This is a genomic window from Candidatus Megaera polyxenophila (assembly GCF_029982035.1).
GTDB lineage: Bacteria > Pseudomonadota > Alphaproteobacteria > Rickettsiales > Rickettsiaceae > Megaera > Megaera polyxenophila.
Genome location: NZ_CP104166.1, coordinates 1298327 through 1355997 on the forward strand (window position 1 = coordinate 1298327; position 57671 = coordinate 1355997).

Here is a 57671-nt window from a genome sequence, read left to right on the forward strand (position 1 = left end):
TTTTAAAGCATGAGCTAGAGGCTGGGCATTATTTAATTCCGCATAAGGAATTATTCCAGTAGCTAGCCCCCCTACAATCATATAAACAACAGTAGCCAAAACTAGTGAACCAATAATACCGATCATAAGATCACGTTTTGGGTTTTTACATTCTTCCGCTGCGCTCGCAAGTACCCCAAATCCGGTAAAAGCAAAAAACAAAATTGACGAACCGATTAATACATCATCAAAACCATTGGGCATAAAATTTTCCCAGTTTGTTGCATCAAAATGAGGAGCGGCAAAAAGCATGAAAGCAAATATTGCTATCATTTTTATAAATACCAAAATGTTATTTAACCTCTTGCTATCTTTAGTACCAAAATATAACATAAATCCAGCAAAAATTATTATAGTAAAGGCCGGAATATTAAATACCCCTCCTTCAAAAGGAGATTTTCCCAGCTGTTCAGGAAGATGATAGCCAGCAGAATCTAGAATTCCCTGTACATAAGCTGACCAGCTACCGGCTACTGCAGAAGAGGCAAAACCAAGTTCTATAATTATTAAACTACCAATTAACCAGGCAAATACTTCCCCAAATGCTACGTAAGAATAAGTATAAATACTACCAGAAGTCGGAAGCATTGTAGCAAGTTCAGTATAAGCTAGGGCTACAAAAATACATGTACATCCGGCAATTAAATAAGAAAGAGTTACAGCGGGGCCGGAGTACTGCGCAGCAACTAACCCTGTGAAAGTAAATACGCCAGTACCTACTATAGCTCCAAGACCTAGGAGCACTAAATCAAAAGCTGATAATGTTTTATCTAGCCCACTTGAACTTCCTGCTTCTCTTACCGATTCAAAGCTTTTTTTCTTCAAAAAATTCATTTTTCCCCGTTTTTAGTTTTTTATAATTATTGAATATCCCTAGTAATCCATCCACCACCCAAAACCCTCGTATTATCATATAATACACATGCCTGCCCTGGGGTAATTGCTCTTTCAGTTCCAAGAATATTAACTTCAATTTTATCATTAGTAATAAAATTGATTTTAGCCTGGATTCCAGGAGTAGTAGACCTAACCTTAGCGACAATATCAATTCCTTCAGTATTTACATCACCAGCAAGCCAATTTACTTCTTTTATAATGAATTTAGTTTTAAATAACGCCGATTCTGGGCCAATATATACTGTATTTGTTTCAGGGTCAATTTTTATAACATAAATCGGTTCTCCGTATGAAATACCAAGCCCTCGTCTTTGACCTACTGTATAATTTATAATTCCTTTATGCTCCCCAAGTTCAAAACCGCCAATATGAACGAACTTACCTGGCTTCTGCGTTGACGGACGCATTCTAGTTACGATCTCACGATAGTCCCCGCCCGGCACAAAACAAATATCCTGACTATCTGGTTTATCTGCTACTTCAAGACCATATTTTAATGCTAATTTTCTTGTTTCTTCTTTACTATATTTACCGAGTGGAAATTCAAGAAAATTCAGCTGCTCATTAGTTGTAGAAAATAAAAAGTAACTCTGATCTTTATAGGGATCTAAACCTCTATGAAGCTCCGAAATATTATGGTTAATAATTTTTTGCACATAGTGGCCAGTAGCAAGTGCATCTCCGCCAAGTTCTTTTGCAAATTTTAATAAATCTTTAAATTTGACAGACTGATTACAGCGTACGCAAGGTAAAGGGGTTTCACCTCTGGCATAACTATCAACAAAATCATCAATAACTTTTTGGCGGAATAGGTTTTCATAGTTTAGAACATAATGAGGGATACCAATCCTATCTGCAACCATTTTGGCATCATAAATATCTTGTCCGGCGCAACATGCACCTTTTTTTTGTAGAACAGCCCCATGGTCATATAATTGCAAAGTAATACCTATAACTCTATGGCCCTGCTCGTGCATCATTGCTGCTACTACCGAGCTATCTACTCCTCCAGACATTGCTACCACAATAGTTTTAGACATAATAAACCGTTTTTCCTCAAGGGACGAATTATATTAAATTTAAGTAAGAATTGCAAGGATCAAACTTAATCTACTATACCACACAATAGGATTGTATGGTCCTAATCTCGCCCTTATCTCCATTTGCACGCTGGATAAAATTACCGCAAGCCGTACTCGATCTGCAAATAGCGATGCAGGTTACTTCCATTTTCTTTTAACCACAATTTAGCAGTTTTATATTCAGGGCAGAGTTTTGCCACCAAATCCCAAAAAGGCTTACTATGGTTCATCTCTACCAGATGGCACATTTCATGTATTATTACATAATTTAGTACTTCCTGCGGCGCAAAAACAAGACGCCAATTAAAGCGCAGGATTAAGTTACTCGAACAACTTCCCCATCTGGTTTTGGCATTTGTAATCTTAATTCTAGAAAACTTTAACTGATACTGCTTACTTAAGCGATTAACAATATCTGTTATTTCTACAAGTAACTTATTCTGTAAAAATTTAACCAAGGTTTTGTTGTGATAAGTCGGTAATGAATCTACATAAATTACATTTTCCTTAATTTGCACCTTGTTGCGAATAGAATCAACATTTAATAGTAAATACTCTTTTCCAAATAAAGGAATATTTTTAGTATTCACATAATCTTCTTTTTCTGAAACTTGTAGTTTTCTTCTAATCCAATACTCTTTCTCTAGCAGAAATTTATAGCCGGCGCTAATATTCTTATTAGGTAAAACTAATTCAACATTTTGGTGCTGTATTTTAATAATAATACGTTTAGCTTTGGAGCTCTGCCTTACTTGAACATCAATAGGATCACCTAGCCTATCTAAGCTAACCAAAATTGGTTCTAGTTTCTTTTTAAATTTCATTTTTAAAGTAAAATTGTTTTTTAAGCTGAATCTTAAACACTTTACGATTCTGCAATAAAATAGCATTATAGTTAAAAATTTTCTATTGAGAACTATAAGTATATTCTGAAGTATGGAAGAACTAAATTCTCTGTTTACTTATCTTAAGTAGATTGGAATTTGACAATTATTTATAGAACCAGTAAGATAGATAGATTTTTACTAGCCACAGTAAATAAACATTTAATTTACTAACACAAGATAGTCAGTTTATGAAGCTTTTATCCAAAGAGCAGGTAGGATCGTTATATGCTATTAGCTCTGGTTTATGTTATGGATTTTTAGGGTATTTCGGTGTTCAACTTTTGAAGTCTAATTTATCTATTGCAAACATGCTATTTTGGAGATTTTTAGTAGCGGCTTTTTTCACATTTATTATATTAATGTTTAAAGGGAAAAATATTTTTCAGCCGTTAACAGAAAACCTTAAAATAATATTTTATGGTATAGCCTTTTATGGCACCTCTTCAATAACATATTTTATCGGTAGTAATTATATCGGCACTGGTCTTACCATGGTTGTATTCTTTATTTATCCAGCAATTGTCATGTTATTTAACTGGATATTATATAATGAAGGCATAAGTAAAACATACTATTTAGCTTTTTCTATGAACTCATTGCTGGTTTCATAGTTTAAAAACGGGTGGGTTTTTATTCTCGTCGATAAGATTTTGGAACTGCAGCTTTTGTATTGGAATTTTTGATGATTTTATAATCAAATTGCTTAATTTTTGGCAATTTGGGCAGTATTCTCCCTTTAGCTTCATCCGCACCTTGTTTAATCCATGCTTAGCCGTTATCCACAAAAATGCCGCAGGTTAACCATGCTGTAGGCTATAGTTTTCAGAGCATAATGGTTTATGCTGTGGAATTCAAATCTCAGTAACAACCGTTTGAATTTATCTTCCCAGGCAAATATTCTCTCTATCGTTCTAAACCTTTCTTTAAAGATTTTCCGGCAAAAAGTTTGCTTTCTTCCTCGCTTAGATTTCTTGCGACTCCTTTTATTCTCTGGCATATTAGGAGTCATGCCAAGATTAAAAATTGCTTTACGATTTTTACGTGAATTATATACACCATCTAAGCTCATGGTACTTTCCTTGAGATCTATACCTATTAGTTTTACAATCTTTTTTAAGTTTGATATTGCAGGAGTAAGCAGGATTCCTTCATTCCTATTACCCGGAGCAGTAACAAAAGGCGCAATAACATTGCAGTTTCTATCACAAAACGGTACAACCTTGTCTCCTTTAGTGTGTTTATGACCATTATACCCTAAGTTGTCACCCCTTTTTTAGCAGAAGTACAAGTACCATCACCATGTAATATATCAGTATCAAGCATTCCAGCTTTAAATAACCTTGCCACCGAAGCTTCGAAAATCTTATCAAAGCATCCGTGCTTAACCCAGAACTTAAAAGCATTATAGATATTAGTATAGTGAATTTCTGGCATGCCGTCTTTATTTTTGTCTATTGGTATCTGTTCCCATTGGCAACCAGTATGCATGAGTTTAAGAATGTAATTAAATAATTTGAAAAATGATATCTTTTTACTTGGACCACGTGTGCCTTTTTTAAGATGCGGTAAGACAAATTCGTTAAATTCATCTTCTCTCAAAACAGTAGGAAGCTTGTTGTATCGTCTAATTCTGCTCATTCTATTTGGTTACTTAAATAAAATTAATGAATACTCAATATATCTACAAACCTTTTAAATACAAGGCTATAATGGTTTTATTTCGTAAAAATTCAAACCCGCAATGAGTTCTAATACTCATAAGGTTGGATCTATAATAGATGGTAGGGAACTTATAACATCTAAAAATTTAAACGAATGTTTCTGCCCTGCCAAAATAGCGGAAAAATTTTCAGATGTTTCTCTAGCGATACCTGAAGAAATTAAATATGCCGTAGACTCTGCGTATAAAGAATTTAACAACTGGAGCAAAATAGCTGTAGAGAGCCGTGCTGCTATTTTAGAAAAGGCCTCTTATGAACTTGAAAATAACAAATTTGAGCTATATGCCCTGCTTATCAAAGAAGGAGGAAAATCTATTCATGATGCAATAAATGAGGTTATTGAGGCAATTGATTTTTGTAGATATTACGCCAATCAAGCAAAAATAATTATGCAAGATAAAGTTCTTCCTGGGCCTACTGGCGAAAGAAATATCCTTTCAATGCATCCGAGAGGAATTTTTGTCTGTATAAGTCCCTGGAATTTCCCGCTTGCGATATTTATAGGTCAAATAGTTGCGGCATTAGTAACTGGTAATACAGTAATAGCCAAACCTGCGGGACAAACTTGTGTTATAGCTAATTTTGCCGTTAAGTTGTTATACAAAGTGGGAATACCTAAATCGGCATTACAATTAATAATTACCTCTCCTAGTAATATCAGTAATTATGTATTAAGAGATGAGAGAATTGCCGGTGTAGCATTTACCGGTTCCTGCGAAACAGCTAAGAACATCAACTTAACACTTGCAGAACGGAACTCCGGTATTGTTCCGTTAATTGCTGAAACAGGCGGTCAGAATGCAATGATTGTTGATAGTTCTGCATTACTTGAACAGGTAACAGATGATGTACTTGTTTCATTAGGTAGACGCCGTGATAATTTCTCTTCCTCTAATTTCCTCTTAATTTGTTAATTAAACGATCATTACCACGACATCCCCCGCAGAACCGTGCTTGCAGTTTTCCCGCACACGGCTCTTCAATGGAACATTTGCTATAAAAGCTAGAATTAATACATTGGATAGCATATCCTCGGTGTCGGTAATGGATTCCATTGTAGATATTTTAGATATTGGTCTAAATTCATACTTTTCTTCTGACTTCTACGATTTATCCATTTAAATACAATCAAAAAGATCTTATTATAAAACTGCTGAAGACAGCGATAATTACCGCTAATTCCAAAGTAATTATAATGTCCCGTTAATTTAGATTTGAGTACTGGCCACCATTCTTTAAGACGCAATTTATTTCGTATTTGCTTTAACCACTCCTTAGTTTCTTTAAGTTTCCGACAGAGATTTTCTTTACTGGTCTTATGACCCATAATGAAATATCCTTGCCTACTCTTACCGCAATAATGCGTAAAACCAAGAAAGTTAAAAGTTTCTACTTTTTCTTTGCCTCTTCGAGCTTGTTTCCATACTTGTCGTCCAAATTTAAGCACTTTTGTCTTTTCTTCTGATACCTCTAGACCAAACTTTTCTAACCTTACGTGAAGTAATTTCAGAAAATTCTTTGCATCTTTTTCACTTTCACAACATACTACAAAGTCATCACAGTAGCGTATTAGCTCCATGTGTCCTTTTGCTTGTGATTTAATTTCTTTCTTAAACCATAAGTCTAGTACATAATGAAGATAGATATTTGCAAGCAATGGACTAATTACTCCTCCTTGAGGAGTTCCTACCTCAGTTGCTAACTGCTTTCCATCCTCAACTACTCCAGCTTTTAAGAATCTCCTTACTAACCATAATAAATTACGATCAATTATTTTCTCCTCTAAACATCGTTGTAGCCAATAATGATTAACATTATCAAAGAACCCTTTGATATCTACTTCTACAATATAGTTAATTGGTTTAGTCATAACCGCTTTGTCTAATGCTTTTACCGCATCATGACAGCTTAATTTATGTCTGAATCCATAAGATACATCCAAAAACTCTGCTTCATAAATCTGTTCTAAGATCTTCTTTAGCATAATTTGAACTAACTTATCTTCAACTGATGGTATACCAAGTCCACGCTTCTCATTCTTACCAGCTTTTGGGATATAAACCCTCTTCACTGGTTTAGGACAATACTGCTTTGACTTCATGGATGCCACTAATTGACCAAGCCTTTCTCTTAAATTCTTGCCATAAGCTTCCACTGTCTCACCATCAATTCCACAAGCTTTATTAGCCTTTAGTTCTTGATAGCATTCTGCAAGATTAGCCTCATTTACATGATGTATTAACGATGTAAATTTTAGTTGTTTATCTTGCCTCGCTCTCCTAGCTATCTGATTAAGTTTAACCTGCATCATTTATTATAACCTCAGTGTATTATTATGACTGGTACTTAACCAGGCTTCCCATTGCTGACCGCTTCCCCATGTACATAGCTTTCCTATGCTCCAAGTACTATCAGTCAGTCTGACTTCTTCTGTATCATTTGCCAGTTCTCGCCTGTTTTGACTTGTCCCGACATACTCTTCCGAGAACACAGAAGATCTCCCAAGTTTACGTAAACTCCATCTCATACCATGCCACGGACTTTGACCCCGATAGAGTGAATGATAACTTACCTTAACGCCACCATTCATACTGCCTTCCGCATAATGCAAAAACGTCGGCCTCTATGATCTTGAATATTTCGGAGCTCAATACCTTCACTTTCGTTGCGGCCTGATATGTCCTTACCATTGGCTTCATTGTGTTTGTCACCTCCCACAATGCAATGGTTAGTTCTATGCTGGTGGTTAGCCTTTGCATAGGTCGGATTCTCACCAACTGATTCTTACGCACTTCCCTTGGCGCACTACATAATTTTCTTCTTACTGTCAAGGTTTTAAAGTTTTTTATCTTACCTGATTTAGAAACAACACTACCTGAATTTTTGTCTAAATTTTTTGTCCGGTATATCTCACAAATCATTATTGAAATTGTAACCAATCTTTTAGCCTGGAATATCTATTAGAGCTTTTTCCATCTTTTACCGCCATGGCAAAAGCTTTTTTCTCTCCGATAATAACTACAAGTTTCTTACCACGTGTAATTGCCGTATAAACAAGATTACGCCTAAGCATCATGTAACTTTGCATGGTAATAGGAATAATAACTGCCGGATACTCTGATCCTTGTGATTTATGTATGGTGGTTGCATAGGCCAGGGTGATTTGATCCAAATCATCATAGTCATATACTACCTTATTGCCGTAAAAATCAATAGTTACCTCTTGTTCTTCCTGATTGATAGCACTAATTACACCGATATCTCCGTTATAAGTATCCTTGTCGTAGTTATTTTCCGTTTGCATTACTTTATCACCGACTGCAAAAATCTGTCCAAATTTTGTAATCCCTTTTTCATAATTTGGGTTTAATACTTTCTGTAATTCAGTATTAAGTGATCTTGCTCCAATGCCACCTCTTTGCATGGGGCATAATAATTGAATATCATTTATGGGATTCAGATTAAATTTCCTAGGTATTCTATCGCATGTGATAGTAATTATCTTATTGATAATATCGTCTCCCGGCTCTGCTTTGATAAAGTAAAAGTCACTATTACCTTTATGGAAGTTTAAATCAGGTAATATACCTTTATTAACCTTATGGGCATTAGTGATTATCGCACTGCTTTCCGATTGGCGAAAAATCTGATTTAATCTCACGGTTGTAATGATACTGGAATTAATAACGTCTTTTAGCACCTGTCCTGCACCAACAGAAGGTAATTGATCCACATCACCGACTAATAAAAGACCAATATGATCGGGTAGAGCTTTTATCAAAGCATAAAATAAAGTGACATCAATCATTGAGCTTTCATCAACTATTAAATAATCACATATAAGTCTATTGTCCTCATTATACTTAAAACCTCCTCCTGAAGAGTTAATTTCTAATAATCTATGTATAGTGGTTGCATCCAGGCCGGTTGTTTCACTTAGACGTTTAGCGGCTCTACCGGTTGGAGCACAAAGTTTGACATTAAGCTTTTTAAGTTCTAATAGTTTAAGCAGAGCTTTTACTAAAGTTGTTTTGCCGGTACCGGGACCGCCGGTAATAACCATAAGTCTTTTTGATAGAGCTTTGATAATAGCTTCTTTCTGGTTATCTGCTAACCGGATACTCAGCTTTTGTTCTATTTCGGGAATTAACTCTTGTGAGTTATTATTCCCCCATGGTACATCTTCTTTATCAATAGATAAGAGCATCTTTGCTATCTGTTTTTCATAGAAGTGATAACTATTAACCCACCAATTAAATACCCGACTTAGGCGGCATATTTTACTTCTTTCGCCTGAAATAATCTTTTGATATGTTCTGGGTTATTTTGCAGAGTCCTTAGGTAAGATTTTAAATTCCCTTGGAGTTCAGATTTTGTAAGAGGTATATGTTTCCTATTTACATTTCTTTTTAAATCGTTGTTTAAATATTCATCCGGATTATGTTGCGGAGTATACGGAGGCAGAAAAAATAAAGAAATTTTCTTTTTATGTTTCCGAGTCCATATTTGTACTTTTTTGCTATGATGAACCTTGAGATTATCTAGGATTAAGAAGATTTTTTTCTTGGAGTATTTTACCAACCTCCGTAAAAATTCTATAAATACATTTGTTTTTAGTGTCTCTTCGTACAGCATAAACCTTAGCTTACCGTTATTTGTAACAGTGGATATCATGTTTATACTAAATCTCTTCGATTTATGAATCACAACAGGGGTTTTTCCTTTTAAAGAATAGCTTTGTAATACCTGACACTCTTGTTTTATCCCTACTTCGTCGCACCAATGTATTTCTGCCTTTTCATATTCTGCTTGCTTGGCTATTGACGGATATTCTTCATCTAACCAAAATTGAACCCTTTTGGGTTGCTGCTCATATGCTAACTTCTTTGGCTTTTGTGCAGTATACCCCCATCTTCTTAAATATTCGCCTATTGTACTTAGGGGAAGAAAAAATCCACAATGTTTTTTGATGAGTGCATTAACTGATTTTCTTGACCATAATGCTGATTTGATATTGTGATCTTCTGGTCTAGAGATATTTACGTACCCTTGTATTATTTTACTTTGATCTTCGGTTATAAGCCTTTTCTCTCCTATCTTTCTACCTCTTAACTTCCCACTAATTGCGTACTTGTCGCCTCTCTTTTCCCTCCTTACCCATTCATTTACTGTCTGGCGACTCACTCCTATTAATTCACCTACCGACGATTGACTCTCTCCTCTTTTTACTAGTTTTAGAGCAATCTTTCTCATCGACGCTTGTGCGCTTATTGATAATTTCCTAAAATCTTCACTTTTTGACATTATTGCATTATACAAATTCCTTCCTTCTTGGCAATAGTTATGTCGGGTATTTAATTGGTGGGTTAATAGCTAGGAATATGCATGGCTTATCTTCTATAAGATCACAAATAATGGTTTTTGATTCAATTTCTTTTTCAATAGCTAGCTTTACTAAACTGGAATCTATACCGAGTAATTTCTGAGTGTTTTCTATTAAGGTCTCTAAGGGTAGGGCGCAATGTCCATTTGAGGTTGCTTCCAATAATGCGTAAGATAAACCGGCTCTAGCACGTATAAGAGAATCTTTTGCAATACCTAAGTTAGAGGCAATCGTATCTGCCGAAACGAATCCAATACCCCTTATGTCTTTAGCTAATTGATATGGATCCTTGGATACTATGGCAATTGCCTCTTCCCCATAGGTTTTAAATATTCTGGTTGCTCTTGTTGTACCGACCCCATGAGATTGAAGAAAGATCATGATTTCCCGTACAATTTTCTGATCCTTCCAGTTATTGCAAATACTATTTGCTCTAATTTTACCTATTCCGTCTAAAGTAGATAATAATTCCGGTTTGTGTTCAATTACATCAAAAACTTGATCACCAAATGCAGTAACCAACTTTTTAGCAAAATGAGCTCCTATTCCTTTGATAAGACCGGAGCCTAAATATTTTTCAATTCCTTCTAAAGTATCCGGTGGAAGAGCTTTCAGAAAATCAGCTTTAAATTGCTTGCCATGATTGCGATCATTGTACCAAATGCCGCTACATTTAATATATTCCCCGGCAGATACGGAAGGGACGCTGCCTGTAACGGTGACTAGATCCTTGTGGTTTTTAACCTTAACCCTTAAAACGCAAAACCCGTTTTCAGGATTATGATAAGTAATGCGCTCGATGTTACCCGATAGATATTCTTTAACATTTTGATTATGTATGCTCATGTGTATCTTTTTAAGAGGTACACAGTTTTTGAAACCATTCCAGCTTATCTCGGTATTTTACATGATTATTGGATTTATTGTTTGTACTTGAGAATCTACTATAAGCATCAAATATTTCTACAGGTATATTAATCGAAGATGTATTGTAGATGTTAGAGCGTAGGTAATTTATTTCCTCGGCTACCTTATCTTCGTTCAGTTCAATAGACCAGGCCCTATATTTATCGTTCTGACTCATGCTCCATCTATAACCTCGTGCTTTTAACAGTTCTTTACTATCATATGGAGAGTTAACTGCATATAGCTTGAACCTGATAGCCTTAGATTGAGTAAGTAACTCTTTTAATACCGGTACCTGTGATTTTGGTAACTGCTGCGCTAAAAGGTGAACACCTGCGAGACAATCATTTATTGCTCTGTGTCCTTCATGGAAAAACCCGAATTTATAAGCAATGTATTCGAGTTTACGACTTGAGATCCCTTCTTTATCCCAGTCAACGTCATACATTAGACAACCCCAAGCTTTTGGTGGAAGCGAAGGGAAGGTGGTTTCAAGGAATGTACGATCAAACTGAGCGTTGTGAGCGATAATCAGGTCAACATCCTGCAAGTAATTAGCAACTGCATTTTCTTGTATTTTCTGGCCTTTTACCATATCATCGTTAATTCCCGTAAGTTCTGTAATATACTCAGTTATCGGGATGCCCGGATCTTGATAGCCGCTAAAATCACCCAGCAAGCGAAAGATGGAGCCGTGCCTGTTATATTCAAACTTGACCATTCCAAGTTCTATCAATTTATCCTGTGTATAGGATAAACCTGTTGTTTCAATATCCAGAAAAACAGCGATCATTTTATTAACCCACCAATTAAATACCCGACTTAGGCGGCATATTTTACTTCTTTCGCCTGAAATAATCTTTTGATATGTTCTGGGTTATTTTGCAGAGTCCTTAGGTAAGATTTTAAATTCCCTTGGAGTTCAGATTTTGTAAGAGGTATATGTTTCCTATTTACATTTCTTTTTAAATCGTTGTTTAAATATTCATCCGGATTATGTTGCGGAGTATACGGAGGCAGAAAAAATAAAGAAATTTTCTTTTTATGTTTCCGAGTCCATATTTGTACTTTTTTGCTATGATGAACCTTGAGATTATCTAGGATTAAGAAGATTTTTTTCTTGGAGTATTTTACCAACCTCCGTAAAAATTCTATAAATACATTTGTTTTTAGTGTCTCTTCGTACAGCATAAACCTTAGCTTACCGTTATTTGTAACAGTGGATATCATGTTTATACTAAATCTCTTCGATTTATGAATCACAACAGGGGTTTTTCCTTTTAAAGAATAGCTTTGTAATACCTGACACTCTTGTTTTATCCCTACTTCGTCGCACCAATGTATTTCTGCCTTTTCATATTCTGCTTGCTTGGCTATTGACGGATATTCTTCATCTAACCAAAATTGAACCCTTTTGGGTTGCTGCTCATATGCTAACTTCTTTGGCTTTTGTGCAGTATACCCCCATCTTCTTAAATATTCGCCTATTGTACTTAGGGGAAGAAAAAATCCACAATGTTTTTTGATGAGTGCATTAACTGATTTTCTTGACCATAATGCTGATTTGATATTGTGATCTTCTGGTCTAGAGATATTTACGTACCCTTGTATTATTTTACTTTGATCTTCGGTTATAAGCCTTTTCTCTCCTATCTTTCTACCTCTTAACTTCCCACTAATTGCGTACTTGTCGCCTCTCTTTTCCCTCCTTACCCATTCATTTACTGTCTGGCGACTCACTCCTATTAATTCACCTACCGACGATTGACTCTCTCCTCTTTTTACTAGTTTTAGAGCAATCTTTCTCATCGACGCTTGTGCGCTTATTGATAATTTCCTAAAATCTTCACTTTTTGACATTATTGCATTATACAAATTCCTTCCTTCTTGGCAATAGTTATGTCGGGTATTTAATTGGTGGGTTAATATCATCTTCATCGCCGGTATTATAATATTCCGGCCTCTGATATTTTTTAGTGACTCTGTAATGGCCTGAATTATTTAAAATAGTAGCTAGATTTTCTATATCCTCGTGTTGCATCTTCTGAAAATAGTTCAATATATTTTATACGTACCGCTTATATGTACAGCAGTACCTAATGAATCCAAACAGGTTATTATAAGTTTTATACTCTTACAACTAAAATTAAATTAGGTATTGCGGATAAGCAATTATACCAGATATCTCGTAGCTCTGCTGCGAGGAGTATCATTTTAGTTAAGTATAATACTGGCATATTACCCATATGTTATTGAACAAGGCTCTTTATTGTGATATCATAAACGTCGCTAGTGATGACTTGAACACATCATTAACAAAACCAACCTTTTGAAACCTGCTGCTTTAGGCCAGGGGTCTGCTGTTATAAGTGTCTCTGGCATGGAACCAGCAGGTAGTTGTTTTGATAATGACTTGTTCAAGCCCCTGGCACCAGTTAAACAGGTTAAAGAGGTTGATATGATAAGTGATAATTACAATTTTGGAGCAATTAATAAACTCCATCCAAGCTATTTACTTCATACTTTAAAGTTATCTTCTATTTCAAAAACGTTTGATGAAATTCGAGCTTCTCTCCTGAAAATTATATTCCTATCTGAATTTAGCAGAGATTCTTTAAAATTTTAAGAGTTTAACAGAAACAAAGCTTTTTACTTTTTGAATCAAGCCGTTTTACAAAAAAAATGTAAATATCTGAGCTTATTGATTTTAAGCATAAAGTAAAAGATTTAGCTAAATGTTCCGGTTTGCCAGGAACTAGTTAGCTCAAATTAATTGTAAATAATCACATAGCTATGACATTATGAGAAGTAAAGATGAAGAAATCAAAAGGTTATTAGGTCATATTTTTAACGAGCTGCAAAAACTGGAGAATAAAATAGAAAAACAGGAAGAGGATATAAGAAGCTTCCTTACCACTAGGGATTCAAATTATGAACCAAGTCACTTGTTAATTGCGCAGCAGAAGGCAACCAGGACTTCATTAGAGTTACTTAGGGAGGAGATAGAGGAGATACATCAGGTTATCAAGATTATATTATCTAATTAATAGAGAGCAAGTTATGATTATTGTGATATTAATTTGTTTGTGCAGTAAATGCGTTGTAATCAGTAAATGTTAGTAGTTTGATTTATCTTCATGCAAGTTAAAAGGATTATGAATTTTACCTAGAATTTTTTATTTACCGTTTTAAAATTCCTTAAATAAAAATTAATTTATTCTCGAATTACCTAGTGAACCTAAAAAAGGTTATTAAAGTTCCATACTCTTACAACTGAAAATTAAATTAGCTATGGAATCAGGAAATCTGATCATGTATAAATAAAATTAACATTAATTTTATTTCAAAGGCAAAAATACGCTAAAGTGACGTTATTACTAAAACCGGTTTACTTTTATAATTTGGGTTATCTAATAACTTATCTGATTATTAGATGTAGAGTTTATCTCGGTGAATATCAGAGAAAAATCAAGGAAGAGTTTAGCATAACTGATATAAAAGGTGATCATTACGTTCTTGTGCAGGGAAAACAGATAATCGGTATAGTTAGAATAATGTATGAAAACGGTATAGCAGATTTAGCCAGAGTAACTGTTATTAAGGAATACAGGAATCAGGGGTACGGAAGGGAACTTATGAAACGGGTTATTAATGAAGTAAGAAATAGCCGAAAGGCAGAAATAATAAGGCTTTCTATAAGTGATAAAGCGATGCTGGATTTTTATCAACAGTTTGGTTTCAAGGAAAACGGAGAAGTCTATTTCCATAATATCCCATCAATCAGTATGATAAAAATTCTTTAACGGATAAGTAGGGGAAAAGGTATGAACTTTAACATCGATTCTGCAATTTTTATTAGTTTTTTAGTATTTAACCTCGCAGTAGGTTTGTTTTATAGTAGAGGAATTAAAAATATCAAGGAATATGCTATCGGTAATAGAGGATTTTCTACCGGTGCTATTTCAGCAACCATTGCAGCGACTTGGATTGGTGGAGGGGTTTTATCTCAAACCATAACAGAAACTTATAAAAACGGTTTATATTTTATCATTCCGGCACTTGGAGATTCATTAGTTCTTTTGGTCATAGGGTATTTTTTGGCTCCCCGAATGGGAGAATTTTTAGGGGACTTATCCATTGCCGAATCTATGAATAAACTGTATGGAAAAACAGTAAAGCTTATAACAGCATTTATTGCTGTAATGAGCTGTATGGGAGCCATCGCGGCCCAGTTTAAGGTTTCTGCAGTAATACTGCAGTTACTTTTTGATGTTTCAAGTTTTTATGGTGTTTTAGCTGCTGCAGTAATTGTAGTTATATATTCTTCTATTGGCGGGATTAAAGCTGTAACTTTTACAGATATAATCCAGATTTTTACGTTTGCGGTGGTAATACCTATAGTATCATTAATAATATGGGGTACTTTAGATGATTCAGAACATGTTTTAGAAAAATTGATTACTAATCCTACTTTTGATTATAAACAGGTTTTTGATATATATAATCCAAGGTTTTTTGATTCCTTGCTTTTATTCTTATTTTTTATAATACCTACCCTAGAACCGGCAATTTTTCAACGAATAAATATGGCTAGGGATACCTCTCAAGTATATAAATCCTTTACCATAGCAGCTTTTATATGTTTACTGATTTCATTAATTATAGCTTGGATAGGTGTACTGCTATGGGCTAAAAATCCAGATTTAAATCCAAATAATCTATTAGCACATATCATCAATGACTATAGCTATCCCGGATTAAAAGGAATAATAGCAATAGGAGTAATGGCTATTATTATGTCTACTGCAGATTCATATATTAACTCAGCTGCAGTTTTGATTGCCAACGATATTTTTTCTTTTAAATTCGGTAACAGTCGAGGAACTGGGTTGGTCTTACCAAGAGTTATTGCAGTTATTGTAGCAATAATGAGTTTTTTTCTAGCTTTTAATACAAAAAGTCTATTGGATTTAACGTTTTTAATATGGGGATCATATATGCCGATTATTACGGTACCCCTTATTTTAGCCATATTAGGTTTTAGAAGCACTCCAAGAGCTGTTTTGATTGGTATGGCAGCAGGTGTTATTACTATGGCGGCATTTAAATTTTTTGATATACAGATTAAGGCGGTAATACCGGCAATGGTATCGAATGCTTTCTGTTTTTTTACTGCTCATTACATACTAGGTGAGCAGGGTGGTTGGGTTGGAATCAAAAAGCTCGAACCTTTGCTGGCCGTAAGAAGTGAGCGTAAGAGAAAAATGCGTAAGTTGATGAAAGCAATACAGGAATTTAACTTTTGGAGCTTTTGTAAAAAAAATACTCCAAAGCACGATTATATTTATCCTTTATTTGGCCTTTTCTGTATTATATCCGTTTTCTCAACAATGTATTCCATGCCTAAAAGTATTCAGCTTGAACATAAAGAAATACTTGAGTTTATTTATCACACGGTTCTTGTATCTTCTTCAATACTCCTTACTTTTCCAATTTGGCCACCGACCTTTAAACAGGAAAAATTTATTGTTATTGCCTGGAATCTCATATTACCGTATGTGCTGATATTTGCTCCAACTTTGTTAATAATAGTAAGTAACTTTGGGCAATTTCAGCTTATGATATTTATACTCAATATTATAATTATTGCTCTGTTACTTAGATGGCAGGTAGCAATATTCATGGTTTGTTCTACAGTATTTTTAAGTGTAGAGACCTATAAGTGGCATATGGGAGTAGATGATTTAAGTGCAGCCATAGAGGTAGGATTACAATTTAAAATAATGTACGTGTTGCTTTTAGTTAGCAGTATTCTAATAGTCTTCTTTAAACCTAAACAACAATATCAGGATTTTACTGAAGAAAAGAACGAACACCTGAGTAAAAGAATAGAAACCAGAGAGAAAGAGGTAGAAGAAGCGTTGGCTCTTAAAACTGAATTTATCCGTAATATGAATCACGAATATCATGCGCCTATGACCGGAGTAATCAGCATGGCTGAGACCCTGCAAGCAGGTTATGATAAGCTAACGGATGACCAGAAAAAGCAGGCTATTGACGTAATCGTAAAAAGTGCCCATAACCTTAAAGTATTTGATGAGAATCTTGCTACTCTCTCTGATTTGAGTAAACCTCGTTATAAACTCCAGAAAGAGAATTTCAATTTTAGTGATCTAGTATATGAGAGGGTAGAGACCTGTCGTAAACTGTATGATGAGAATAAGGAAGACAGAGAATTTATTTTAAATGTTGAAGAAAATATAGGAATCAATGCCGACAGGAATTATATAATTCAGTTACTAGATAATTTGATTATAAATACTATTAGTTATTGTAAAAAAGGCCTGATTAACATTAGCTTGAATCAAGAGAGGAATCACATACGCTTAAGTTTATCCGATGAAGGAATTGGTATACCTAAAGAAGAGCTTTATGAGGTATTTGAGCCGTTTACGGTAAGCTCCATAACTCGTACTCCAGCAGGGGGAAGAGGTGTCGGCCTTGCTGTTTGCAAACGTATTCTGGAAGTTCATGGCGGTACTATTAAAGCTGAAAGTGACGGAAAAAAGGGAGCAACTTTTACGGTGATACTTCTGGTTTAGGATTGACTTAATAGAACTTACCGGTAAGAGATAGTAAATCTGTTAGTACAAAGATCCGATTAGCAAGGAATTATCCATAAGAAGAAAAACGATATCAGGGGTATCAGAAAATCCTTGTTGTTTCTAACCTTATAGTAGGTATTGAAACCCTAACGTGAAGGGTTGACTGCATCCTTTAACTTTTGCCCAACCTTGAACTTTGGTTGATTATAAGCAGGAATATTTAAGGCTGCACCGGTTCTTGGATTACGTCCTGTTCGGGCCGAAATTTTACCGATACTAAAATGACCGAAACCAACTAGTGATATTTCCTTGCCTTGTTCCATTGCATCAATTACCGATGAGGTAAATATATCAATAACGTTGTGAGCATCTTTTTGGGTAATATTATGTAGCTGAGCAATATGTTTACTAAATTCTTCCTTATGCATGATTATCCTCATTAATTAGTTTAAAACCCGGAATCCAGCCATTTTAACATTGCACTTGATTTAGTAAACTAAATTCTGATTTTTTAGCTTTTACCTCATGCAATAAGAATTTAGACATTACTTAACAGCTTCTTTTTGTTTTCTTCTAAATTTCACTATTTAACAGCTTCAATAAAGTTAACTATATTTTTAACAGTTACTATATGGTTAACTTTATACCTATAAGAGCAACAACTCCTTTTACTTTTCTTGCTTTTAACTCCGAGTAAAATTCAGGTTTTCCCTTTAATCTATAATTATGAAGCTCTACATAAGGTTTTAACCCCGGAGCTAATAAATGACTGATATTCAGTTTTACACTATCAACTTTATTTTTAAATTGTTCTGAACCAAAATAAGATAATGTAATTGTTGTAGCATTATATTTATAAGCTGCTCCTGCATTATAATAATGAGTCTTTAAACCTGCTTTATGTAATTCTTTATTGGAAAAACTTTTTTCAAAAGAACCATAACACGCATTATATTTGAAATTATTTACTTTTAGTTCAGCACCTATGTTATAAGTTCCAAGGTTATGGAGCTTATATTCTTCAGGGTTTTTATCATCCTTATTGGCAAATTTCTTAATTTTACCCACAGACTTACCGTACTCACCGGTGGTAGTTAATTTTAATTCCACGTTTTCTGCTAATTTCTGTTCTAATGATAAACCTATAGTAACTGCATCCTTGATAGACCTGTCTATTTCAAATCTATCAACACCGTTTGCATATATTCCGTGTTTTCTGATTCCGTCTGATTTTACTGACGGATTATCTACACCCGTATTAGCTGTATCAGGTGTATAAGATACGCCGAGTTGTATTTTACCGGACTCATTTATGGATAATTTAGGGGTATAATAATTTATTGTGCGTGGCGGTTCACTGCTATAACTAGCTAAATCTAAACCGGCAACTACCGAATCACCTAAAAAACACCCTTCACCCGTTAAAAAAGACGGATTAGCTTTAGTATCCTGTTTTAGATACTCTGTATTTGTTTTTATATATTTTATAGGTATGGAACCGTCACTTATCATCATGTTTTTTGCCACCGGTATTGGAGAACCGGCTTCGATACGACCATAATTATTTTCTAGAAATACATAGGAGCCATTGTAATCTTTATTAACTTTCCTTTTAGTTGTGGGTACTAGTATTATCTTCGCACCATAAGTAATATCATCAGTGGTATTTGATATAGTAGCAAATAGGGCCGTATCGTTATAAAAAGCAAACTTCTCTTTATTTGCCGATATATTCTTTTCAGATTTTTTAAGGTGAGTTTCTTTGCTAAAACCGCTTTCAAAAGCAGCGTAAGCTCCTATTTTCATGTTTAAACCGGAAACTACCGGTATTTTCTCATTAGTAATATTATTAGCTAAAACTGTCACACTTATTAGCGATATTGTAATAAATCCTGTTATTTTTGTTTTCATAAAAATTTAATAATGATTTTATAATATTTACCTAATTAAAACAGGTATATAACGCAAATTGCAATCATTTATTGTATTAGCTATAATAAATTATTGAGTTTAATGGCTATATAAACAAATGAAGGGGAAACTTATCCAAATAAAGAACAACAAGATAAGCCACCTATCGGTGGCAGCTTAAAAGAAGATACTCTTGACCGATAAATATTTATGGAGGATTATAATACTGGTATTTGATTTGTTTTAACTTGAGTTATAAAGACTGAATGTTAGACATACATAAGATAATATATAATTGAGTTATGAGTAACTTGCACTCTGAGCAGCATTTGGTCAATGAATTAGCGGTAAAAACTCTTAAGGCCATTTCTAAAGAGCAAGCAATTCCTTACAGCAGGATCAAAAAGATTTTTTCCGAAGGAGATAAGGAAATAGCCAAGGCTTTCTGGATAATGTTGCGAAAAATATCTCCCAATCATAAGTATAATTCTGTTTACTATTGCCCTGATTGTAAAGAATTTGATTTAGAACGCAAAGGAAGAAAGATTCCTTGGTAAGAAAACATTAACTATAAGTAATTTATGGAAATAGTCGGTAAAGGAATATCTATAAAACATATTTTTCTAGACCGTGGTAATTGGTCTCGATTTCGCTAAAAAATACGGCAAGCTAAGATACGGCATTATTTTCAACGTCACTAAAGTTATATCGTGTGGAACGAAATATTTAGGATTTAAACGTTATAGCTGCCGTGATTGTAACCGCAATAAATCGGTAGCATTCAGCTGTAAAGGTAGGTTTTGTTCTCGTTGTGGTAAGAAACAAACGGATCAATGGGTGAGTAAGGCTAGCAATGTTCTACCAAAAACACGATGGCAGCACATTACATTTACAATGCCGGACTCTTTATGGCCGATATTTTGGCTCAATCGTGATCTGTTTGGATTGATTTCCGGTATTGCAGCAGGAATTATTAAGGAGATAGCTACAAAGAAAAATCTTGTGGTTGGTATATTTACTGCCTTACACACTTTCGGTAGAGATTTAAAACGCAATGTTCATATCCATTTATCGGTTACTTGCGGCGGTATAAATAGCAAAGGCAAGTGGCAAAAATTATTTTTTCCTGCCGAACCTATTAAAAAAATGTGGAGACATAGAGTCCTTGAGTTATTTCGCTTTCAATATATCTCAAGTAATTTGAAGTTGCCGTCCGCATATCAAAATGCTGAGAATTTTAATAACTGGATGAGTAGTTTATACGAAATCAGTTGGTATGTTTATTTACAAAAACCATCGGATGATCATAAACGCAACATAGAATATTTAGGGCGGTATATAAAACGCCCCCTATTTCCGAGACAAGAATAGAAAATTACGACGGAAAGCAGGTAACGTTTAAATTTCTTGATCACTATAATAATACAATTGATCGCATAACTATGCCCGTGATGCAGTTCATAGCTAGTCTGATTATGCATATACCAGATCGTTATTTTCGAATGATTAGGTATTACGGTTTTTTATCTAATAGAACTAGGGGCGTACAATTACCTATCGTATATAAGGCAATTAATCAAATCGTTCATAAGAAAACTAAGCTCATTAGTTGGAGATTAATGATTTGGTTGAATTTTAAAATAGATCCTCTGTTTTGCTATAATTGCAATAAATGTATGAATCTGCGGCAAGTTTATTACGGTTTATCTCCGCCATTGTTATTAATAAGAATCAATGAATTATTATCAACGCCTAGATAACATCATTATGGCGAACACTTCTTTCACGTCTTAGCCACATAATTTGTAAAACTGAACCTATTTTTAGATAGATTCTGGCAGAGATTTTTATAAAAGTGTTGATAATTTCTAATATTGTGGCTTGTAACTACATTTTATTAAACGAATTTTCAAAGTTTTGATTAACAATTTTTCTGGTTACAAATTTTGAAATTCCTATACTATAAAATATTTGAGATATAGAAGCATTATGAGCAAAGTATATAATAACTCTAAAAGTGCCTTGGTTTTGCAAAAATACAACACAGAAGATATACAGAAACTGTTAAATAGCGGAAAATTTAAATCAGAGATAGTCCGTCAGTTAAAAATAAATATACGGGCATTTAATATTTATATAAAAGAACATAATCTTTTTTATACTCCTCCCCCATATAAAGTATGGAAGTCCTTAAAATCTCAAGCTAAAAATAAAAGTGCAGAGAAATTTAAAGAGCCTTTAGAGAAGTTTAAAGAAATGTTTGAAGAAAACAAAAGAAAAAGAACCATAAAAGAACTGGAAGATGCTTATTATTAATGAAGTGTAAATATTGTTTACAAACTAATGTAGTAAGAAACGGTGAATACTACAGGTGCAGGGATTGTAAAAGAAATTTTAGCTATAGTCCAATAGAAGACATAGACCCGGAAGAAACCCGTACATTCATCTTTTATGCGATACTCTACCTTGCCTATAGAAGCCATAGCAGCAAGTATTGTTCTAATTAAATGTTGTTCCATTATTTAATCTGTGAATATTTAATTTTTGTAACATTTAAAAAAATAATTTAATAAAAATTCATAATTTGCTTTATGTTTTAACTAATAAGGAGTTATTATAACTAATAGTTATTAATTAATTCCTAATCATGGATTATTCAACATCCTGTAAATATTCAATAAGATTAATAGAGAAACTTAAATTACTGGATACCCAAAATGTGCTGGATTTTGAGTTAATTAACAAAGCCATTTATTGGGCAAGGAAATATCATGGTGACCAAAAAAGGAAAAGCGGGGAGCCATTTTATAGCCATCCCCTAGAAGTAGCTTATATCATGTCTGAATATAAGCTGAAAACGGACGTAATAGTGTCTAGCATATTACACGATCTTGTTGAAGATACCGAAGTTACCATAGAAATGATTCTTGAAACTTTTGGACAGAGAATATCTGAGATGGTGGATAGACTTACTCGTGATAGACCTGATGGCAGTAAATTGAGTATAAAAGAAATATTGAGTAATGCTTATGAAAGAGAAGATTATGAGGTATTATTAATTAGTCTCTCCGTCAAAACTCTCTACCCCTGAATTAGAAGGGGTTTCATGTTATAAATGGCTTACGAAATCCATAAGAAAATGTTATAATTAGCGCATAAAGCTTATGGATTTTAAAGTATATGCCTATAGAAAATATTAGTTTTTCTCAAAAACAAGAAAGATTATTTGGTGAAAAATTATCTATACAACTAAATCGCAAAAACAAATTATATAAACTGAGAGATTTGGTAAATTGGTCTGAACTTGAAGCGCTGGCATTAGCTAAGGTTGAAATCAAGCAATTCGGTAGAAATAAGAAGGATCATAGAGTAATGCTAGGACTATCAATGCTGCAAGCTATGTATAACGGTTCTGATTCGTTTACGGAGGAAGAATTAAAGGAAAATATATATTGGCAATATTTTTGCGGCTATGAGTATATGCAACAAGATATTGACGTATCGGAGGCGACTATACGTAGATTCCGCAATGCTCTGGGAGAGGAAGGATATAAAGAGATTCTAAAAGAGCTTTTGCGTATAGGACTGAAGGTCGGAGCACTCAAAAAAAAAGACTTGGAATCGGCGATTATAGATACGACTGTACAGATTAAGAATATCAAACATCCACATGACGTACATTTAATGGAGACCGCAAGAGCAAAAGTAGTAGATCTCTGTAAACGACTTGGTATTTCGCTTAACGAGACATACGCCAAGAGTTTTAAATATAAGACGATCAAGCTTTGGAAGTACAAGGAAGATAGTAAAGCAAGGCAACGTAGAAAAATAATGATAAGCTTAAAAGTCCGCTTAGGTAGGTTGATCCGTATATGCTGGAGAGGTATAGAAAAATCAAAATTAGAACTATCTGCTGAGGATAGCGCCATTTTTACGAGAGTTAAAAATATTCATGCCCAGTCTGTGCTTAAGAAAAAGGACAAGGATATTTATAAAAAAGAGCATAAGATAGTCTATAGCTTTCATGCTCCGGAGGTAGAGTGTATCGGCAAGGGTAAAATGAATAAACCTTACGAATTTGGTAACAAAGTCGGGATTGCAGTAAGCGGCCGAGGCAACTTTATTCTTGGGGTTAAATCTTTTCACGGTAACCCCTACGACGGACATACTTTAGATCAAACGGTATCGGAGCTGCGCAAGCTAAGTCCGGAGACTAGCAAAATTTTTGTAGATCTTGGTTACACCGGCCATAACTTCAAAGAAAAAGGCAAGGTTTTTACCGCCAAGACCAAGAAAGCTTTATCAACCGATGACAAAAAGATGCAAAAGCGGAGAAGTGCAATTGAACCGATAATAGGTCATCTAAAGAATTTTGGTCGTATGGGTAGAAACTACCTTAAGGGAATAATTGGAGATATCGTTAATCCGCTTATCTCTGCCGTTGGCTTGAATTTGCGTAGAATCACTAATATTCTCAAAGAATCCACCGCATAATAATTTTCCGAAAATCTTAATAATTTAAGCAATTAGCATTGCTCAAGAGAGAATCATGAGTAAATTGTGAATTTTTGCCATCATAGCACCTAAATTTTATATTTTTGGTAAAAAAATACCCCAAAAAAATAAAAATGCGATGATTGACTTTTAAAATTATTAAAACTACATCAAAAATTTAGAATTTTGACGGAAAGACTAATTAAGTTAGGCGATAGGCTACACAATATTAGAACTGTCGAAGCTAAAAGTAGAGAAAAAATACAAAAAACTTTTGACCAGACAATTGATTTTTTTATAACACTGTCTGTATTTCTTGAAGCACCAGAAATAGAAACTCAAATATTCTCAATTTGCCAAAACTTGTTAAAAAATTATTCTCAGCCCCTGCACTTAGCAGAAAAAGATGTTAACCCTTCATTGTGTTCTGTAAAATCTGAAAATCAGAATCATTTTCTTTCTCGAGTTTATCAAAATAACTCAGACCTATACCGAAGCCTATGCAAACTGGGACTAGTATAAATAACACGCCTATTTGATCAAACCATTCGACTAAATAAATAATTCCAAAAGATGTTACAACATAAATACAAGCATGTGAAACGGCGTGTAATACACAAGCATAAGTAAAACGTTTTAAAACAGGAAAATGTTTATAAAATATAGCTTTAGCAGGGTAACCATCCAAAGCGAATACTATGATAAAAGATTGCAGCAGAAATAAATGAAAAGGAGTTGTGATAGCTTCCAATAATAGTGGGAAAAAAAGTAAAAAAGCAGCAAAAATAAAGAATCTAATTTTTAAAATTTTTAGCGGATTTATCTTTGAACTTAAATAGAGTTGGATGCCGCTACCAGCCAGATACATTAACCCTACATTAAAATTATGGCTTATTACTTGTGCGGAAGTATAAGAAAAGGAATGTTTTAAAAACTGGCCATAATGAATATAAGTCAGATAAAAACAGACTGGCATTGCAAGATTTATTAAAAATAGTGCAATAGCAGTTTCTTTTTTCACTGATTTATTAAATATATTCTGTTGTTCCAGATATTTTTCATCTTTCCCGCTTTCCCTGCTATATGCTCTTAACCTCTTTTTAGCATCAGCAAAATCAGGGGTTTCTCTTAAAGTTGCTCTGGCATAGGCTCCAAAAAGAGCAACACTAGAGCCAATTAAAAAAGCTAACCTCCAGTTAACAGAATAATTAGTAGCAAATACCGCTATTGTTAGAGCTACAACTGATCCCAGACTAGCAAAAAAGTAAACAGAGGATACAATTGGATATTGTATTGGTGGTTTAGTAATTTCTGTTAGATAAATCTGCGCTCCTGTTATTTCACCTACCGAAGATATACCTTGAATCATACGGGTTATTGTTACTATCCAGGATGCTGTAATACCTATTTCTGCATAGGTTGGAAGACTGGCCATAACTATACAGGATAAAGCCATCAATAGCGTAGTGATTATAACGGTATGCTTTCTACCAATGGTATCACCAAGGTAACCAAATATTAAGGCACCGAACGGTCTTAATACATAAGTGGAACAATAAGCAAATGCAGCAAATAAAGCTGCTGTATGTGGATCAGCTTTAGGAAAAAATAACTCGTTAAGTAATACCGCCATGTGTACATACAACATGACATCAAAATATTCAAGGAATGTGCCTATAGATAATAACCCTACTGCTTCTCTCTGCTCTCTTGTAAGGCTTTGCTGTTCTGCTACTTTCATTAGGATTAATAATTATTAAATAAATACTTTTCAATTAAAACAGCTATTTAGGCTACTTTTCAACTGTTTATTGCACTATTTTAATAAATTATTGAGGTCACTTGTTATTTCAGATGATAATTTCTACTTAATCCAATTAAATTCTGGTTAACTAATTTATAGTTCTAAATGATTTTGGTAGAAAATGAATTTATTGTCCCAAATTTGGGAGAAAAACCCCGCACTTGCAGTGCGTTGTTTCAACATACAAGATAAGCCACCTATCGGTGGCAGCTTAAAAGAAGATACTCTTGACCGATAAATATTTATGGAGGATTATAATACTGGTATTTGATTTGTTTTAACTTGAGTTATAAAGACTGAATGTTAGACATACATAAGATAATATATAATTGAGTTATGAGTAACTTGCACTCTGAGCAGCATTTGGTCAATGAATTAGCGGTAAAAACTCTTAAGGCCATTTCTAAAGAGCAAGCAATTCCTTACAGCAGGATCAAAAAGATTTTTTCCGAAGGAGATAAGGAAATAGCCAAGGCTTTCTGGATAATGTTGCGAAAAATATCTCCCAATCATAAGTATAATTCTGTTTACTATTGCCCTGATTGTAAAGAATTTGATTTAGAACGCAAAGGAAGAAAGATTCCTTGGTAAGAAAACATTAACTATAAGTAATTTATGGAAATAGTCGGTAAAGGAATATCTATAAAACATATTTTTCTAGACCGTGGTAATTGGTCTCGATTTCGCTAAAAAATACGGCAAGCTAAGATACGGCATTATTTTCAACGTCACTAAAGTTATATCGTGTGGAACGAAATATTTAGGATTTAAACGTTATAGCTGCCGTGATTGTAACCGCAATAAATCGGTAGCATTCAGCTGTAAAGGTAGGTTTTGTTCTCGTTGTGGTAAGAAACAAACGGATCAATGGGTGAGTAAGGCTAGCAATGTTCTACCACCAAAACACGATGGCAGCACATTACATTTACAATGCCGGACTCTTTATGGCCGATATTTTGGCTCAATCGTGATCTGTTTGGATTGATTTCCGGTATTGCAGCAGGAATTATTAAGGAGATAGCTACAAAGAAAAATCTTGTGGTTGGTATATTTACTGCCTTACACACTTTCGGTAGAGATTTAAAACGCAATGTTCATATCCATTTATCGGTTACTTGCGGCGGTATAAATAGCAAAGGCAAGTGGCAAAAATTATTTTTTCCTGCCGAACCTATTAAAAAAATGTGGAGACATAGAGTCCTTGAGTTATTTCGCTTTCAATATATCTCAAGTAATTTGAAGTTGCCGTCCGCATATCAAAATGCTGAGAATTTTAATAACTGGATGAGTAGTTTATACGAAATCAGTTGGTATGTTTATTTACAAAAACCATCGGATGATCATAAACGCAACATAGAATATTTAGGGCGGTATATAAAACGCCCCCTATTTCCGAGACAAGAATAGAAAATTACGACGGAAAGCAGGTAACGTTTAAATTTCTTGATCACTATAATAATACAATTGATCGCATAACTATGCCCGTGATGCAGTTCATAGCTAGTCTGATTATGCATATACCAGATCGTTATTTTCGAATGATTAGGTATTACGGTTTTTTATCTAATAGAACTAGGGGCGTACAATTACCTATCGTATATAAGGCAATTAATCAAATCGTTCATAAGAAAACTAAGCTCATTATTAACCCACCAACTAAATACCCGACTTAGGCGGCATATTTTACTTCTTTCGCCTGAAATAATCTTTTGATATGTTCTGGGTTATTTTGCAGAGTCCTTAGGTAAGATTTTAAATTCCCTTGGAGTTCAGATTTTGTAAGAGGTATATGTTTCCTATTTACATTTCTTTTTAAATCGTTGTTTAAATATTCATCCGGATTATGTTGCGGAGTATACGGAGGCAGAAAAAATAAAGAAATTTTCTTTTTATGTTTCCGAGTCCATATTTGTACTTTTTTGCTATGATGAACCTTGAGATTATCTAGGATTAAGAAGATTTTTTTCTTGGAGTATTTTACCAACCTCCGTAAAAATTCTATAAATACATTTGTTTTTAGTGTCTCTTCGTACAGCATAAACCTTAGCTTACCGTTATTTGTAACAGTGGATATCATGTTTATACTAAATCTCTTCGATTTATGAATCACAACAGGGGTTTTTCCTTTTAAAGAATAGCTTTGTAATACCTGACACTCTTGTTTTATCCCTACTTCGTCGCACCAATGTATTTCTGCCTTTTCATATTCTGCTTGCTTGGCTATTGACGGATATTCTTCATCTAACCAAAATTGAACCCTTTTGGGTTGCTGCTCATATGCTAACTTCTTTGGCTTTTGTGCAGTATACCCCCATCTTCTTAAATATTCGCCTATTGTACTTAGGGGAAGAAAAAATCCACAATGTTTTTTGATGAGTGCATTAACTGATTTTCTTGACCATAATGCTGATTTGATATTGTGATCTTCTGGTCTAGAGATATTTACGTACCCTTGTATTATTTCTTTGATCTTCGGTTATAAGCCTTTTCTCTCCTATCTTTCTACCTCTTAACTTCCCACTAATTGCGTACTTGTCGCCTCTCTTTTCCCTCCTTACCCATTCATTTACTGTCTGGCGACTCACTCCTATTAATTCACCTACCGACGATTGACTCTCTCCTCTTTTTACTAGTTTTAGAGCAATCTTTCTCATCGACGCTTGTGCGCTTATTGATAATTTCCTAAAATCTTCACTTTTTGACATTATTGCATTATACAAATTCCTTCCTTCTTGGCAATAGTTATGTCGGGTATTTAATTGGTGGGTTAATATTATTAATCCCAAGCGAACAGAGTAGTTTTGCCTCTATCCCCGCCTCTTTGATTGACAAGGCCGTCTCCAGTCCTTCGGCTATGATCGTAATATTTGAACTACCCTCTTTAGATAGGCAAACAAAAGATCCCGATATTTTGCCGAATGATCGCTTAGGAGCAGGAATATCCGCTTTTGCTCCGGTGTTTTTATCTAATAATATTTGCTGGTAACCGGTAATATCCCCGTTGTTATTACGAACAAATACTACTAGCGCAGGCAAGTAATAATTTCTACCGCTAATATGGACCGGTGTTAAGAATGAGGGCATTTGGGACATTGGGATTAAAAATTGTTAGTATTAACCCACCAACTAAATACCCGACTTAGGCGGCATATTTTACTTCTTTCGCCTGAAATAATCTTTTGATATGTTCTGGGTTATTTTGCAGAGTCCTTAGGTAAGATTTTAAATTCCCTTGGAGTTCAGATTTTGTAAGAGGTATATGTTTCCTATTTACATTTCTTTTTAAATCGTTGTTTAAATATTCATCCGGATTATGTTGCGGAGTATACGGAGGCAGAAAAAATAAAGAAATTTTCTTTTTATGTTTCCGAGTCCATATTTGTACTTTTTTGCTATGATGAACCTTGAGATTATCTAGGATTAAGAAGATTTTTTTCTTGGAGTATTTTACCAACCTCCGTAAAAATTCTATAAATACATTTGTTTTTAGTGTCTCTTCGTACAGCATAAACCTTAGCTTACCGTTATTTGTAACAGTGGATATCATGTTTATACTAAATCTCTTCGATTTATGAATCACAACAGGGGTTTTTCCTTTTAAAGAATAGCTTTGTAATACCTGACACTCTTGTTTTATCCCTACTTCGTCGCACCAATGTATTTCTGCCTTTTCATATTCTGCTTGCTTGGCTATTGACGGATATTCTTCATCTAACCAAAATTGAACCCTTTTGGGTTGCTGCTCATATGCTAACTTCTTTGGCTTTTGTGCAGTATACCCCCATCTTCTTAAATATTCGCCTATTGTACTTAGGGGAAGAAAAAATCCACAATGTTTTTTGATGAGTGCATTAACTGATTTTCTTGACCATAATGCTGATTTGATATTGTGATCTTCTGGTCTAGAGATATTTACGTACCCTTGTATTATTTTACTTTGATCTTCGGTTATAAGCCTTTTCTCTCCTATCTTTCTACCTCTTAACTTCCCACTAATTGCGTACTTGTCGCCTCTCTTTTCCCTCCTTACCCATTCATTTACTGTCTGGCGACTCACTCCTATTAATTCACCTACCGACGATTGACTCTCTCCTCTTTTTACTAGTTTTAGAGCAATCTTTCTCATCGACGCTTGTGCGCTTATTGATAATTTCCTAAAATCTTCACTTTTTGACATTATTGCATTATACAAATTCCTTCCTTCTTGGCAATAGTTATGTCGGGTATTTAATTGGTGGGTTAATAGTTGGAGATTAATGATTTGGTTGAATTTTAAAATAGATCCTCTGTTTTGCTATAATTGCAATAAATGTATGAATCTGCGGCAAGTTTATTACGGTTTATCTCCGCCATTGTTATTAATAAGAATCAATGAATTATTATCAACGCCTAGATAACATCATTATGGCGAACACTTCTTTCACGTCTTAGCCACATAATTTGTAAAACTGAACCTATTTTTAGATAGATTCTGGCAGAGATTTTTATAAAAGTGTTGATAATTTCTAATATTGTGGCTTGTAACTACATTTTATTAAACGAATTTTCAAAGTTTTGATTAACAATTTTTCTGGTTACAAATTTTGAAATTCCTATACTATAAAATGGAGGGATGAGATATTATAAGAAAACCAGTCATACAATTTATGACTGTACATACCACATAGTATGGGTAACGAAGTATCGGTACAAGGTGCTAATAGGGGATATCGGTAGAAGAGCTAAAGATCTAGTTCAAGGATATTTGCCAAGATAACGGAGTAGAGATATTAAGGGGTAAGGTAGCTTCAAATCATATACATATCTACGTATCAGTTCCGCCTTATCAGAGTATAAGCAAGGTTGGACAGTATCTAAAAGGAAAAACCTCACGAAAAATACAGCAAGAGTTTACTGAATTGAGAAAGAGATACTGGGGTAAACACTTATGGGCCGTTGGATATTTTGTAAGGACTACGGGTAACGTTACTGACCAAATGATAAAAGATTATATAGATAGTCATGAATCTAGAGATGATAAATTTGGTGACTTTTAAGTTGAAAATTAGCTACAGCTAAGGCATTCATGCTGTTATCTTAAGCTCTGCATTTGCAATGCAGAGTGGTTAACTGCCTATCTTTTTAATTACCAAAATTCCCTAAAGTACAAAGCATATTATAGTTTACCTGGTAAATTAATTCCTTACTCCAAACTGATAGACAATAAATGAGTAAAGATAATTTTTAGTAGCTTCATCTTTTTAAAAATTCAAGTGTACGCTTACCGCCGCTTTGCAAGCGCACTTGAGTTTTTAAAAAGCTTACGCTTTGTGCCTCCTAAAGAAATGAAGGTTTTGGCTTTCATCTGTAGTAGATACTACAGGTTTTATTAACTTATAATTTAAGAGTATATAATATGACTAGATATTTTAATAGTGGGCTTTATGAAGATGCATTTTATACAAAACATCAAATAGACTTGTATAATGACTGCAGTGTTTACGAAAATATAGAATATGACCGCCAGTTACTGGCAGAATATCATAAAGATGATCTTTATTTTTCCTATAGTGATGATAACGATAAGTGGGAACAGGAAATAGACGAGCTGTTCTGGGATGCCTTAAGTCGTTGGACTATATACTTTGAGCCCCTTGTTTTTGATGAGGAAATAGCTTTAAAGTGCGGACTTACTCCCTTTACTTATAAGGGAAAAAATCTCCTTGCTCTATCAGGATGCGGTATGGATCTCTCTCCTAGACTTGATGCTTATCAAGCTTTATCTCATAAAACAATTGACCGAAATAGTAGGCTCTTTTCTACTGCTAATCGACTAGACAAATACTTTGAATATGTAGTAGGTAAAGAATTAGCAGAGGAAGTGTTAAAAGCTATTTCTTAAAGTCCGTTGGGGCGTGTAAGTTAAAAACCTATACGCCCTATATATAGCCGCCATTTTATTTACCGGGTGTTTCAGTCAAAAGCTAAAGACAAGGCTTTTTAATATTCATGGCTTAGGATTAGCAGTTGAGCGTTGGTATCAGATTAATCGTCACTTCTTCTGATACCAAAAAAATGCAGAAGCATAATAAAGAGATTGATAAAGTCCAGATATAAGGTAAGTGCGCCGTATACCGCAATATTACCTGCTCTTGCGGTATTACCGTTCATCGCATAGTAAATGGACTTGAGCTTTTGCGTATCATAAGCGGTAAGTATGGTAAATATACCTACTCCGATAAATGAAACTGCAAAATCAAGAGCAGCAGAGCGAAGGAATAAATTGATCAGGCAAGCAATTACCAGACCTATCAAGCCCATATAAGCAAATGAGCCTGCAGCAGTTAAATCCTTTTTGGTAGTATGACCGTATATGCTCATTGCGCCGAAAGTAGAAGCGGTAATAAAAAATGTTTTAACTATACTTGTGCTAGTATAAACAAGAAATATAGAGCCAAGAGATAAGCCGTTAAGGACGGCAAATATACCAAGATGAAGCATAGCCTGCGCTCTGTCCATGTCCATTAACTTACGACTGAAGAAAAAGATATAAATCAGCGGAGCAAACATCACCACGTAAGCAAGAGGGGTAGAAAACAGCATCATCGCTATTTGACTGCTACTACCGACTATGTACGCTACTAGGGCAGATATGCCAAGTGCCATGGACATATTCTGATAAATGGAGAGCATATAGACCCGCAAGCCCTGGTCATAATAAGTGTTTGTTTCTCTTGTAAAGCTGTAATTGTTGTATTTCATAGTATTTTATTTTTGCTTTGTTACTTAATATATTAATCAGCATACATTATAGCATAAATCCCTCTGACTTACAAATCCTTGTTAATAATCCAACCTGGAAAAAATAGGTTATTCAACCTGAGTCCTCTAGTTAGTTATGCTTAACTGCAAGTTATATTTTACGGAATAATCACCATCTCGGGATATGTTCAAAATAAGCTCTGCAAAATTATTGTATGCCTTGGTCTAAACTTACCGTAAAACCTCTCAAAATTAGGTGATAATAAGTTTCAACTTCTAAAAAACTTTTTATAAATGTTTTTAAGCTCATCAACAGTGATGAATAATGAATCAACTAAAGGTAGTTTCCGAACTCCACATTCTACATATAACTCATGAATTTCGAACTTTTGTTGTTCTGTATAGAGGGGTTCACCATTATTGTTAAATTTAATGTTCTTTAAGCTACTATCCGGTTTTAGGAGCTTATCAAGGTTTTGGTAATTTCCATGTCCTATTTCTTTACAAATAGCAGTTGGTGATGGAGCATCCTTAAAGTCAAGGACGAAGCCAAGAACCAGGAGGCTAATTACTGCTAAACCTACAAACCGGACAAGTATTCCTGTTATATGTTTTTTTAATACGTTCATAGGTTTTTAGAGATCAATATTTAGAGTTTCGATAATCACCTTTGGGCTTAAACCGGTAAAATCCTTACCATCGTTTCGAATAATTCGGCCTCGGATTTTGGTAAGAGCCGGTAAAACCAGAGCAGTTTCTGATTCTTCAATTTTTTTAATTAAGCGATTAATTGAATCTTTCGATTTTTCATCTGTTTTTGTTTTTAGATCATTTTTTAGCGATTGTATTTTCTTTTTGAATACAATCGATACCGGCACTGTTTTTGCTTTGATATTTATTATACGACCGTCTATTTCGTGATTTTCAATAATACCGTTAGCTTTACAGGTAATTTCCTTAAAACTGATTTCAATAGTATCAGGGTTAACAACACTTGGGTGAGCGAATCCCGGGATTATACATAGGTTTTGGAATCCGGTAAGTTCGATAACAACCTTTTCCGGCAAACTACGACCACTTGTTAAAACTGCTAACTCATTCATTAATTTTCCGGAAAAAGGTTAGCCATTAATAAAATTCTCTATCGAAAAATCAGTTTTAGGGAATTCTTGGTTTTGAGGTAAATGCAAGGCTTTGCCGGAAGACGAAAAGATAATATGCTGAGTAAAAAGCAGAATACCTATACCCGAAATCAGACAAAGGGTAGTTATTTTGGTTGCAACACCTTCCATCCCAATAAAGGAGAAAGCATTTTTAATTTTATTTACGTTCATGATATTAAAGTCCATGAATTTATAAACTCTTAAGTAATTGCTCAAATTTGTTTACTTCATTGGACACTGCTGCTTTTTGCATTTCAATAGCAATTCTGGTTATGATATTACGATTTTCAGGTAAGTAATGCTTCTCGGCCAGTTTTAGTAAATCTTCCGCTTCTTTCAGAAAACACCTTGATTTTAAAATGTCGATAAATTGATAAAACAGAGGAGCAAGTGGGTTTTCTAAAAAATCATCGTAACTATTGTTATCTTTCATGTTCATAGACGACCTCTTGGTATAAAAATATCCTTGGTTATTTGTCTTTAAAAAATTCTACCAGTAAATTGCTGATTTTTTCCTTATCAATATTCAAGTTTCCTGAAAATACGATACCGTCTTTTTTCCATGAGCCAATTACTTTTCCGGACGGTAGGGTAATTAGTTCCTGCTTAACTGGTTCTTTGGTATTGATGATTTTATTGACCAGTTTTTCAATATGTACACTACCTGCACCTTTTTTGATATCTTCGGCAATCTCGATGATTGCTTTTTTATGAGCAGGGGATTTTTTGGAAAGAGCCAAGATGGTTTCAGCAGCTCTTGCCGATACCCTTCCCATGTTACTGACTGCGTCCCAGATATCCTGATCTATTTTTGCGAAGGCAAGGTAGTTCTGCATTTTTTTTCTTGAGCAACCAACTATTTCAGCTAACTGTTCCTGGGTAAGTTTACCGTCCCGTTGCAGTTTTGCATAGGATAGTCCTTTTGAATATTCACTTAAGGCCAGCTTTTCATTTTCCTTGATCTGGATAGTTGCAGCTTCTGCATCGGAAGTTTCAACAACTATTGCATCAATAGGGAGGTTAGCGGTTAAACAGGCTTGAAGGCGGCGACTGCCTGCAATAACTTCATATTTGAATTTACTATCGTCTTTAATAGGCCTAACGTAAATAGGGTTAATCTGACCGTTGCGTTTAATATCTTCGGCCAAAAGGTTAATGTCACCGAATTCAAAAGAATTGCGATCGGCATATTTCCATCTGGTACAAAGGCTTGGGTCGATTTTAATGATTTCCATAACACGTAAACTCATATCTTATCTATATCCTTAGTATACATGAAATAACCGGGCAAAACAAGAAAAATATTTGAATATAATATCAAATATCATCACTTATTGTTATCATATTACAGTAATAATACTATTATCATGAATAGTTAAAAAAAGTTAAAAGATTGGATTTGACGGGTAGAGGTAGGGAAAGGGTAAAAAGACGCTGCGAAACAGAGTCGGGCTTGATTGGAGCGGTAAGATGTAATGGAAGTAAGGGTGAGAAGTAAAAGATTAGAGCATGCCATAACAGGGTAGTAAACAGCATTTTATTCTCTTTCCCTGATGAAAACCGTGTAACCCATCAAATCAACCCAAAAAGGTTTAAAGTAGGGAAGGGAAGTTAAAACAGGCCTTAGCTCAAGGGTAAGGCGTGAGACAAAGGTTAAGTAAAAAAGCTCCAGATGGAGCTTTTTTTCCATTTAACCGGCTATTTACCCTTAGGGATAGTTAAAAATAATTGACACTAAAAAAGGGGGGTGTTGTTTAGCTGTGTGTTTTTATAACCGCTATTCTCGCGTGGTAAGAAAATAATACAAAAAAAGATATAAATATTCTTTTTATTGTTGATGTTTTAGAATATTATATATATAATATAAGTATAAGGTAAATAAATAAAGGAGACAAAAAAATGAACACACAAATACAGCAGGAAATAATGAACCCGATTAATCAAATCAGCATCGCTACTACCGATAAGACTAAAAGGGAATATCAAATTACGTTGTTGAGGCAACATTTAACGAGAGGTGTCAAAGAAATTAAAAAGCTTATTGATAATAATTCAGCAGAATAAGGGGGTAAAAGATTATGAGTACAAGAGCAACTTATCAAATAAGATATGCAGATAATTATAGGAATACATCCATTTATATTTACTGCCATCATGATAACTACCCTATTGGGGCAGCTACCAGATTCAAGGATACGTTAGAGTTAAGGAAACGGCTTAAAAAGAAATATTTAAACAATGATTTCCTGGAATGTTTTATTACCGCTAATACTAAGAATACTTTTTTAGAGATAACGACTAATCATGACGACCATTTCGACACGGATTATTCGTACGATATAGTAATTACGGATGGCATATATTTAAAGGCTTATAACCATTACTTTGTTAACGGTCAAGATTTCTACACTAAAAAATTGTTCTACGAGGGATTACTTATAGACTTCATAAAGATGGAGCTATCGGAAGAAAATATAAAAAAAGCAGAAGAACAAGAGGAGCGTATAAGGCAATTAGAGATAATTACCAGTTTAGCAAAGCAGCTATAGGAAGGTATAATTATGCCGAAAATTTGCTAAAAATAGCGGAGAAGTATTATATACAAAAGTAAATAAAAAGTAACTAAACAATTGTAATTACAAACAAAATGGAGGAATAAAATGAGCAAAAAAGAAAAATGGGAAATTGAACCTGATTATCTACACTGTATAGATCAAGAAACGGGATACTTTTATTACATCTATAGAGATCCTGAATGCAAGCATTTATGCGGTTATGTGGAAATACCCAATACACACAAAGCATACTGGCTTTCTTATATGGATGAGTTATTCTACGACATAGACGTTCACGGAGGCGTAGCTTATACCGGAACGTTGGAAAATCCTTACGCAAAGGATATCAGGCATAACTATGTAGTTGGTTTTGATTGTAATTATGCCGGCGATTATGCCCCCGGTAGAAAATATCCTGATTGTTACAAGGTATCGAAAAAAGACTATAAGGATATAAACTTTGTAATATCAGAATGTAAAAAACTAGCTAAACAGTTAAAGGATATGGAGGATTAAAGATAAAGCTATTAGTATAACCCCTTATATATATTAAATAACCGGATAAAACAAAAAATATCCAAATATAATTTTAAAAATAGCTATTTATTATTATCTTATATTAATAGTCCTATTACCTTAAGCAGTTAAAAAAAAGTTAAGAGATTGGATTTAGCGGGAAGGGCAATAAGATGTGCGGCAAAGGAACTCCGCAAAACAGAGCCCGGGCTTGATTGGAGCGGGAAGATGTAATGGAAGCAAGGGGAAAGATATAAGAAGCTTAGAACACGCTGTAACAAGGCGGCAAACAGTGCCGTGGTCTCTTTCCGTGAAGTCATTATGCCCCCCGCCAAATCAACCCAAAAAGGTTTAAAGTAGGGAAGGGAAGTTAAAACAGGACGTAGCTCAAGGGTAAGTTGTGAGACAAAGGTTAAGTAAAAAAGCTCCATCTGGAGCTTTTTTACATTTAACCGGCTATTTACTCTTAAGAAGATAGTTAAGTAATGGACACTAAAAAGAGGGTTGTTGTTTAGCTGTGTGCTTTAACGGCAACTATTCCCGTGTGTTAATAAAATAATATAAAAAAAGATGTAAATATTCTTTTTATTGTTGATATTCTAGAATATTCTAGATATAATATAAGTATAAGGTGAATAAATAAAGGAAACAAAAAAATGAACACACAAATAACACATATACTTGATTATGTTATTCGGGTTTTAGATAAAGAGACTAAGAAAAATACATGGCCTGAAATAATGGATTATATCAATCAAATCATTGAAGATACCGTTTCAGACTACTCCTCTCATGCTGATCAAACTACTGAGCAATATCTAATTGCAAGGTATGTTCCGGAAATTAGAATAGGTGATGCCGGAGCGATAGTATTAGCGGGAATCCTGAAGCATAATACCACATTAAAGCAGCTTGAACTTCAGCATAGCGATCTAACTGATGTCGGAGCGATAGCTCTTGCCGAAGCTATCAAGCACAACACTATATTAAAGTTCCTCAACCTTTCCGGTAATAATTTTCACGATGAAGGGATAATAGCCCTTGCCGAAGCTATTAAGCATAACACTACCATTGAGTTAGTCGTTCTTGAGGATATTGTATTTAGTGAAAAAAGTTCGAAGGCCCTAGAGAATATCAAGAACAGGATTGTTTTGGATGAGGAGAAAAAAGTATATCAAGATATTTTAGAAGAGGAAGAAGAAGAGCCCCATCAAAATTGCGTTGGGTGTGGGTGTTGTGTACCGGATTGGTTATAAGGAAAAGTTAAAATAAAAAACAATAAAAACGGAGTAAAAAAATGATTAAATTAAGACGGGCATTCTCAGGCATACATATTGAACCCTTTTATAAAGACTATTATTTGCCGCAGTTTAATTTGCAAGAAAAACTGGGGGACGGTTACCATGAGGTTATTATACCTGATTTTATAATTCAGGAAGACGCAAGAGAAAATTACGACGTTGCAGACTTTGACAATGATGAAGAAGAGATGCTGGGGACAGTAAGAAACACGATCATTGACGATGCTTTAATGTATAATTTGGTTTACGCTCCTCGTGTTTACAACGAAGAAGTAGCACACTTATGTCATCTAATACCTTTTAGACTCACCACATCAGAAGAAGATTATGAATTGTTATCTTTTGGCGGTTGCGGGATGGATATGACCTACAAACTTGAAGCTTATCAGTTACTAGCGGATGATTCATACGACGCAAATTCAAATTTTGCCAAACAGGGCATTAAGTATTTTGAGTATTATTACGGTAAAGAAAGCGGGATATTACAGGAAATAAAAAAGCGTTCCGATTTAAAAATAGCAGGTTAAAAGATGTTAAAAAGTTCATTTATATCGTTACTGCAGTTTTCAACCTTGTCACTGCAATTCTTCCGATTATAAAATTTCAAAAGCTTCCGGAAGCAAGGATCAATTAAAATCTCTATTGGTCAAACTTCCCGAAGCTTTGCTTCTGATAATCAGCATCTTCAAATACATATTAGACACTTTGTAACCCTGTTTACCGGAATCATTACTTTCACTTTAAAAATTCTTTAGGAGTATTTTTAAATCACGAAAGTGATGAACGTTTTTACAAATATAAAAAACCAGCAGTCTTTTTTTAAGTGTAATGGGGGTGTGTTAAGGGGGCTTTTTGCCCCCTATAAATTACCCCTGCAGGAACATAAAAAGGTAAAAATGATTGACCGTTAGATCAGAGAGTAATAAAGTAAAAATTTGGAATTCATGATAATGCGCAATACGCCATTCAAATAAATTTGAACGGCTGCGCTCTAAAGATAGAGATCGGAAGTGGTTTTTATGGTAGACGAAACTGCTACAGAGGTTAGCTTATTATGGCGATAATGTACGCTCGTCCTTCATCAATATCAAGAGGTAACAATAGAAGTGCCGTATCTGCTGCAGCTTATCGCAGCGGGAGTAGAATGGAGCTATCATTTAGCAATATGAGCGCCAGAGTCAGAGAAAAACTAAGTACCTGTTATCATGAAAAGTATCATCTGTTAAATGAAAATACCCGTGAAGTAATAGGCCTTGTTTTCGATTACAGGCATAAATCAGGTAGCATTATTAGCGGAATAATGGCACCTGATGGCGCACCGGAATGGGTGTTTGATCGGCAACAACTATGGCAGTCAATCGAGAATGCGGGCAGCAGAGTAGATAGCCGTTTAGCCCGTGAATATACAATAGCGTTACCGATAGAATTAACGGCAGAGCAGAACAAGGAGCTGGTAGAGGATTTTATCAGAAGCTCATTAGTAGCAAGAGGAATGGTAGCAGATTATAACATTCATCTGGATAATCCCGAAAATCCACACGTTCACGTCATGACGGTCACACGGGATTTGGAGGTAAATAATGACGGCCGGTTCTGCTGGGGTAAAGTGAATTTAACATGGAAAAATTTATCAGTTTTAAAAGCCGTTCGAGCAGAAGTTGCTACTATTATCAATCATCATCTGGAGATGCACGGTCATGAATCAAGAATATCCCACTTATCCCATGCCGAGCGCGGCCTTGATATTATTCCGGGTGTACATGAAGGTTTTGCCAGATGGAGAGGGAGTACCGAGTTAAAGAAGCAGAATCAGGAAATAGCTCTTGAAAATGCCTCAAGAATAATAGCCGATCCGACTATTGTTATCGACCGGTTATCAATAGATAAGCCGGTATTTTCAGGTGATGATATAGAAAAAGCCTTGCATAAAGCTTTAATTGCAGGAATTAACCCGGACATTGTTAAAGAGAAGGAATCCCTGGAGTTATGGTCTAAAGAGGAATTATTGTCAATGTATAATATAGTTGTTGCCTCTAATAAACTGAACCTAGTTAACCCATGTGATCTAAAAGGTCGGATGTTATTTGCGAGGCTCGATCGGGTAGAACTGGAGAAGAGGTTTGAAGAAAATGTCAGGGAATTAGCTGCAAAAGAAACCCATGTCATAAGTATCAAGGAAAAAGATATTGCAAAAGTAGCTAGAGGAGTTGAGTTTTCCGGAGAGCAGAAGCAGGCAATTATTGATATTCTAGCAGGTAGCAATATCAGTGTTCTTGAAGGATGGCCGGGAAGCGGTAAGACAACAGTAATACGTGAGATAGTCCGTCATTACAGGAAAGCCGGTTATACTGTTATCGGCACTGCGCCGACTAACAAGGCTTCAGCAGAACTCTTGGCCAAGGCCGGGATAGCAGAGGTAGAAAATACGACAAAGCTCCGGCAAATATGGCAGGAAGCCAAAGGCGGTAATAAAGCCGGATTAAATATTAGAACTGATTATTACAAAGAAGAACAGTACAGTAGCGGCCGGGTAATATTACCGCCAAAAACCATACTGATAATTGATGAAGCATCAATGGTAGATCTTCCTACTCTTGATTATTTTACCAATGAAATTAGAGAGTGCGGCGGAAAGGTAATAAAGATCGGTGATAATAATCAGAATCCCGCAATAGGTTATAAAGGCGGTTTGTCAAAAACCGGTGACATAGCCGGTAGAACGGTTTTAATGGAAAATAACCGTCATCAGAACCGGGATGAATATATAAGAGAGATGCATAAGGAAGCAACAAAGGCCATGGGCCGCTACGAGATTGCCAAAGCCATCTCCATATATGAACGGCTTGAGATGTTAAGGATTTTTGATAATGAAGAGCAAAAACAACGGGCCTTAGCGGATGATTACAGCTCTTTTGTAATTAATCTCTCTAAAGAAAAAGGAGATCTGATTGCCTTGAGTAATACGGCAATTGCAGCGTTTACCAACGCAGAAGTAGCCAATTTAAACGGTATGGTACGTAAGTCTCTTAAGAATGCCGGTATAATCAAGGGAGAAGGGCGTTTATATACTTGCGCAGCAACAAGTCTAGAGGATCAGGAAGAACCGGAGTTGCCAAAAAACATGGTTGAGTTATGCCTTGGTGACAAGATCATCTTTAAGAGCAATAAACCGGAGTTTGAAGGTTATGGCGGGGTTAGAAATAATGAACTCGGTATCATAACGGAACTTGGTGAAGTCGATGAGAACGGTGTTGGCCGGTTCAAAGCAAGAATCAGGCAAGGAAAGAATAGTTATAAAGTAGTCGAGATAAAAACCGGTGAAGACATACTACCGGTAAGTTTTAGGCATGGATACGCTTTAACCGGACATGCTGTACAAGGAGCGGACGTTGAGTATTTTTTCTATAGCGCTAGCAGGCATAGCGGCTATGAACCATTTAACGTCGGCGTATCAAGGCATAAGGAAGACTGCTTTATATATCTGGATAAGGAGACGCTGGAAAATGTCGTATACGGTACTCGGGATCTGGATATAAGCAAGGTAAAAGAGGAGTTTGCAGCTTATGCCTATAAGTATCAGAAAGTAGAGGATAAATGGAAACCGGTAGACGTCCCTCTTTGGAAGGTAGGCCTAAGGTTGCTAATCTCAAGAAGGACGGATTTAAACTTTGCAACAGATTACGCCTTTTATGAAAAAGACCATAGACAGAGAGAGGCTTACCGGGAAAATATTGCAGGTAATCAGGCTAAATTAAATAAGTTATATGATGATTTAAATCTTTGGAGAGAAGATAAGGAAACACCGATACTTGAAAAGAATCAGCAAATTGCCGGTGATAGCAAGGGTGCTGAAGAGCTGGCAAAGGAACTGAAAAGTTTGAGTTTACTTGAAATTGCCTTGCAGGAAGATTTTATCTTAAAGCCGGGCGAAGTAATAATTGATCCTTTAGCAATAGCGGGCGTAGTTGATGATTATAGATATTTTAGTGAGAGCACCGGTAAGAAGTTCAAGTCCTCAAAGGATTTAACAAATAAAATCAATAAGCACCTGACATCGTTAAAACTCAATTCAGGCAAAAATAATAAAGAAAAGATAAAATGGGATGCTTTGGATGAGATGGATAAAAATCTGATCATCCGCTCGCTCTTAAGTAAAAAGGATATATCATTTTTAGCTAAAGCAAGAAGCCAGATCAGGAAGTATGAAGAAAAAATTGTTAGCGTTGCTAATAAAATCGCAGTAATTGACGAAAGCCTCAGCAAGCAGGCTGCGGCGGATTGTAGGTTACTTACGGGTAACCTCGGAGGCATGCGCAGGTACCTTGATGCAAGACAAAGGGTAATAGCTGTTCAAAAGGTAATAGAAGAGCTTGATTCGTATTTAAAAAAACCGGCAATAGAAAAACAACTCTCTTATGAAGCATTTGCTAGTTTTGGCATTAAAGTAACAAAATTCAATCTGACAGGTTTTGGAATAATCAGAGCAGAAAAGGCATTTAAAGCAAAGCATTTACATGATAATAGAGACAGAATCAGTCAATTAAAAAACGAACAGGAGAAACCGGAATCGGCAAAGGAGCTAAAAAGGCTTTATAATATCAAGTTACAGAAAGAACGGTATTTTAAAGAGTATGCCGAGGGCAGTAATATTTTAAATGATGATGAGGACAAGCATTTACTTGCCGGCATTATCCTGCAAAAAAGTAAATCAGCAATACTCGGTGGAAAATACAGGGAAATTACTAAGGCCCTGAAAGAGTTAGAGGGAGCAAGGAAGGAAAGACAAAGCAAGGCGAGAGTAATTGTTGATTATTATCATGGATTTATCAGGGATGATCCGGAAGAGAAAATGACTGCCATAACGGGTGCTTTACTGAAAGAGGAGGAGCTAATTAAAGAAGAGTGGATGATATCGCAGAAAAAGCATATTAGCACGAGTCCCGGATCAGAATTCCCGGACGGTTTTAGCGCGGAGCATTATGATACAGCTGTACTTGGCTTATATATCAAGGATTTACCGGTTCTTAAAACACCATTATGCCCGCAAGTAACTAATATAGCTAAAAGCAGACTAGCTATTCTAGATGAAAAACGCCGGATGTTAGAACCGGACCTCGAAGAACTAAGAAAGCAGATTGAAGATAGTAGGCTTGGTAAGAGAGCAGATTACCGGCAGGAAGTTGTTATGGGTAAATTAATAACCCAGTTGCAAATAAATTATGAAACAGTTCGCAAACATGCAGGACTTGAGGAAGTCAAACATTATTTTGCCTCAATTGATAAGAACGGTACCATTATCAATAACCTGTACTTTAGCAGGATAATGGAGGTAGTAGAACTTACCTGTCAGGAGGAGAGTGCAATTGATTCTAATACAGTAGCAATAGTCATGGAAGCCCATGGAGAAATTTTACGTATTTGCGCCGGCCATCAAGAGGAATTGGATGAGAGGAAGTTATTACATGCCGAAATAAAAGCAAAGCATGCTGATGAACTGGAGCAGATGCGGGTAATTGAAAAGTTCAGAAATGAGGAATTGCCGCATTTTCTTGGGAAAATATACAAAAATGAAGGGAAAGACATTTTAGCAAGATTTGAGCAGTTACTAAAAGAAACGGATAAGCCGTTGATGCTGGCAAAAGCCATCGGTGAATCTCCTGAGATGCTAGGTGATATCAAAAGCACGAGTTTATGGGCGGAGTTCATCAGAGGTGACGCAGTAAAAGGCATTAAGGCAAATCTTAAAAAGCTTGGAATGAATTTAACAAAATACATAAATGAGAGTAGCATGAGAGTAGAATTACAGGCAAATCCGGGTAGCGGCGAACTAGCTGCTCAAATCAGGGCGCTGGATCTTGAAATTGCAAACCTTAAGGCTTTATTGCCAAATAGAGCCGAGCAAAAGCTGCTAAATGATATCGGACATTTAAAAGGTAGCAGCAAAGCTGAGCAGAAGGAAATCACTGAAGAAATAAGAAACCTGTTCAAGGGAGATAATGCTTATGATCTATTACTTGATTTTATTGCCCTAAAAGGCGAGCAGATAATTAACCATAGAGAAAGTCAAACCACTCAGGAGGTACAACCGCCTAAGAAGAGCAATAAGGTAAGGGCAGGAAGTAGAGCGCAGAGAGAAGCCGGAGCTTCTACTCCAAAGATTGATTTTCAAAGTTTAAAATCCTCATTAACAAGAGGACATCTTGAGCAAATATTCAGGGATTACGCGCAAAAGATTAATCCGGACGGTAAAATCGTTAAACGAGGTAATAGTATCAGTTGTGGTTCATTGAATATGAATCTTGATAATGGATTATGGCATAGATTCAGCGACGGAAATAAGGGGGATGTATTTGAGTTCATTTGCCGGGTAACCGGTACTTCAAAAAGAGATTCCTTATTAACTGTTGCCGATATCATCGGTATTAATGCCGGGGTAAATAACAGCAATAAATTAGATAACAGGAATGATGCCGGTTATGATGATAAGGATAGCAAACAAACGTTAGTAGTGCGGGATAGTTTTGAAGTATATCCGGTAATACCGGCAACTGCTCCAAGGCTTAATATTGATAAGCATTTTAGCTGGCTAACAAAAACAAATCAAATTGATAACATCTGGACTTATCGCAACCGGAGAGGTGAGCTTATCGGCGGTACTATCAGGGTAGTTGATAAGGTAACAGGTAAAAAGCAGGTAATGCCCGTATGCTACTGCCGTAATGAGAAAACCGGCCTGGATGAATGGAAATTAAAAGGATTTACGGATAACGGTCATAAACCGATATACGGGATAGAGAAAACGGTAAATGAGAAAAAGCCTATATTAATAGTAGAAGGAGAAAAGACAGCTGATTATGCCGGAAGATTATTGCCTCAATATTGTGTAATTTCCTGGATGGGAGGAGCGCAAGGAACGGCTAAAGTTAACTGGCGACAACTGGCGGGAAGAGAGGTAATAATCTGGCCTGATAACGACGCAGCTGGAAAGGAGGCCGCTAAATCAGTATTGCAGGAGCTTAACAAAGCAAATGGTTTTAGCGGGCTTGCTGGTCTAGTCGATACAAAAAACCTAAACTTACCCGAGAAGTGGGATTTAGCCGATAAGATGCCTGAGCATATTACGCTGGAAACAATAAAAGAGGCAATAAATAACTCTCAAAGTAAAAATAGCACAATATCTACCGCGTCAAAATATTTACAGGCTTGATTCTCTTTTTCAAAAACATCTTGACAATTTTTATGTCTTCTTTTTTTATATAATTGATTTTCTGTACCAATATCTTCTGGATCGTTGTCATCGGTTTTAGTTGTGCCTTTTTGCTGAAGATCAAGTATTTTATATACTCCCCTCCTTATAATACTTGCTTTAGCCTTATTCATTCCCTTAATTTCGGAGGCTTGCTGTTTTTTGATTTTTTTAATATCCTTACGACATATTTCTATGGTATTGACCAATCCTATAAGACTTTCGGTTTCGTAGAGAGAGCGAGTTGCAATTAAATCATTTTTTTCCTGAATTAACTCTTCTATATACAATAAATTTTTGTCTATCTCCTCTGTTTTATCTTCTAATTCCGTATTGAGTCGATCTTTATCTAACTTATTATAATGGTACCCAAAAACTGGACTGCTAAAAATGAAGAATGAGATATAATTTCACAACAAGGAAATGGAAATTATATGTCTAAAAAAGCGAAGCAATATAGTGCGACGGAAAAAACAAAAATTGTTATAGAAGCAATAAAAGCTGAAATGACAATAGCACAAATAAGCAGTAAGTACGGGGTTCATGCAACTCAAATACAAGCATGGAAAAAAAGAGGTATAGAAAATTTAGTTTAAGGTGGCCCAATTTGTCTAGACTAAAAATCAGAAATTATGAGATATAATTTGCGTTATAATATTAGCCAATAATTTTTGTTAAATACACCTGTTCTGGAGTTAAATATTCCAAGGATTGGTGCATCCTTTTACTATTATAAAAAGTTATGTAATCTGTTATAGCATTTTTTACCTCCTTGACAGTATTTAAAATTATCAAATATATTTTTTCTTGTTTTAATGAACGCCAAAATCTTTCAATAAATACATTATCTAAAGCCCTACCTTTACCGTCCATGCTAATCTTGATTTCACGTTTAACAAGTTCGTAGATGAAATTTTTTGACGTAAATTGAGAACCTTGATCGGTATTAAAAACCTCAGGTTGACCGTGCTTTTCTAGGGCTTCTTCTAGTGCGTCGATGCAAAAATCACTTTCTAAGCTAATAGAAACCTTCCAGCTCAGAATATAACGGCTAAACCAATCAATAATGGCTACTAGATATACAAATCCTTGTGCCATTCTAATATAAGTTATATCGGTGCTCCATACCTGATTTGTCTTAGTAATTTCAACGCCTTTTAAAAGATAAGGATATACCTTATGAGCTTGGTTGCGCTTGCTTAAATTCATTTTAGGATAAATGGCTTCTATTGACATTATTCCGTAATAACGACTTACCGCTTTGCGACCAATAACAATTCCAAACGGTACAAGATGCTTGGACATTCTTCTGGCCCCGAAATACGGATGCTCTGTATAGATTTCATCAATTACTTTCATTATTTCTAAGTCTCTTGTAGTTATTCCTTTTGCCTTGTAATAATAAGTAGATTTATTAATTAAAAGTAGATCGCATTGCCTAACAATGCTTAGATTTATACAATTATTATCAATCATACTTTTCCTAGTTTCCAAGTCCAAACAATGTAGATTTTTTTCAGCCAGTCACGCTCAACGCTTAACTGTCCTATTTGTTCATATAATTGTTTTATCAAATCTTGATTGTCTGGATCTTTTGTTGCCGGCTTAACTTGAAAACCACTAACTAAATTTTCTATACCTCTTTTTTTCCATGCTTGTATTTGAGTTGCATGAACCCCGTACTTACTGCTTATTTGTGCTATTGTCATTTCAGCTTTTATTGCTTCTATAACAATTTTTGTTTTTTCCGTCGCACTATATTGCTTCGCTTTTTTAGACATATAATTTCCATTTCCTTGTTGTGAAATTATATCTCATTCTTCATTTTTAGCAGTCCAGTTTTTGGGTACCATTATAGTTAGTGGTTTTCAAGTTAAGCCGGCAACAAAAGATCCAGACAATCAAGATTTGATAAAACAATTATATGAACAAATAGGACAGTTAAGCGTTGAGCGTGACTGGCTGAAAAAAAAATCTACATTGTTTGGACTTGGAAACTAGGAAAAGTATGATTGATAATAATTGTATAAATCTAAGCATTGTTAGGCAATGCGATCTACTTTTAATTAATAAATCTACTTATTATTACAAGGCAAAAGGAATAACTACAAGAGACTTAGAAATAATGAAAGTAATTGATGAAATCTATACAGAGCATCCGTATTTCGGGGCCAGAAGAATGTCCAAGCATCTTGTACCGTTTGGAATTGTTATTGGTCGCAAAGCGGTAAGTCGTTATTACGGAATAATGTCAATAGAAGCCATTTATCCTAAAATGAATTTAAGCAAGCGCAACCAAGCTCATAAGGTATATCCTTATCTTTTAAAAGGCGTTGAAATTACTAAGACAAATCAGGTATGGAGCACCGATATAACTTATATTAGAATGGCACAAGGATTTGTATATCTAGTAGCCATTATTGATTGGTTTAGCCGTTATATTCTGAGCTGGAAGGTTTCTATTAGCTTAGAAAGTGATTTTTGCATCGACGCACTAGAAGAAGCCCTAGAAAAGCACGGTCAACCTGAGGTTTTTAATACCGATCAAGGTTCTCAATTTACGTCAAAAAATTTCATCTACGAACTTGTTAAACGTGAAATCAAGATTAGCATGGACGGTAAAGGTAGGGCTTTAGATAATGTATTTATTGAAAGATTTTGGCGTTCATTAAAACAAGAAAAAATATATTTGATAATTTTAAATACTGTCAAGGAGGTAAAAAATGCTATAACAGATTACATAACTTTTTATAATAGTAAAAGGATGCACCAATCCTTGGAATATTTAACTCCAGAACAGGTGTATTTAACAAAAATTATTGGCTAATATTATAACGCAAATTATATCTCATAATTTCTGATTTTTAGTCTAGACAAATTGGGCCACCTTATATTTGCTGCTAATTTTGTGTCTACTGTATTTTTTTCTATTTCTAACCTTTCTTGCAGCATTTGCTGTTTTTCTAAATCTCCAATGTTGGTAACAATCTTTTCATATTGACTATATTTCCATCTGGCTTCAGACAATACAAGTGCTTGATTATATTTATAGATTTCTGTTTCCAATTCATTAATTTCTTCTCTCTTTTCTGCAATATAAGGTGGCCCAATTTGTCTAGACTAAAAATCAGAAATTATGAGATATAATTTGCGTTATAATATTAGCCAATAATTTTTGTTAAATACACCTGTTCTGGAGTTAAATATTCCAAGGATTGGTGCATCCTTTTACTATTATAAAAAGTTATGTAATCTGTTATAGCATTTTTTACCTCCTTGACAGTATTTAAAATTATCAAATATATTTTTTCTTGTTTTAATGAACGCCAAAATCTTTCAATAAATACATTATCTAAAGCCCTACCTTTACCGTCCATGCTAATCTTGATTTCACGTTTAACAAGTTCGTAGATGAAATTTTTTGACGTAAATTGAGAACCTTGATCGGTATTAAAAACCTCAGGTTGACCGTGCTTTTCTAGGGCTTCTTCTAGTGCGTCGATGCAAAAATCACTTTCTAAGCTAATAGAAACCTTCCAGCTCAGAATATAACGGCTAAACCAATCAATAATGGCTACTAGATATACAAATCCTTGTGCCATTCTAATATAAGTTATATCGGTGCTCCATACCTGATTTGTCTTAGTAATTTCAACGCCTTTTAAAAGATAAGGATATACCTTATGAGCTTGGTTGCGCTTGCTTAAATTCATTTTAGGATAAATGGCTTCTATTGACATTATTCCGTAATAACGACTTACCGCTTTGCGACCAATAACAATTCCAAACGGTACAAGATGCTTGGACATTCTTCTGGCCCCGAAATACGGATGCTCTGTATAGATTTCATCAATTACTTTCATTATTTCTAAGTCTCTTGTAGTTATTCCTTTTGCCTTGTAATAATAAGTAGATTTATTAATTAAAAGTAGATCGCATTGCCTAACAATGCTTAGATTTATACAATTATTATCAATCATACTTTTCCTAGTTTCCAAGTCCAAACAATGTAGATTTTTTTTTCAGCCAGTCACGCTCAACGCTTAACTGTCCTATTTGTTCATATAATTGTTTTATCAAATCTTGATTGTCTGGATCTTTTGTTGCCGGCTTAACTTGAAAACCACTAACTAAATTTTCTATACCTCTTTTTTTCCATGCTTGTATTTGAGTTGCATGAACCCCGTACTTACTGCTTATTTGTGCTATTGTCATTTCAGCTTTTATTGCTTCTATAACAATTTTTGTTTTTTCCGTCGCACTATATTGCTTCGCTTTTTTAGACATATAATTTCCATTTCCTTGTTGTGAAATTATATCTCATTCTTCATTTTTAGCAGTCCAGTTTTTGGGTACCATTATAATATTAAGAACAAGTTCACTTATTTCTTCTTCTTTATTAGCTATTTCTCCATTAATAAATGACTGCTGATCTGTTAATACATCTTTACTATCAGTTATAAAATTCACTTGGGGATCACTATCTCCTTGAAGAGTAATGCGGTCTTTTTCTCTCTCTGTAGCGCTAAGGATAATATTGTTATCATTAAGTACATTCTCCTTTCTTATAATTTCTGCTCTTAAGTTATTCCTTTCTATTTCTTTACGCTGTTGCGTACTTTCATTTTGTGTAATTTGATGTTGATATTCTTCTTCTCGTTGCCTAATTTTATTTTGTAGCTCCGTATAACTATCATATACATGTCTAGGTATCATCAGCAAATCAGCTTGGTGTACAGCATCACCTACCGCAGAGTGTTTATATGCTGATAAATGATTTAAAAGTTCATCTTCAGAAGCAAGTGAGGGAAATTTGTTGATAGAGAAACTTACTGCATCTTTTACTGCATTTTTATACTGACATTTGGTTTCCCCTGGTAAAGTTGCAGGACAAGATTTATGATTACAATAACCATCTGGGCTATAATTATCAGACCTTTGTCCTCCCACTTGAACAAAGATTCTTTCTTTAAATGCGCTTTCTTCCTCTCCTCTTACTGCAGCTTTTGCAGTTTTTAATCTCTTAATTTCTACTTTTAACCGTTCGATTTCTGTAAGCAAATTGCTTAATGTTTGATAATAACCCTTTATTGTAATCTCATCGCGACCATTATCTGCTTCTATTCTAGTAATATCTCTTTGTGTTTGCCTTTCTAAAAGATCAAAATCTTTAGTTAGCTCATTTAATCCCTTTAATTTATTATCCAGTCCTGTTACAATAATCGGCAATAAATCTCGTTCCTCTTCTAAAGTTGGTATTCTATCTTCTCTTAAATCTACTACTTCCTGCCTTTTATTCTCTATATATTCTTCCTTAGCCTTAATTCTTAACTGTTCTTTGTCGATGGTTTGCGTGATATCTATTACATCTCTTTCTTCAGATACTAGATCATATTTAGGATGTCTTATCCCGTATTTAAACTTAACTTCTTCAGATTTATTTTTAGACGTTGAATCTGACATTACTTCATCCAGTTCTCTTTTAGGATGAGTTAGATTTCTAAGCTCTTGTTTAACTATCAGTAAGGTAAATTGTAATAACTTTTGTATTTGCTCTATTTCTAAATCATCTTGAATATTAGGATCACCATCTTGTTCAGCTAGTACTACTCTTCCTTCTGCATCAGTTTTGATTAATTCTCCTAACTCATCAAGCCTAAAAATAAATTTCCTAAGTATAGTATGATCTAATTTGTGTTTTCTTAATGTGGTAAGAACACCCTTTACCCAAGAATCATTTTTTGTTAGTTTCTTAATGTCTTTATCTATTAAGTTTAATGTGTCCTGCAATTCAACTAATTGTTCTTGATTGAATGTTTTTAGTTCTTCGCGTATCTGTGTTTTTTTATCTTGCAATGTTAATGTTCTTAGTCGTGATCCTTGCTCCGCATTACTTTTGCACTCATACGCACTCAGTAAATCCGGATTACCAAATTTTTGCCAATTAAAAGGTTGTATTTCATTAACAATTTGTAAATCTTCGGCTCTTAAATCCTCATCTTTTAAGTCTCTGCAATTCCAGATATCAATATTAGCATATACTGGTTGCTTTGATATCACTAGATTACTAATTAATCGGGCTGTATACCCTCCACAATATACGTTACCTTTCTGGATTGTAGGAGTTTTAGCTTCGCCTACTGCAATAACTTTTTCTGGTAATCTCGTCCTCAATAAATCACAAAGTACAACCATTTCTTGCTCGTATCGATTTCCTATGGAATCATAACATCTCAAGCGTATTGTATCATCCCTGTGGCTTCTAATTTGTAATGTTACCCAATGTTGTTGACTTGGAATAATAACTGGTATTAATATCTGTTGACTAGGTTGTATCTTTAAAATTTCTGAAGCTATATCACCAACTTCTGCTTCACTGACGTTTCCTAATTCCAGTACTGTCCGTTTTGGTGCTAATATCTGACTACTCTCATCAATTCGGCCATCTTTATCTCTTCTTAATTCTGCCCTAGCTAATAAAGCTTCTATCAAAACCATAACATCAGTTTCTGAGTAAAAGCCTCTTACTTCTTGTGATTTCATTTTTTCATTTATAGAAGACTTAACAGGCTTGGTAGTTTCCCCACCAATTCTTACTTTTCCTGATGGAGCATCATGCTCTCTCTTAACATCACTTATCTTTGGTTCTTTACGCTGTAGGTTAACCACCTCCTCTAGAGTAGATTCCAATAAATCTTGTATTTGCTCTATTTCTAAATCATCTTGAATATTAGGATCACCATCTTGTTCAGCTAGTACTACTCTTCCTTCTGCATCAGTTCTGATTAATTCTCCTAACTCATCAAGCCTAAAAATAAATTTCCTAAGTATAGTATGATCTAATTTGTGTTTTCTTAATGTGGTAAGAACACCCTTTACCCAAGAATCATTTTTTGTTAGTTTCTTAATGTCTTTATCTATTAAGTTTAATGTGTCCTGCAATTCAACTAATTGTTCTTGATTGAATATAATGGTTATAATGGTACCCAAAAACTGGACTGCTAAAAATGAAGAATGAGATATAATTTCACAACAAGGAAATGGAAATTATATGTCTAAAAAAGCGAAGCAATATAGTGCGACGGAAAAAACAAAAATTGTTATAGAAGCAATAAAAGCTGAAATGACAATAGCACAAATAAGCAGTAAGTACGGGGTTCATGCAACTCAAATACAAGCATGAAAAAAAGAGGTATAGAAAATTTAGTTAGTGGTTTTCAAGTTAAGCCGGCAACAAAAGATCCAGACAATCAAGATTTGATAAAACAATTATATGAACAAATAGGACAGTTAAGCGTTGAGCGTGACTGGCTGAAAAAAAAAATCTACATTGTTTGGACTTGGAAACTAGGAAAAGTATGATTGATAATAATTGTATAAATCTAAGCATTGTTAGGCAATGCGATCTACTTTTAATTAATAAATCTACTTATTATTACAAGGCAAAAGGAATAACTACAAGAGACTTAGAAATAATGAAAGTAATTGATGAAATCTATACAGAGCATCCGTATTTCGGGCCAGAAGAATGTCCAAGCATCTTGTACCGTTTGGAATTGTTATTGGTCGCAAAGCGGTAAGTCGTTATTACGGAATAATGTCAATAGAAGCCATTTATCCTAAAATGAATTTAAGCAAGCGCAACCAAGCTCATAAGGTATATCCTTATCTTTTAAAAGGCGTTGAAATTACTAAGACAAATCAGGTATGGAGCACCGATATAACTTATATTAGAATGGCACAAGGATTTGTATATCTAGTAGCCATTATTGATTGGTTTAGCCGTTATATTCTGAGCTGGAAGGTTTCTATTAGCTTAGAAAGTGATTTTTGCATCGACGCACTAGAAGAAGCCCTAGAAAAGCACGGTCAACCTGAGGTTTTTAATACCGATCAAGGTTCTCAATTTACGTCAAAAAATTTCATCTACGAACTTGTTAAACGTGAAATCAAGATTAGCATGGACGGTAAAGGTAGGGCTTTAGATAATGTATTTATTGAAAGATTTTGGCGTTCATTAAAACAAGAAAAAATATATTTGATAATTTTAAATACTGTCAAGGAGGTAAAAAATGCTATAACAGATTACATAACTTTTTATAATAGTAAAAGGATGCACCAATCCTTGGAATATTTAACTCCAGAACAGGTGTATTTAACAAAAATTATTGGCTAATATTATAACGCAAATTATATCTCATAATTTCTGATTTTTAGTCTAGACAAATTGGGCCACCTTAGAATGTTTTTAGTTCTTCGCGTATCTGTGTTTTTTTATCTTGCAATGTTAATGTTCTTAGTCGTGATCCTTGCTCCGCATTACTTTTGCACTCATACGCACTCAGTAAATCCGGATTACCAAATTTTTGCCAATTAAAAGGTTGTATTTCATTAACAATTTGTAAATCTTCGGCTCTTAAATCCTCATCTTTTAAGTCTCTGCAATTCCAGATATCAATATTAGCATATACTGGTTGCTTTGATATCACTAGATTACTAATTAATCGGGCTGTATACCCTCCACAATATACGTTACCTTTCTGGATTATAGGAGTTTTAGCTTCGCCTACTGCAATAACTTTTTCTGGTAATTTCATCCTCAATAAATCACAAAGTACAACCATTTCTTGCTCGTATCGATTTCCTATGGAATCATAACATAGCAAGTGTATTGTACCATCCCTGTGGCTTCTAATTTGTAATGTTACCCAATGTACTCTACTTGGAATAATAACTGGTATTAATATCTGTTGACTAGGTTGTATCTTTAAAATTTCTGAAGCTATATCACCAACTTCTGCTTCACTGACGTTTCCTAATTCCAGTATTGTCCGTTTTGGTACTAATATCTGAATACTCTCATCAATTCGGCCATCTTTATCTCTTCTTAATCCTGCCCTAGCTAATAAAGCTTCTATCAAAACCATAACATCAGTTTCTGAGTAAAAGCCTCTTACTTCTTGTGATTTCATTTTTTCATTACCAATTGTTGCTTTTTCTGGTTTTAAGTCTTGGTTTGTTTTAACAAGTACTTGTTTTATTCTATCTACTGCTTCTAATAACTTACCATCTTGAGTACATTTTCTAGTTTCCACTTGAATTGGATGGTTAATACAATCATTTTCTAAGAATTCATTTTGCTTTTCTAAGCTTAAACCTACAATAAAAAGGTCTTCTGTTAGAATCTTTAAGTGTTGTTTTCTAATTTCTTCTACTGCAAACTGATAATGAATTAAATCTGTGGTTTCTAATGTATTTAACGATTCAGGTAATAAAGCTTTTATATTCAGTTCTTTATATTCTAATTCGTATTTGTGTTGTTCTGTAACATTTGTAGATAATGCTAAAAAAGACAAAATATCTTTTTCAGAAAGTAAAGATATGTGCCTTATTAATTCCACACATATTGGACCACAAGAAACTATTCCTTTATTATCTAAACTTGCATCTTTTTGGATAATTGTATTACTTAAATAGACATCTAAATTACAATGTTTTTTTATTATTGATGCTATTTTATAAAAATCTTTGTGAGCAGTTTCGCCCATAGGATTAACAATAATAAGTTTATTTTGAACCAATATCCCAAATATAAAGTAATTCTGTCCAACTCCAGGTTCTTTACAGATAAAACTGAATCCTTGTCCTAAAGCATTTTTAAGCATATTTATGCTTAAAAACTGTTCTTTAAAATCTCCATCAAAAAACGTATACTTTAATAATTCACCTTGTTTATTCAGGTATGTTAAATAAGTAATTACATCTGAAGTATACCAAGAATCAAAATTAGTTAAGTTGTTACTTTCAAATTCTATTATAGCTTTATTTTTCATAATTTCCCCACAAGCATCATATAATGATTTGATAATACTTAGCCTATCAAGCGATTGTAAAATTAATAACTATTTTTGATATTAAGTTATGACTATTTATTTAGCTAAGAGTTGAAAATACAACACAAACAAAATTTATATACCTGTTAATTTGTTTTATAAATTAAATAATTTGACCAAGAATTTTAGGAAATAAATAGCAAACTAGATAATAAATACGGGTTAATTGAGGAACCGGGAGAGTTGAATGCACTAGGTCGTGTGTATTTAGATAATGAACAATATTCTGAAGCTTTAGATTGTTTTGATTATATTATAGATAAACATTCATCATTTGCTAGTATAGCTCTTTATTATAAAGCATTTTGTATCATTCATAAAGAAGGAGGGGGATTTGATGCAAAAGTAAAAGCTAAAGTGGCACTAAAGAAATCATTAATGATGCTTGAAGACGATAGAAGTAGGATTCTATCGAGAAATCAGATATTAAAATCAATTAATGAAGTTGCAAGATCTAGGGGTAAAGGACTTGAATCTAACTGTTTTGCTAAACAAAACGAAGGTGAAGCACAACTACTATCCGTGCATATAAACGCAATTAACTCAGCTATAGGTTCAGAAATATCCCCTGACTGCTTTAATGCTCCAGGTATAATAGGTGACCAATCACAAAAGCTGTTTGATGAGTTATTAAAGGATCAATATGGTATTATAAAAGATTTTAGAATTAGCAAAAAATGTGTGATTGCCAGTAAAGTACTCATTCAAGATCATGCAGAGCAAGAAAGAATAAGGTGGCCCAATTTGTCTAGACTAAAAATCAGAAATTATGAGATATAATTTGCGTTATAATATTAGCCAATAATTTTTGTTAAATACACCTGTTCTGGAGTTAAATATTCCAAGGATTGGTGCATCCTTTTACTATTATAAAAAGTTATGTAATCTGTTATAGCATTTTTTACCTCCTTGACAGTATTTAAAATTATCAAATATATTTTTTCTTGTTTTAATGAACGCCAAAATCTTTCAATAAATACATTATCTAAAGCCCTACCTTTACCGTCCATGCTAATCTTGATTTCACGTTTAACAAGTTCGTAGATGAAATTTTTTGACGTAAATTGAGAACCTTGATCGGTATTAAAAACCTCAGGTTGACCGTGCTTTTCTAGGGCTTCTTCTAGTGCGTCGATGCAAAAATCACTTTCTAAGCTAATAGAAACCTTCCAGCTCAGAATATAACGGCTAAACCAATCAATAATGGCTACTAGATATACAAATCCTTGTGCCATTCTAATATAAGTTATATCGGTGCTCCATACCTGATTTGTCTTAGTAATTTCAACGCCTTTTAAAAGATAAGGATATACCTTATGAGCTTGGTTGCGCTTGCTTAAATTCATTTTAGGATAAATGGCTTCTATTGACATTATTCCGTAATAACGACTTACCGCTTTGCGACCAATAACAATTCCAAACGGTACAAGATGCTTGGACATTCTTCTGGCCCCGAAATACGGATGCTCTGTATAGATTTCATCAATTACTTTCATTATTTCTAAGTCTCTTGTAGTTATTCCTTTTGCCTTGTAATAATAAGTAGATTTATTAATTAAAAGTAGATCGCATTGCCTAACAATGCTTAGATTTATACAATTATTATCAATCATACTTTTCCTAGTTTCCAAGTCCAAACAATGTAGATTTTTTTTTCAGCCAGTCACGCTCAACGCTTAACTGTCCTATTTGTTCATATAATTGTTTTATCAAATCTTGATTGTCTGGATCTTTTGTTGCCGGCTTAACTTGAAAACCACTAACTAAATTTTCTATACCTCTTTTTTTCCATGCTTGTATTTGAGTTGCATGAACCCCGTACTTACTGCTTATTTGTGCTATTGTCATTTCAGCTTTTATTGCTTCTATAACAATTTTTGTTTTTTCCGTCGCACTATATTGCTTCGCTTTTTTAGACATATAATTTCCATTTCCTTGTTGTGAAATTATATCTCATTCTTCATTTTTAGCAGTCCAGTTTTTGGGTACCATTATAGAATACTACAACAAAAGAAACTGAACTTTGAACAATGGCTTGAAGATTATAAAGCGCTCCCTAAACTGCCAGAAACATATCTTTTACAAAAACCATCTTTAGAATTGGCAAATTATGATAATGCTATTAAATTTATTACGACCCATGATGATAGCTATATTACATATAAAAATGAAGAATATGAAACATATCAAAAAATACTACAAATTTTAGAAAGCACAAAAATTATTTCAGAAAGGCAACTTTTTAAAAAAACAGATAATTTAGGTGAGAGAGTAACAGATACTGAGCTTATAGCATTTCCTGATGTATTCCGATATTGTAAAGAACAAGTTTTAGATGATTTAATGCGTTCATTAACTAATTCTCAAAAACAGTCTTGGGGCTATAAACATAGGGAAATACAGTCCTCTTCTTTTGAAACTGCAATTTATACCAAAAAGAAGTTTATAGAAGATACAGCCACTCTGATTAAAGTAGAAGAAGTAATTAAAATAGCTGGTGATATTTCACAAAAACTATTAGGACAAC

The 57671-nt window shown here is 34.5% G+C and carries 57 protein-coding genes and 3 pseudogenes (2 of these 60 running past the window's edge); 30 read left to right on the forward strand and 30 right to left on the reverse strand.

Annotated features, from left to right (window positions below; genetic code table 11):
* From N3Z16_RS06965 to N3Z16_RS06975, 3 genes are all read right to left on the reverse strand, one after another.
* On the reverse strand, nt 1-873 hold the 5' portion of the coding sequence (locus N3Z16_RS06965; protein ID WP_282485927.1) for an amino acid permease. 528 nt of this gene lie to the left of the window's left edge; 873 of the gene's 1401 nt are visible here — the first part of the coding sequence; it begins with the start codon at nt 871-873; the stop codon falls past the left edge of the window.
* A 26-nt stretch (nt 874-899) separates the two neighbouring features.
* Complete coding sequence (gene mnmA, locus N3Z16_RS06970) at nt 900-1976, reverse strand: tRNA 2-thiouridine(34) synthase MnmA (protein WP_282485928.1); 1077 nt, start codon at nt 1974-1976, stop codon at nt 900-902.
* A 140-nt stretch (nt 1977-2116) separates the two neighbouring features.
* Entirely contained in the window at nt 2117-2842 is a 726-nt protein-coding gene (locus tag N3Z16_RS06975) for a M48 family metallopeptidase (RefSeq protein WP_223938305.1), read from the reverse strand.
* 251 nt (nt 2843-3093) lie between these two features.
* Here N3Z16_RS06975 and N3Z16_RS06980 point away from each other — a divergent pair, with 251 nt between their 5' ends.
* The gene (locus tag N3Z16_RS06980; protein ID WP_282485929.1) at nt 3094-3516 is read left to right on the forward strand and encodes a DMT family transporter; all 423 of its coding nucleotides are present in this window, start codon (nt 3094-3096) and stop codon (nt 3514-3516) included.
* Between the two features lie 228 nt (nt 3517-3744).
* Nucleotides 3745-4149 carry a hypothetical protein gene (locus tag N3Z16_RS06985; protein ID WP_282485820.1) on the forward strand — a complete coding sequence of 135 codons (405 nt, stop codon included), beginning with the start codon at nt 3745-3747 and terminating at the stop codon, nt 4147-4149.
* 10 nt (nt 4150-4159) lie between these two features.
* Here N3Z16_RS06985 and N3Z16_RS06990 read toward each other — a convergent pair whose 3' ends face one another.
* Nucleotides 4160-4543, reverse strand: a complete 384-nt coding sequence (locus N3Z16_RS06990; RefSeq protein ID WP_282485819.1) for a hypothetical protein — start codon at nt 4541-4543, stop codon at nt 4160-4162.
* A gap of 103 nt (nt 4544-4646) precedes the next feature.
* On the opposite strand from N3Z16_RS06990, the gene N3Z16_RS06995 reads away from it, so the two are divergent.
* Nucleotides 4647-5540: an aldehyde dehydrogenase family protein gene (locus N3Z16_RS06995; protein ID WP_282485930.1), complete on the forward strand. Its 894-nt coding sequence runs from the start codon at nt 4647-4649 to the stop codon at nt 5538-5540.
* 95 nt (nt 5541-5635) lie between these two features.
* Here N3Z16_RS06995 and ltrA read toward each other — a convergent pair whose 3' ends face one another.
* From ltrA to recD2, 3 genes are all read right to left on the reverse strand, one after another.
* Entirely contained in the window at nt 5636-6937 is a 1302-nt protein-coding gene (gene ltrA, locus N3Z16_RS07000) for a group II intron reverse transcriptase/maturase (protein WP_282485624.1), read from the reverse strand.
* Nucleotides 6938-6940: 3 nt separating this feature from the next.
* Nucleotides 6941-7153: a hypothetical protein gene (locus N3Z16_RS07005; protein ID WP_282485625.1), complete on the reverse strand. Its 213-nt coding sequence runs from the start codon at nt 7151-7153 to the stop codon at nt 6941-6943.
* Between the two features lie 393 nt (nt 7154-7546).
* Nucleotides 7547-8929, reverse strand: a complete 1383-nt coding sequence (gene recD2 / locus N3Z16_RS07010) for an SF1B family DNA helicase RecD2 (RefSeq protein WP_458693298.1) — start codon at nt 8927-8929, stop codon at nt 7547-7549.
* 5387 nt (nt 8930-14316) lie between these two features.
* Between recD2 and N3Z16_RS07050 the strand changes: the two genes are divergently transcribed.
* Together N3Z16_RS07050 and N3Z16_RS07055 are read left to right on the forward strand one after the other, a co-directional pair.
* Entirely contained in the window at nt 14317-14718 is a 402-nt protein-coding gene (locus N3Z16_RS07050) for a GNAT family N-acetyltransferase (RefSeq protein WP_282485640.1), read from the forward strand.
* Between the two features lie 21 nt (nt 14719-14739).
* Nucleotides 14740-17517 (forward strand): sodium:solute symporter family transporter, encoded by a 2778-nt coding sequence (locus tag N3Z16_RS07055; protein WP_282485938.1) that lies wholly within the window; start codon nt 14740-14742, stop codon nt 17515-17517.
* A 149-nt stretch (nt 17518-17666) separates the two neighbouring features.
* Here N3Z16_RS07055 and N3Z16_RS07060 read toward each other — a convergent pair whose 3' ends face one another.
* Nucleotides 17667-17948 carry an HU family DNA-binding protein gene (locus N3Z16_RS07060; RefSeq protein WP_282485939.1) on the reverse strand — a complete coding sequence of 94 codons (282 nt, stop codon included), beginning with the start codon at nt 17946-17948 and terminating at the stop codon, nt 17667-17669.
* Nucleotides 17949-18147: 199 nt separating this feature from the next.
* Nucleotides 18148-19431: a porin gene (locus N3Z16_RS07065; RefSeq protein WP_282485940.1), complete on the reverse strand. Its 1284-nt coding sequence runs from the start codon at nt 19429-19431 to the stop codon at nt 18148-18150.
* A 302-nt stretch (nt 19432-19733) separates the two neighbouring features.
* On the opposite strand from N3Z16_RS07065, the gene N3Z16_RS07070 reads away from it, so the two are divergent.
* The 5 genes and pseudogenes from N3Z16_RS07070 to N3Z16_RS07090 all read left to right on the forward strand — a co-directional run bounded on the left by N3Z16_RS07070 (nt 19734) and on the right by N3Z16_RS07090 (nt 23925).
* The gene (locus tag N3Z16_RS07070) at nt 19734-19988 is read left to right on the forward strand and encodes a hypothetical protein (protein ID WP_282485543.1); all 255 of its coding nucleotides are present in this window, start codon (nt 19734-19736) and stop codon (nt 19986-19988) included.
* A 73-nt stretch (nt 19989-20061) separates the two neighbouring features.
* A pseudogene (locus tag N3Z16_RS07075) lies at nt 20062-21191 on the forward strand (IS91 family transposase).
* A gap of 229 nt (nt 21192-21420) precedes the next feature.
* Nucleotides 21421-21747: a hypothetical protein gene (locus N3Z16_RS07080; protein ID WP_282485941.1), complete on the forward strand. Its 327-nt coding sequence runs from the start codon at nt 21421-21423 to the stop codon at nt 21745-21747.
* Between the two features lie 331 nt (nt 21748-22078).
* Nucleotides 22079-22522 carry an HD domain-containing protein gene (locus N3Z16_RS07085; protein WP_282485942.1) on the forward strand — a complete coding sequence of 148 codons (444 nt, stop codon included), beginning with the start codon at nt 22079-22081 and terminating at the stop codon, nt 22520-22522.
* An 89-nt stretch (nt 22523-22611) separates the two neighbouring features.
* A complete protein-coding gene (locus tag N3Z16_RS07090; RefSeq protein WP_282485558.1) occupies nt 22612-23925 on the forward strand; it encodes an IS5 family transposase in 1314 nt (437 codons plus the stop codon).
* A gap of 409 nt (nt 23926-24334) precedes the next feature.
* On the opposite strand, the gene N3Z16_RS07095 is transcribed toward N3Z16_RS07090, so the two are convergent.
* Nucleotides 24335-25666 carry an MFS transporter gene (locus N3Z16_RS07095; RefSeq protein ID WP_282485943.1) on the reverse strand — a complete coding sequence of 444 codons (1332 nt, stop codon included), beginning with the start codon at nt 25664-25666 and terminating at the stop codon, nt 24335-24337.
* A gap of 399 nt (nt 25667-26065) precedes the next feature.
* On the opposite strand from N3Z16_RS07095, the gene N3Z16_RS07100 reads away from it, so the two are divergent.
* The 3 genes and pseudogenes from N3Z16_RS07100 to N3Z16_RS11105 all read left to right on the forward strand — a co-directional run bounded on the left by N3Z16_RS07100 (nt 26066) and on the right by N3Z16_RS11105 (nt 27402).
* A complete protein-coding gene (locus N3Z16_RS07100; RefSeq protein ID WP_282485543.1) occupies nt 26066-26320 on the forward strand; it encodes a hypothetical protein in 255 nt (84 codons plus the stop codon).
* Nucleotides 26321-26393: 73 nt separating this feature from the next.
* Nucleotides 26394-26714, forward strand: a complete 321-nt coding sequence (locus N3Z16_RS07105) for a transposase zinc-binding domain-containing protein (protein ID WP_282485944.1) — start codon at nt 26394-26396, stop codon at nt 26712-26714.
* A pseudogene (locus N3Z16_RS11105) lies at nt 26660-27402 on the forward strand (IS91 family transposase). Before N3Z16_RS07105 ends, N3Z16_RS11105 begins: the two are co-directional and overlap by 55 nt.
* On the opposite strand, the gene N3Z16_RS07115 reads toward N3Z16_RS11105, so the two are convergent.
* Genes N3Z16_RS07115 through N3Z16_RS07130 form a run of 4 tightly spaced genes read right to left on the reverse strand, consistent with a single transcriptional unit; the run spans nt 27399 to nt 29906 of the window.
* Nucleotides 27399-28199, reverse strand: coding sequence for an IS630 family transposase (locus tag N3Z16_RS07115; protein WP_341850337.1), 801 nt, complete (start codon nt 28197-28199; stop codon nt 27399-27401). The pseudogene N3Z16_RS11105 and the gene N3Z16_RS07115 overlap by 4 nt on opposite strands.
* Nucleotides 28162-28515: a helix-turn-helix domain-containing protein gene (locus tag N3Z16_RS10845; protein ID WP_341850329.1), complete on the reverse strand. Its 354-nt coding sequence runs from the start codon at nt 28513-28515 to the stop codon at nt 28162-28164. Before N3Z16_RS10845 ends, N3Z16_RS07115 begins: the two co-directional genes overlap by 38 nt.
* Nucleotides 28472-28813, reverse strand: a complete 342-nt coding sequence (locus tag N3Z16_RS07125) for a DUF7146 domain-containing protein (RefSeq protein ID WP_341850330.1) — start codon at nt 28811-28813, stop codon at nt 28472-28474. Before N3Z16_RS07125 ends, N3Z16_RS10845 begins: the two co-directional genes overlap by 44 nt.
* 55 nt (nt 28814-28868) lie before the next feature.
* Nucleotides 28869-29906: an IS630 family transposase gene (locus tag N3Z16_RS07130; protein WP_282485609.1), complete on the reverse strand. Its 1038-nt coding sequence runs from the start codon at nt 29904-29906 to the stop codon at nt 28869-28871.
* A 435-nt stretch (nt 29907-30341) separates the two neighbouring features.
* Between N3Z16_RS07130 and tnpA the strand changes: the two are divergent.
* Together tnpA and N3Z16_RS07140 are read left to right on the forward strand one after the other, a co-directional pair.
* Nucleotides 30342-30765, forward strand: a pseudogene (gene tnpA, locus N3Z16_RS07135) (IS200/IS605 family transposase).
* 359 nt (nt 30766-31124) lie between these two features.
* Nucleotides 31125-31610, forward strand: coding sequence for a hypothetical protein (locus N3Z16_RS07140; RefSeq protein ID WP_282485946.1), 486 nt, complete (start codon nt 31125-31127; stop codon nt 31608-31610).
* Nucleotides 31611-31753: 143 nt separating this feature from the next.
* Here the strand turns inward: N3Z16_RS07140 and N3Z16_RS07145 are convergent, their stop codons facing one another.
* From N3Z16_RS07145 to N3Z16_RS07170, 6 genes are all read right to left on the reverse strand, one after another.
* The gene (locus N3Z16_RS07145) at nt 31754-32401 is read right to left on the reverse strand and encodes a Bax inhibitor-1/YccA family protein (protein WP_282485948.1); all 648 of its coding nucleotides are present in this window, start codon (nt 32399-32401) and stop codon (nt 31754-31756) included.
* Between the two features lie 338 nt (nt 32402-32739).
* Nucleotides 32740-33099: a hypothetical protein gene (locus N3Z16_RS07150; protein ID WP_282485950.1), complete on the reverse strand. Its 360-nt coding sequence runs from the start codon at nt 33097-33099 to the stop codon at nt 32740-32742.
* A 6-nt stretch (nt 33100-33105) separates the two neighbouring features.
* Nucleotides 33106-33573: a hypothetical protein gene (locus N3Z16_RS07155; protein WP_282485951.1), complete on the reverse strand. Its 468-nt coding sequence runs from the start codon at nt 33571-33573 to the stop codon at nt 33106-33108.
* Between the two features lie 18 nt (nt 33574-33591).
* Complete coding sequence (locus N3Z16_RS07160) at nt 33592-33804, reverse strand: hypothetical protein (protein WP_282485952.1); 213 nt, start codon at nt 33802-33804, stop codon at nt 33592-33594.
* A 19-nt stretch (nt 33805-33823) separates the two neighbouring features.
* Nucleotides 33824-34066 (reverse strand): hypothetical protein, encoded by a 243-nt coding sequence (locus N3Z16_RS07165; protein ID WP_282485953.1) that lies wholly within the window; start codon nt 34064-34066, stop codon nt 33824-33826.
* Nucleotides 34067-34103: 37 nt separating this feature from the next.
* Complete coding sequence (locus tag N3Z16_RS07170) at nt 34104-34883, reverse strand: ParB/RepB/Spo0J family partition protein (RefSeq protein WP_282485954.1); 780 nt, start codon at nt 34881-34883, stop codon at nt 34104-34106.
* A gap of 649 nt (nt 34884-35532) precedes the next feature.
* On the opposite strand from N3Z16_RS07170, the gene N3Z16_RS07175 reads away from it, so the two are divergent.
* The 6 genes from N3Z16_RS07175 (at nt 35533) to N3Z16_RS07200 (ending at nt 45212) form a co-directional block, all read left to right on the forward strand.
* The gene (locus tag N3Z16_RS07175; protein ID WP_282485955.1) at nt 35533-35697 is read left to right on the forward strand and encodes a hypothetical protein; all 165 of its coding nucleotides are present in this window, start codon (nt 35533-35535) and stop codon (nt 35695-35697) included.
* Between the two features lie 14 nt (nt 35698-35711).
* Nucleotides 35712-36182 carry a hypothetical protein gene (locus N3Z16_RS07180; RefSeq protein ID WP_282485956.1) on the forward strand — a complete coding sequence of 157 codons (471 nt, stop codon included), beginning with the start codon at nt 35712-35714 and terminating at the stop codon, nt 36180-36182.
* Between the two features lie 111 nt (nt 36183-36293).
* A complete protein-coding gene (locus tag N3Z16_RS07185; RefSeq protein ID WP_282485957.1) occupies nt 36294-36704 on the forward strand; it encodes a hypothetical protein in 411 nt (136 codons plus the stop codon).
* A 656-nt stretch (nt 36705-37360) separates the two neighbouring features.
* Nucleotides 37361-37960, forward strand: a complete 600-nt coding sequence (locus N3Z16_RS07190; RefSeq protein ID WP_282485959.1) for a leucine-rich repeat domain-containing protein — start codon at nt 37361-37363, stop codon at nt 37958-37960.
* A gap of 104 nt (nt 37961-38064) precedes the next feature.
* Nucleotides 38065-38532, forward strand: coding sequence for a hypothetical protein (locus N3Z16_RS07195; protein ID WP_282485960.1), 468 nt, complete (start codon nt 38065-38067; stop codon nt 38530-38532).
* A 536-nt stretch (nt 38533-39068) separates the two neighbouring features.
* Nucleotides 39069-45212, forward strand: coding sequence for a MobA/MobL family protein (locus N3Z16_RS07200; RefSeq protein WP_282485961.1), 6144 nt, complete (start codon nt 39069-39071; stop codon nt 45210-45212).
* Here the strand turns inward: N3Z16_RS07200 and N3Z16_RS07205 are convergent.
* Nucleotides 45161-45541, reverse strand: coding sequence for a hypothetical protein (locus N3Z16_RS07205; RefSeq protein ID WP_282485962.1), 381 nt, complete (start codon nt 45539-45541; stop codon nt 45161-45163). The two genes, N3Z16_RS07200 and N3Z16_RS07205, sit on opposite strands and share 52 nt — an antisense overlap.
* Nucleotides 45542-45685: 144 nt before the next feature.
* On the opposite strand from N3Z16_RS07205, the gene N3Z16_RS07210 reads away from it, so the two are divergent.
* Nucleotides 45686-45847, forward strand: coding sequence for a transposase (locus N3Z16_RS07210; RefSeq protein WP_282485963.1), 162 nt, complete (start codon nt 45686-45688; stop codon nt 45845-45847).
* 61 nt (nt 45848-45908) lie between these two features.
* Here the strand turns inward: N3Z16_RS07210 and N3Z16_RS07215 are convergent, their stop codons facing one another.
* Together N3Z16_RS07215 and N3Z16_RS07220 are read right to left on the reverse strand one after the other, a co-directional pair.
* Entirely contained in the window at nt 45909-46727 is an 819-nt protein-coding gene (locus tag N3Z16_RS07215) for an IS3 family transposase (RefSeq protein ID WP_282485683.1), read from the reverse strand.
* Nucleotides 46724-47032, reverse strand: a complete 309-nt coding sequence (locus N3Z16_RS07220) for a transposase (protein WP_282485964.1) — start codon at nt 47030-47032, stop codon at nt 46724-46726. The genes N3Z16_RS07215 and N3Z16_RS07220 overlap by 4 nt, the downstream gene beginning before the upstream one ends.
* A gap of 61 nt (nt 47033-47093) precedes the next feature.
* Between N3Z16_RS07220 and N3Z16_RS07225 the strand changes: the two genes are divergently transcribed.
* Entirely contained in the window at nt 47094-47252 is a 159-nt protein-coding gene (locus N3Z16_RS07225) for a hypothetical protein (RefSeq protein WP_282485965.1), read from the forward strand.
* Nucleotides 47253-47259: 7 nt separating this feature from the next.
* A complete protein-coding gene (locus N3Z16_RS07230; RefSeq protein ID WP_282485683.1) occupies nt 47260-48078 on the forward strand; it encodes an IS3 family transposase in 819 nt (272 codons plus the stop codon).
* A 14-nt stretch (nt 48079-48092) separates the two neighbouring features.
* Here N3Z16_RS07230 and N3Z16_RS07235 read toward each other — a convergent pair whose 3' ends face one another.
* The 4 genes from N3Z16_RS07235 to N3Z16_RS07250 all read right to left on the reverse strand — a co-directional run bounded on the left by N3Z16_RS07235 (nt 48093) and on the right by N3Z16_RS07250 (nt 52241).
* A complete protein-coding gene (locus N3Z16_RS07235) occupies nt 48093-48317 on the reverse strand; it encodes a hypothetical protein (RefSeq protein WP_282485966.1) in 225 nt (74 codons plus the stop codon).
* 95 nt (nt 48318-48412) lie between these two features.
* The gene (locus tag N3Z16_RS07240) at nt 48413-49231 is read right to left on the reverse strand and encodes an IS3 family transposase (protein ID WP_282485683.1); all 819 of its coding nucleotides are present in this window, start codon (nt 49229-49231) and stop codon (nt 48413-48415) included.
* Between the two features lie 7 nt (nt 49232-49238).
* The gene (locus N3Z16_RS07245) at nt 49239-49538 is read right to left on the reverse strand and encodes a transposase (RefSeq protein WP_282485684.1); all 300 of its coding nucleotides are present in this window, start codon (nt 49536-49538) and stop codon (nt 49239-49241) included.
* 33 nt (nt 49539-49571) lie between these two features.
* Complete coding sequence (locus N3Z16_RS07250; RefSeq protein WP_282485968.1) at nt 49572-52241, reverse strand: hypothetical protein; 2670 nt, start codon at nt 52239-52241, stop codon at nt 49572-49574.
* A gap of 61 nt (nt 52242-52302) precedes the next feature.
* Between N3Z16_RS07250 and N3Z16_RS07255 the strand changes: the two genes are divergently transcribed.
* The 4 genes from N3Z16_RS07255 to N3Z16_RS07270 are packed head-to-tail and all read left to right on the forward strand — an operon-like array spanning nt 52303 to nt 53427.
* Nucleotides 52303-52434: a hypothetical protein gene (locus N3Z16_RS07255; protein WP_282485970.1), complete on the forward strand. Its 132-nt coding sequence runs from the start codon at nt 52303-52305 to the stop codon at nt 52432-52434.
* The gene (locus N3Z16_RS07260) at nt 52431-52613 is read left to right on the forward strand and encodes a hypothetical protein (protein ID WP_282485972.1); all 183 of its coding nucleotides are present in this window, start codon (nt 52431-52433) and stop codon (nt 52611-52613) included. The genes N3Z16_RS07255 and N3Z16_RS07260 overlap by 4 nt, the downstream gene beginning before the upstream one ends.
* Entirely contained in the window at nt 52610-52831 is a 222-nt protein-coding gene (locus N3Z16_RS07265) for a hypothetical protein (protein ID WP_282485973.1), read from the forward strand. Before N3Z16_RS07260 ends, N3Z16_RS07265 begins: the two co-directional genes overlap by 4 nt.
* Complete coding sequence (locus tag N3Z16_RS07270) at nt 52780-53427, forward strand: IS3 family transposase (protein ID WP_282485974.1); 648 nt, start codon at nt 52780-52782, stop codon at nt 53425-53427. Before N3Z16_RS07265 ends, N3Z16_RS07270 begins: the two co-directional genes overlap by 52 nt.
* A gap of 61 nt (nt 53428-53488) precedes the next feature.
* On the opposite strand, the gene N3Z16_RS07275 is transcribed toward N3Z16_RS07270, so the two are convergent.
* The gene (locus N3Z16_RS07275; RefSeq protein WP_282485975.1) at nt 53489-55084 is read right to left on the reverse strand and encodes a hypothetical protein; all 1596 of its coding nucleotides are present in this window, start codon (nt 55082-55084) and stop codon (nt 53489-53491) included.
* 261 nt (nt 55085-55345) lie between these two features.
* Between N3Z16_RS07275 and N3Z16_RS07280 the strand changes: the two genes are divergently transcribed.
* A complete protein-coding gene (locus N3Z16_RS07280) occupies nt 55346-55924 on the forward strand; it encodes a hypothetical protein (protein ID WP_282485976.1) in 579 nt (192 codons plus the stop codon).
* Nucleotides 55925-55938: 14 nt separating this feature from the next.
* Here the strand turns inward: N3Z16_RS07280 and N3Z16_RS07285 are convergent, their stop codons facing one another.
* Together N3Z16_RS07285 and N3Z16_RS07290 are read right to left on the reverse strand one after the other, a co-directional pair.
* Entirely contained in the window at nt 55939-56757 is an 819-nt protein-coding gene (locus N3Z16_RS07285) for an IS3 family transposase (protein WP_282485683.1), read from the reverse strand.
* Between the two features lie 7 nt (nt 56758-56764).
* Nucleotides 56765-57064: a transposase gene (locus tag N3Z16_RS07290; RefSeq protein WP_282485684.1), complete on the reverse strand. Its 300-nt coding sequence runs from the start codon at nt 57062-57064 to the stop codon at nt 56765-56767.
* 180 nt (nt 57065-57244) lie between these two features.
* Here N3Z16_RS07290 and N3Z16_RS07295 point away from each other — a divergent pair, with 180 nt between their 5' ends.
* On the forward strand, nt 57245-57671 hold the beginning of the coding sequence (locus N3Z16_RS07295; RefSeq protein WP_282485977.1) for a hypothetical protein. It continues 755 nt past the right edge of the window; only the first 427 of its 1182 coding nucleotides appear in the window; its start codon is at nt 57245-57247; the stop codon falls past the right edge of the window.

What these genes read in the sequence shown, in the direction of transcription:
- mnmA (WP_282485928.1), bottom strand. Translation starts at nt 1,976, where the DNA reads ATGTCTAAAACTATTGTGGTAGCAATGTCTGGAGGAGTAGATAGCTCG.
- N3Z16_RS06975 (WP_223938305.1), bottom strand. Translation starts at nt 2,842, where the DNA reads ATGAAATTTAAAAAGAAACTAGAACCAATTTTGGTTAGCTTAGATAGG.
- N3Z16_RS06980 (WP_282485929.1), top strand. Translation starts at nt 3,094, where the DNA reads ATGAAGCTTTTATCCAAAGAGCAGGTAGGATCGTTATATGCTATTAGC.
- N3Z16_RS06985 (WP_282485820.1), top strand. Translation starts at nt 3,745, where the DNA reads ATGCTGTGGAATTCAAATCTCAGTAACAACCGTTTGAATTTATCTTCC.
- N3Z16_RS06990 (WP_282485819.1), bottom strand. Translation starts at nt 4,543, where the DNA reads ATGAGCAGAATTAGACGATACAACAAGCTTCCTACTGTTTTGAGAGAA.
- N3Z16_RS06995 (WP_282485930.1), top strand. Translation starts at nt 4,647, where the DNA reads ATGAGTTCTAATACTCATAAGGTTGGATCTATAATAGATGGTAGGGAA.
- ltrA (WP_282485624.1), bottom strand. Translation starts at nt 6,937, where the DNA reads ATGATGCAGGTTAAACTTAATCAGATAGCTAGGAGAGCGAGGCAAGAT.
- N3Z16_RS07005 (WP_282485625.1), bottom strand. Translation starts at nt 7,153, where the DNA reads ATGAGATGGAGTTTACGTAAACTTGGGAGATCTTCTGTGTTCTCGGAA.
- N3Z16_RS07055 (WP_282485938.1), top strand. Translation starts at nt 14,740, where the DNA reads ATGAACTTTAACATCGATTCTGCAATTTTTATTAGTTTTTTAGTATTT.
- N3Z16_RS07060 (WP_282485939.1), bottom strand. Translation starts at nt 17,948, where the DNA reads ATGCATAAGGAAGAATTTAGTAAACATATTGCTCAGCTACATAATATT.
- N3Z16_RS07065 (WP_282485940.1), bottom strand. Translation starts at nt 19,431, where the DNA reads ATGAAAACAAAAATAACAGGATTTATTACAATATCGCTAATAAGTGTG.
- N3Z16_RS07070 (WP_282485543.1), top strand. Translation starts at nt 19,734, where the DNA reads ATGAGTAACTTGCACTCTGAGCAGCATTTGGTCAATGAATTAGCGGTA.
- N3Z16_RS07080 (WP_282485941.1), top strand. Translation starts at nt 21,421, where the DNA reads ATGAGCAAAGTATATAATAACTCTAAAAGTGCCTTGGTTTTGCAAAAA.
- N3Z16_RS07085 (WP_282485942.1), top strand. Translation starts at nt 22,079, where the DNA reads ATGGATTATTCAACATCCTGTAAATATTCAATAAGATTAATAGAGAAA.
- N3Z16_RS07090 (WP_282485558.1), top strand. Translation starts at nt 22,612, where the DNA reads ATGCCTATAGAAAATATTAGTTTTTCTCAAAAACAAGAAAGATTATTT.
- N3Z16_RS07095 (WP_282485943.1), bottom strand. Translation starts at nt 25,666, where the DNA reads ATGAAAGTAGCAGAACAGCAAAGCCTTACAAGAGAGCAGAGAGAAGCA.
- N3Z16_RS07100 (WP_282485543.1), top strand. Translation starts at nt 26,066, where the DNA reads ATGAGTAACTTGCACTCTGAGCAGCATTTGGTCAATGAATTAGCGGTA.
- N3Z16_RS07125 (WP_341850330.1), bottom strand. Translation starts at nt 28,813, where the DNA reads ATGCCCTCATTCTTAACACCGGTCCATATTAGCGGTAGAAATTATTAC.
- N3Z16_RS07130 (WP_282485609.1), bottom strand. Translation starts at nt 29,906, where the DNA reads ATGTCAAAAAGTGAAGATTTTAGGAAATTATCAATAAGCGCACAAGCG.
- N3Z16_RS07140 (WP_282485946.1), top strand. Translation starts at nt 31,125, where the DNA reads ATGACTAGATATTTTAATAGTGGGCTTTATGAAGATGCATTTTATACA.
- N3Z16_RS07145 (WP_282485948.1), bottom strand. Translation starts at nt 32,401, where the DNA reads ATGCTCTCCATTTATCAGAATATGTCCATGGCACTTGGCATATCTGCC.
- N3Z16_RS07150 (WP_282485950.1), bottom strand. Translation starts at nt 33,099, where the DNA reads ATGAACGTATTAAAAAAACATATAACAGGAATACTTGTCCGGTTTGTA.
- N3Z16_RS07155 (WP_282485951.1), bottom strand. Translation starts at nt 33,573, where the DNA reads ATGAATGAGTTAGCAGTTTTAACAAGTGGTCGTAGTTTGCCGGAAAAG.
- N3Z16_RS07160 (WP_282485952.1), bottom strand. Translation starts at nt 33,804, where the DNA reads ATGAACGTAAATAAAATTAAAAATGCTTTCTCCTTTATTGGGATGGAA.
- N3Z16_RS07165 (WP_282485953.1), bottom strand. Translation starts at nt 34,066, where the DNA reads ATGAAAGATAACAATAGTTACGATGATTTTTTAGAAAACCCACTTGCT.
- N3Z16_RS07170 (WP_282485954.1), bottom strand. Translation starts at nt 34,883, where the DNA reads ATGAGTTTACGTGTTATGGAAATCATTAAAATCGACCCAAGCCTTTGT.
- N3Z16_RS07175 (WP_282485955.1), top strand. Translation starts at nt 35,533, where the DNA reads ATGAACACACAAATACAGCAGGAAATAATGAACCCGATTAATCAAATC.
- N3Z16_RS07180 (WP_282485956.1), top strand. Translation starts at nt 35,712, where the DNA reads ATGAGTACAAGAGCAACTTATCAAATAAGATATGCAGATAATTATAGG.
- N3Z16_RS07185 (WP_282485957.1), top strand. Translation starts at nt 36,294, where the DNA reads ATGAGCAAAAAAGAAAAATGGGAAATTGAACCTGATTATCTACACTGT.
- N3Z16_RS07190 (WP_282485959.1), top strand. Translation starts at nt 37,361, where the DNA reads ATGAACACACAAATAACACATATACTTGATTATGTTATTCGGGTTTTA.
- N3Z16_RS07200 (WP_282485961.1), top strand. Translation starts at nt 39,069, where the DNA reads ATGTACGCTCGTCCTTCATCAATATCAAGAGGTAACAATAGAAGTGCC.
- N3Z16_RS07210 (WP_282485963.1), top strand. Translation starts at nt 45,686, where the DNA reads ATGTCTAAAAAAGCGAAGCAATATAGTGCGACGGAAAAAACAAAAATT.
- N3Z16_RS07215 (WP_282485683.1), bottom strand. Translation starts at nt 46,727, where the DNA reads ATGATTGATAATAATTGTATAAATCTAAGCATTGTTAGGCAATGCGAT.
- N3Z16_RS07220 (WP_282485964.1), bottom strand. Translation starts at nt 47,032, where the DNA reads ATGTCTAAAAAAGCGAAGCAATATAGTGCGACGGAAAAAACAAAAATT.
- N3Z16_RS07230 (WP_282485683.1), top strand. Translation starts at nt 47,260, where the DNA reads ATGATTGATAATAATTGTATAAATCTAAGCATTGTTAGGCAATGCGAT.
- N3Z16_RS07240 (WP_282485683.1), bottom strand. Translation starts at nt 49,231, where the DNA reads ATGATTGATAATAATTGTATAAATCTAAGCATTGTTAGGCAATGCGAT.
- N3Z16_RS07245 (WP_282485684.1), bottom strand. Translation starts at nt 49,538, where the DNA reads ATGTCTAAAAAAGCGAAGCAATATAGTGCGACGGAAAAAACAAAAATT.
- N3Z16_RS07255 (WP_282485970.1), top strand. Translation starts at nt 52,303, where the DNA reads ATGTCTAAAAAAGCGAAGCAATATAGTGCGACGGAAAAAACAAAAATT.
- N3Z16_RS07260 (WP_282485972.1), top strand. Translation starts at nt 52,431, where the DNA reads ATGAAAAAAAGAGGTATAGAAAATTTAGTTAGTGGTTTTCAAGTTAAG.
- N3Z16_RS07265 (WP_282485973.1), top strand. Translation starts at nt 52,610, where the DNA reads ATGATTGATAATAATTGTATAAATCTAAGCATTGTTAGGCAATGCGAT.
- N3Z16_RS07270 (WP_282485974.1), top strand. Translation starts at nt 52,780, where the DNA reads ATGTCCAAGCATCTTGTACCGTTTGGAATTGTTATTGGTCGCAAAGCG.
- N3Z16_RS07275 (WP_282485975.1), bottom strand. Translation starts at nt 55,084, where the DNA reads ATGAAAAATAAAGCTATAATAGAATTTGAAAGTAACAACTTAACTAAT.
- N3Z16_RS07285 (WP_282485683.1), bottom strand. Translation starts at nt 56,757, where the DNA reads ATGATTGATAATAATTGTATAAATCTAAGCATTGTTAGGCAATGCGAT.
- N3Z16_RS07290 (WP_282485684.1), bottom strand. Translation starts at nt 57,064, where the DNA reads ATGTCTAAAAAAGCGAAGCAATATAGTGCGACGGAAAAAACAAAAATT.